Here is a 57,671-nt window from a genome sequence, read left to right as displayed (position 1 = left end):
GGTGTGGCGATGGGGAACGCTCAGGATGAAGTGAAGCTGGCGGCGGATGTTATCGCACCGTCGAACCATGAAGACGGGGTAGCCCATATTATCCAGACATATATATGACAAATAGACAACTTGGATACAGATTTAATGCAGGTTTAACAAATGAACAAGTTGTATTTTATACTTTCCCGTTACTATTCAATTATTAGGCCAGTCCAATAAGCGAATAGAAAGGGAGTTACAACTTTGAAAACACGTGTAGTTTATGGTTTCGCTGCTCTCATGATTTTGCTGTCGTCTACTGCTTGCGGTCAAACGGAACCCGCACCCGACAATCAAGCGAGTGCTCCAAAGACGCCTGAACCGGTTGTTTTGACGGTGTATCAGCAAGCGGAAATCAGCGATGAAGATTTTCAATTGTTGTTCGTTGAGCCGGTGAAGAAGAAGTATCCGTATATCGATCTGAAGCTCGTTCGACTGGATAAAGGCGTCACCCTGGATAATCTGGTGATTTCCGGCGAGGTTCCCGATATATTGACACCCCCGCATTCCGGCGTACTGGAATTAAGTCAGAAAGATATATTGTTCGATATCGCTCCGTTAGTGAAACAAGCTAATTTGGATTTGAACCGCTTCGATCCCGTAACGATTGACGCCGTAAGGTCGGATAAAGGTGAGCTTTGGGCGCTCCCATACGCCATGCAGTTTAATGCGCTGTATTACAATAAAGATCTGTTTGATAAGTTCGGCGTCGAATATCCTAAGGACGGCATGACATGGGACGAGGCTATTGAGCTCGGCAAGAAAATGATCCGAAATGAAGGCGGGATCCAATATCGCGGATTGGATCCGGTGAGCAGCTATATATTGAGCTTCCCGTTCTCACTGACTTACGTGGATGCCAAGACTAACAAAGCAAGCTTCAATAACGAGCAATGGAAAAAGGTGCTTGAGCTTACCCAGAGCATTCTGACGATTCCGGGGAATGAACTGAAAAGTACCGAACCAGGCGCGGCGACCCAAGGCAACCTGTTTATTAAAGAAAAAAATGTAGCGATGCTCGCATCGACGAATTTAATGGCTCAAATCGGGAGCGCGGCTAGCGGGATCAACTGGGATATTGCTCAGTATCCGAGCTATAAGGAAAAGCCCAATATTTCAGGCAAGCTGGATACTCATAATCTGGCCATATCCAAAACGAGCAAGCATAAAGAGGAAGCTGTTAAAGTACTGGAAGTAGTAACATCGGACGAGGTTCAGCTGCTTAGCGCCAGAAAAACGGCAAGAATGTCTCCGCTGAAAAACCCGGAAATGCAAAAGCAATTTGGAGCCGAGGTGCCGTATTTGCAAGGCAAAAACATACAGGCAATATTCAAAAGCACCGTGTCGCCTGGTCCGATTTACTCGCCTTTTGAGGTCGACGGCAAGAAGATCGCGCAAGCGAAGGTAAGAGAGCTCTTGGCAGGCAATGTCGATATCAACACAGCTCTGAGACAGGCGGATGAAGAAATCAATAAAATGCTGGAAACAAAAAAATAACTTGCCTTGCGATCAATTTGTTTCATAGATAAGTTGACAAGCATGGCTGTAATGACCCCCTCGGAGGTAGATGAGGGGGTCATAGTATTACTGGCTCCACCTTCAATAGTAACCTCCAGGTAACCCCGTTTCGTGCAAGTGCCTACTTCCCAAACGGATACTGAGGAACTAAACTATACTTAATTACTTTATTGCATATAAGAGAATGGAGGCGGATATGGATGGCAAGCGATGTAAAAGAAAGAATTAATTTGAAGGAAATTAATTGCGAGAAAGAGCTCACATTAGCCGTCATAGGAGGCAAGTGGAAGCTGATCATCCTGTGGCATCTCGGTTTGGAGGGCACGAAGCGGTTCAGCGAGCTGAAGAAGCAAATTCCTAACATAACACAAAAAATGTTGACGAATCAGCTGAGAGAGCTTGAAGAGGATCAGCTGGTGCAGCGCAAGGTGTATCCGGAAGTACCGCCGCGGGTGGAATATTCCATGACGGAATACGGACAGAGCTTAATGCCCGTTCTCAAATTGATGTATGAGTGGGGGCATAATTATAGAAGAGACGTCATCTGGAAAGAGGAGCCGGAGCTGTGTACGGGGAGCGGATTGTGATCCGCTTTTTATTTTCAATTGACTTGTATACAAGAATGTAAGTATACTTGAAAAAACAAACGATCAATGCAATCATGGCTTAGTTCAAAATTGTAAATTTGGAGGTGCTGTCTATCATGACGTTTCTATCGCCGCTGCCTCCGCCTATTCAGCGCAAATCCCTAGGAGATCAGGTCTACGACACGATCAGGGAAAGCATCGTATCGCTGCGTGTGGAGCCGGGGAGCATGATTTATGAGAACGAGCTGGCGGAGCTGCTCAATGTAAGCCGTACGCCTGTCAGGGAAGCGATCCGGCTGCTGGTAAGCGAGCAGCTGCTCGATGTGCTGCCCCAACGGGGAACAAGAATCGCGTTTATTTCCGAGCGCAAGGTGAACGAGAGCCGCTTTATCCGCGAGCATTTGGAGCTGGGAGCATTCCGGCTTGCAGCCAAGCTCTGGAATCAGGAGGCTCATGCCGAGGTGAGCCGAACGGTTCATAGCTTGATCGAGCGGCAGGAGCAGGCTTGCGCCGAACAGCGGGTCGAGCTGTTCCTTCAGCTGGACGAGGCGTATCACCGGGCTATTCTCGAGGTGACGGGCAACCTGACGCTGCTGCAGGTCGTGAATCAGATGCGGGGACATCTGAACCGCGTACGCTTTTTGGCGTTGAAGCAGTTTCACTATATGAACGACGTGATAGAGGAACACCGCGGCCTGATCGAAGCGCTGGAGCAGGGCGATGAGCAGCGGACGGTGCAAAGGCTGGCGCAGCATATAGGCAAGCTGGATCACGAGCTGCCGGAGCTTCGCAAGGCGTATCCGCATTATTTTGTCAACTAAGACCTGGGGGAGGCTTGTCTTATGAGGATGGTTTTTCGATGGTATGGGGAAGGAAATGATTCGGTAACGCTGCCGCAGATTAAGCAAATCCCCGGTGTGGAGGGAATCGTCTGGGCGCTTCATGACATCCCTGCCGGTGAAGTATGGCCGATGGACCGGATCTTGCAGCTGAAGGAGCAGATTGAGGGGCACGGGTTCCATATCGAGGTTGTGGAAAGCGTCAACGTGCATGAAGATATTAAGCTCGGCTTGCCGAGCCGGGACAAGTACATAGACAACTACAAGCAGACGATCGAGAACCTTGGGAAGGTCGGTGTCACAACGATCTGCTATAACTTCATGCCCGTATTCGATTGGGTGCGGACCGATCTGCATAAAGAGCTGGAGGACGGCTCCACGGCGCTCTTTTACGAGAAGGCCAAGGTGGACGCCATGAACCCTTCCGAGCTCGTGCACAAAATTAACGAGAATCCGGATTTTACGATGCCCGGCTGGGAGCCGGAGCGGTTGGCGAGGCTGTCCGAGCTGTTTGAAGCCTACAAGGACGTAACCGAAGAGAAGCTGTGGGACCATTTGCACTATTTTTTGGAACGCATCATTCCTGTCGCGGAGGAGAACGGCATTCGAATGGCCATTCACCCGGACGACCCGCCTTGGCCTATATTCGGGCTTCCGCGGATTATGACCTGCCGGGATAATTTCCGCAAGCTGTTGAAGCTGGTCGACAGTCCGTATAACGGGATCACCTTATGCAGCGGGTCTCTTGGAGCTAATCCGGCTAACGATATCGCCGGGATGGTAAGGGAATTTGCCGACCGCATTCCTTTCGCCCATATTCGCAATGTCCGCCGATACGACAACGGGGATTTCATTGAAACCTCGCACCGGGCACGGGACGGCTCCGTCGACATCTGCGATATCGTGAAGGCTTATCACGAGAATGAGTTTACAGGCTACGTCCGTCCCGACCACGGAAGGCATTTATGGAACGAGCAGTGCAGGCCGGGCTACGGATTGTATGACCGTGCCCTTGGTATCATGTACTTATGGGGAGTATGGGATTCGCTGGAACGAACGAAACGGGGGAGCGTATCATGTTAACGATTCATGAGCATTTAAAAGGGAAAGTAGCCGTCATTACCGGAGGAAGCGGAGTGCTGTGCTCGGCGATGGCGAAGGAGTTGGGGCGGCAGGGAGTCAAGGTCGCCGTATTGAATCGAACCGCGGAGAAAGGCGAGAAGATCGCCTCGGAAATAAGGGAGGCCGGAGGTGAAGCGATCGCCGTTGCTTGCGACGTGCTGAATGTCGAGAGCGTCAAGAGAGCCGAGCAAACCGTCGCCGAGACGTTCGGTCCTTGCGATATTTTGATCAACGGCGCAGGCGGCAATCATCCGAAGGGGAGTACAACCAACGAAACGTTCAAGCTGGAAGATCTGGACAACAAGGAGATCACGACGTTTTTCGATCTAAGCGAGGAAGGCGTAAGCTACGTATTCAATTTGAATTTTCTCGGCACGCTGATTCCCACCCAAGTATTTTCCCGCAAAATGATTCATAGACCGGGAGCGGTCATCATCAATATGTCCTCCATGAGCGCCCCGAGCCCCATGACGAAGGTGCCGGCCTACAGCGCGGCCAAAGCGGCCATCGAAAATTTCACGCAATGGCTTGCCGTACATATGGCGGACGCCGGAATCCGCGTCAATGCCATCGCACCGGGGTTTTTCCTGACGGAACAAAACCGCAGGCTGCTGACGAACGAAGATGGCTCCTTAACGGAGCGGTCTCATAAAATTATTACCCATACGCCGATGAGGCGCTTCGGCAAGCCGGACGATCTTCTTGGGACGATGCTCTGGCTGGCTGACGATACGATGTCCGGCTTCGTTACAGGAATAACCGTCCCCGTGGACGGAGGATTCATGGCCTACTCGGGCGTGTAGCTTCGGAACCGCTCTCCTCACACCGTTTACTGTGAGGAGGGCGGTTTTTTCGTTTTAGCGGTTGTGGATGTGACCGTGACCGGGACTGTGAAACCAATTTACCATCCGGAGCTCGCTGTAGCTGACCTTCCAGCCTAGCTTCTCGTTCACGCTCGCCATTGCGGGGTTGGTGGAGCGGGTGGATGTATAAATAGAGCGAATGGAATGCCGTTTCGCAAAGGCAATGACCGATTTCTTGAGGGCCGTTGCAATGCCCTTGTTGCGGTAATCGCGGCGGACAGCCGTATTCCCTTGGAATGCGTAAGCTTCTTCCGCAGAGGGATACAACACCGTATACCCTGCATAGTTGCCGCGGTCTATTGCGATGAAAAATGCATCCGGTACGAGATCCGGTTTGTGAAGCCAACCCGTATCCGTATTGGGCTGCCGCAAATGGACCGGAAGCTCTGTCGGGAAATCCGTATTCGTATCCAGCACAAGCTCAGTCAACGCTTCCATGCAATCGGGTCGTTCACGACACTCATCGGCCATGCTGCGGATGATAATGGAGCTGCCGCTGACATTGGCAGGCTGCTTGGTGGATTCGGACTCCAAGTCCAAGGCTGCAACGTCGAGACCATAATGGACCATGCGGTGATCCTCCCGGTAGCCTGCGCTTTCGTAAAACCGCCGCTCATCCGCAGACGTACCGAATACACGGGCTTCAACGGAATAAGGAGCTGCAGCTATTATATCGAACTCCACCGCTTCGTAGAGCACCGGATAATAGATTTCTCTCGTTTCGCCTTCGTGTGCAACGACTTCGACCCGCAGCTTGACCATCGGGGCTATTTGCTCAGCCAACAAGGCGTACCCGAGCAAGGCTCCTGAAGAACAATCCCGCAGCACATAGCGGGCTATCATCTTTTTTGAATCCAACTGCTCAGCCAAGGAGAAGGCTCCGTGTCTTCCTGCCATATGCAGCTTGGAGAGAGCTTTGACATGATCGTAATCGGAAGCCAAGAGCGGCTGTACCTGAATCTGAATCGACATGGGAACCCTCCTGCTAAAATGTCTACTACAGCTGCAGCTCCATCCGCCGGTTGCGCGTTGTCAATCCGTACGATTCGTACAAGCGGATCGCGTCCGAGTTGAATTCCGCAACGTTAAGCTCTAACGATGATGCCCCAATATCTCGTGCATAGCGGATTGCATATTCCATTAATGACGCTCCAATCCCTTGTCTGCGGTACGTATCTTTGACACAAAGATCATTGACGTACAGATACAGCCGGGGCGTCCGGAAGACCGGTCCGGCAGGCGCAAGCTCCTTGTTCAAAATCATATAAGCCACAAGCTCGCCGCTCCCGTTTTCCGGCTCCGCAACGATCACTTTCGTTTTTTCCGCCGCTAGATACGTTTCGATGGAACGCTCGCTATAAGAGTTAGCGCTTACAAACAAGTCGGGCCTTGCTTCGGCATGAACATCGTCCAGCTGTCTTCGCAGGACAATCAGTTCTTTCGCATCATGAAGAGCGGCTTCCCTCAAACGGTAGTTCAATTCGTTCACGATCCTTTCTATTGGATGGTTACTGCACGTAGAGGCGGTAATCCCTCGGCGTCATCCCTTCATGGGTTTTGAACATTTTCGTAAAATAGCTTTGGCTGCAAAATCCGACCCGCTGGGCAATTTCCCCGGTAGGCAGCTTAGAGGACGCGAGAAGCTCCTTGGAGCGGGTCAGTCTGTATTTGATCAAATATTCGAGAACGGAATAGCCGGTCGATCTTTTGAAAATACGCGAGAAATAATACTGGCTCAAATGAACGGCGTCGGCGACCTCCTCCAGCTTGATCGGGAGCTGGTAATGGTTCTCGATGTAATCGATCGCCTCCCGGATTTCCTTCGGATAATCGGGCGATACGTTGGGGGACAGCACGGCATCGCGCTCCATCTTGGTTACGAGCAGCTCCGACAGGATGCGGGTGATATACGCAGACGCGGATACCTCCAGCCCGACCGGACGCGTCTGAAACATATGGAACAGCTCCCGGAACATGGAATGGACGGCGTTGGTGTTGCGAACCTGCAGCACCGGCTGCTCCTGGCATCCCAGCATCGCATAATAATCCGCAGCTTGCATTCCGCCGAAACGGACCCAGAGAAGCTCCCATGGATCGTCGGGATCGGCATGATAGCAATGCTCTTCGTTAAGATTCAGGAGGAAAAGGTCGTTTGGCTTCAGCTTGTATTTGCGGTCTTTTCCTTGAACATAGCCGGACCCGCTGACAACGAATTTCATCTGATAGGCATAAAAAAAGCGCCGGTCCACGACATACGATGGCTTGCATTTGAACCAGCCTACGTCTTGGACGAAAAACATGCATTTTTTCGCGGTTTCGCTAGGGGAATGGGTTATTGTCTTATAAAAATACATCAAGTCCGTCACACCGCCTGGAAAGAGCAAGATTGTTATAAAAATAGGGCAAGGTTGCTTCAAAAGCTGCGCGATGAATGCGCTATACTTTTGATTATAGCATGTTACCCTACTACATTTGCCGGGAGAAGTGAAAAATGATGAAACAGCTGACCGCCATACTGCTGGGGGCAGGGGCAAGAGGAGCCCGCAGCTATGCACCCTACGCCCTTGATTATCCTCACGAGCTGAAGTTTGTAGCCGTTGCCGAAAAGGATCCGGCGAGAAGGCAAGAATTTGCTCAAGCCCACGGCATTCCCGCCGAGCAATGCTATGATTCCTGGACGCAGCTGATGGAGCAGCCGCGTATGGCGGACATCGCGGTCATCTGTACGCAGGACCGGATGCATTTTGAACCGACGATGGAAGCATTGGCCAAGCAGTATCACGTTCTGCTGGAAAAGCCGATGTCTCCCGATCCCACGGAATGCGTGCTGATGGAGCAAGCAGCCAAGAAGCACGACCGATTGCTGACGATATGCCATGTGCTTCGTTATACGCCATTTTGGACCGCAATCAAACGGGTCATTAAAGAAGGGCGGCTCGGCCAAATCGCCTCCATTCAGCTGAACGAAAATGTCGGCTACTGGCATATGGCTCACAGCTTCGTGAGAGGCAACTGGCGCAATTCCGATACGTCCAGTCCGATGATTTTGGCCAAGTCGTGCCATGATATGGACGTCTTGTCGTGGCTCATGGACGAACGATGTACGAGGGTGAGCTCATACGGCTCACTGATGCATTTTCATTCCGGCAACGCACCGGAAGGAGCTCCATCCCATTGTATCGACGGCTGTCCGGCCGAGTCGGACTGTCCTTATTATGCTCCGCGGTTTTATCTGGGCGAAGGGAAGAGCTGGGCGAAGCATTTTACGCAGGAGCTGACCCGTGAGAGCATCGTCCAAGGCTTGAAGGAAACCGATTACGGACGATGCGTGTACCAAAGCGACAATAATGTAGTGGATCATCAGGTTGTGAATCTGGAATTCGCCAGCGGAGCTACCGCGATGTTCAGCATGTGCGGCTTTACGCGCCATCAGGAGCGGCGGATTCAAATTATGGGCACCCGTGGCGAGCTGCGCGGCGAAGAAGGCCGGATCGTATGGATGGACTTTCTGACGCATGAGGAGCATACGATCGACATTCCCAAGCAAACGAGCGGTCACGGCGGCGGAGATAGCGGCATTGTCAAAAGCTTCCTTCGCGAGGTGCGCGAATACAACGGCGAGGAGAGCCTTACGTCTGCGTCCGCTTCCGTCCGAAGCCACTTGCTTGCTTTTGCAGCGGAGGAGTCCCGCATGAGTAACGGCCAATCGATTGACATCGATGAGTATTATCAAAAGGTTTTGGCTTCCGGAACTTCAGGAGTCTCCGGAACGAAATGAAAATAAAAAGGAACAGCCCGGCCCTTTAAGGGTCAGGCTGTTCTTTTTGTTTACCACATTGGAAAGTTTAAGTTTGGTAATCGATAAAGTGTATCGAAGATCTTTCCCATTGGCGATAAAACCTACCATTGAACGCGGTCGTGCATCTTTGAATGGCCTCGAAAGAGGTTTTATCAAGAGAGAGGGTTGACAACGTTGTCCGTCTTCCCGGCGAGGAAGGATCTGACATTGTCGACGGCCGTCTTCATAAGTCTTGCCCGCGCTTCTTTCGTAGCCCAAGCGATGTGCGGCGTAATAATGCAGTTCTTCGCGGTAAGCAGCGGATTATCTGCGCCCGGAGGCTCGACGGACAGCACATCCAGTGCGGCTCCGGCAATCCTATGATCATTCAGAGCATCGGCCAGATCCTGCTCTACGATCAACGGGCCGCGCGAGGTGTTGATCAGGAACGCGGACGGCTTCATCAGCGCCAGCCGGTCTTTATTAATCAAACCCGACGTTTCCGGCGTTAAAGGACAGTGGAGGCTGACGATATCCGACTCCTTCAGCAGTTGCTCCAGTGTAACCCATTCCACGCCTTCGACGGGAGCAGGGGTCCTTTTGCCGCTTCCTACAGCCAGTACACGCATATCCATCGCATTCGCGATTCGGGCGGTTTGGGTGCCGATTTTGCCGAGACCGATCATGCCGATCGTTTTCCCCGACAGTTCCGTGAGCGGCGATCTCGTGAAGCAAAAGTCGGTGCTGTTTGTCCAATCTCCGGCTTTGACCGCCGCGTCATGACGCCCGACATGATGGCACAATTCGAGCAGCAGCGCAAATACGAACTGCGCAACCGAATGCGTCCCGTAGGTAGGCACGTTGGTGACGGGAATGCCTCTCGAGCGCGCCGCTTCCGTATCCACAATATTGTAGCCTGTAGCCAGAACCCCGATATATTGCAGCTTCGGAAGCTTCGTCAATGTCGATGCGTTAAGCGGAGTTTTGTTCGTCAGCACGATCTCCGCATCGGAGGCTCGCTCTACAATAAGCTCCTGCGGCGTACGGTCATAAATCGTAAGACGGCCAAGTCCGGACAAGCCGTCCCAGGTCAAGTCTCCCGGATTCAGCGTAAATCCGTCCAATACTACGATGTTCATGCACGGTTCCTCCCTTAGATACGAAAAAGTACGAAATGAAGCGGTACAAGCTCATTATACTATGATTCGGCCGTACGGCCACTCCCTAATGAAGACGCTCCCAAGCAAAAAGGGAGTGACAATTTACTTTGAAAGGAGTATGTTTTATATAGTGAAGCTAACTAATTTGGGAGGGGAACTTCGACTTGTCATTTTTCCGGAAATATGTAAAGAAATATTGGAAAATGTTTATTGTGGCCGTGCTCTTTCTGACTTGCGAAGCATTGGCCGACTTGACTCTGCCGACGGTCATGTCGCATATAATCGATGTCGGCGTGGCCGACAGGAACATGAATTATGTGCTGAGCATGGGCGGGTTCATGCTGCTGATTACGGGGCTCGGCGCCTTGGCGGCAACAGGCAGGAACATTGTGGCGAGCCGCGTGTCGCAGGCGTTCGGCACCGAGCTGAGACAAGATCTGTTCGGTAAAATACAAACGCTTTCATTCGAAAACATCGATCAGTTCGAGCGCGCTTCGTTGATTACGCGATTAACGAACGATGTGACACAGGTGCAAAACTTTACGAACGGGATGATGCGGATTTTCGTCAAAGCGCCGTTGCTGTGTATCGGAAGCTTGATTATGGCAGCGCGTCTCAACTCCCAGCTGGCTATCGTATTGGCAGTAGTAGTTCCCATTGTCGCCATTCTGATTGCCTTGAATATGAAAATCGGGTTTCCGCGGTTTATCCGCGTCCAGAAGGCTCTGGACAAGGTGAACGGCGTTATGCGGGAATATTTGTCCGGCGTGAGGGTTGTGAAGGCCTTTAACCGGTTCGATTACGAGGTGGAGAAGTTTCAGGACGTCAATCAGTCGTATCAGGCTCGTTCGATCGAGGCGATGCGGGCGATGGCGATCTTCAACCCGGCCATTATGCTGACGATGAATCTCGGCATTATTGCCGTGCTGTGGTTCGGAGGCTGGGGCGTTGACCGGGGCACGATTCAAGTGGGAAATATCATTGCTTTTATCAACTACATGACGCAAATTTTGTTTGCTCTTATGACGATTTCCATGGTGTTCAATATGTTCGTGCGGGCCAAAGCATCGGCGCTGCGCATCGGCGAAGTGTTCGATCAAGACAACAAGATGTCTTGGCGGGAGGAAACCGAGCTCGATCCGGCTGCCCAAGGAACGATCGAGTTTGACAATGTCAGCTTCTCCTATGAAGGAGCTTCGGGCGACCCGGTTATTAAGCATATATCGCTGACGTGTCTGGCTGGCGAAACGGTAGGGATTATCGGATCGACCGGCTCGGGCAAAAGCAGCCTGGTCGGCTTAATCCCGCGCTTTTACGATGCGACCTCGGGAACGATCCGGGTGGGCGGCGTCGACGTGACTCAAATCGATCCCGCCAAGCTCAGGGAGAAAATCGCGATCGTCCCTCAGAAAACCGTGCTGTTCACCGGGACGGTGACCGAGAACATCCGCTGGGGCAAAGAGGACGCTACGATGGAGGAGATTGTCAAGGCATCCGAAGCGGCGCAAGCGCATCCGTTCATCACTTCGTTCCCGGAAGGCTACGAGACCCTTCTGGGGCAGCGGGGAGTTAACTTTTCGGGCGGACAGAAGCAGCGGGTATCTATAGCAAGAGCTCTTGTCCGGAAGCCGGAAATTCTCATTCTGGACGACTGTACGAGTGCCGTCGATACGGCGACGGAGGCGAAAATCAAGGAAGCGCTGAAGACCTATACCCAAGGGCTGACGTGCCTTATTATCGCTCAGCGAATTACGTCGGTTATGGATGCCGATAAGATCGTCGTGCTCGATCAAGGAGAGATCGTCGGAATAGGAAAACACGACAGGCTGATGAAAGAATGCCTAGTCTATCAGGAAATTTATCAATCTCAGATGGGGAAGGAGGTACACAAAGATGTCGAAGCCTAATGAATCGTCCAGAGAGACGCAGACACCTCCCGATTTGCCCATGATGGGGCCAGGGAGACCGGGCGGATTCGGAAATCGCGCCAGAGGCGGTCCGGTTGCTAAGCCGAAGCAGTTCAAAGCGACGCTTAAACGAATGTGGCAGTTCGTCGGCCACCAGCGCAAACGTCTTGCGATTGTGTTTCTGTTTATATTGGCGAGCTCGGTGCTTACGCTGACAGGTCCTTTCCTTATCGGCCACGCTATCGATGCCATGACGGCGGCGGATGGTGGAACGGTTCACTTTCAGCTGCTGGAGCTGTTTATATTGGGACTTGCCGCCGCTTATTTGATCGACGGGGTGCTGACGTTTTTACAAAGCTGGTTTATGGCGGGCTTATCGCAAAGAATCGTCGGGCATCTGAGGGCCGCATTGTTCGAGAAGCTGCAGAAGCTGCCGCTCGGATTTTTTGATTCGAAGCCTCACGGCGAAGTGATGAGCCGGCTGTCGAACGATATCGATAACGTGAGCAATACGATTTCACAGTCAACGACCCAGCTGATGTCCGGAGTCATTGCACTGATCGGATCGCTGACGATGATGCTCATCTTAAGCCCAATTCTCACGCTCGCAACGCTAATTACGGTACCGCTAGTCTATTTGCTCGGCAAAACGATCACCAAGCGAACAAGCGTCTTGTTCAAGGAGCAGCAGGCGCAGCTCGGCAAGCTGAACGGCCATATCGAGGAGACCATTTCGGGCATTCATGTCGTCAAAGCATTCAATCATGAGGACAAAGCGATACAGGAATTCAACGAAGTGAACAACAAGCTGTACCAGGTCGGACTCAAAGCACAAATTTATTCCGGCTTCCTGATGCCCCTGCTTGCCGTAATCAACAATATCGGTTTCGCTGCAGTAGCTGTCGTCGGAGGCGTGCTTGCCGTCAAAGGGAGCATTACCATCGGGGTTATCGCCAGCTTCCTCAGCTATTCGAGACAGTTCGTCCGGCCGCTGAACGAAATGGCCAATACGTATAACATTCTTCAATCCGGCGTCGCCGGTGCCGAGCGGGTATTCGAGATCCTCGATGAGAAGGAAGAGCCGGAAGATCCGCCGCATGCCAAGGAGCTGCGCAATCCGAAGGGGCATGTCGTATTTGAAAATGTCACCTTCGGCTACAGACCTGATGTGCCGATCCTGAAGCATGTCGATTTCGATTCGCACGAAGGCAGCAGTACGGCGCTTGTGGGGCCGACAGGCGCAGGCAAAACGACCATCGTCAATCTGGTGACAAGATTTTACGACGTAACGGAAGGGACGATCTACATCGACGGTGTAGACATCAAGGAGTACACGCGTGACAGCCTGAGACGATGCTTCGGCATCGTGCTGCAGGATACGTACCTGTTCTCGGGTACAATCAAGGAGAATATCAAGTACGGCAAGTCGGACGCAACGGACGAGGAAGTGATCGAGGCGGCGAGGATGGCCAACGCCGATCCGTTCATCCGGCGGCTGCCGAAGCAGTACGATACCGTGCTGTCCGAGAACGGCGGCAACTTGAGCCAAGGACAGCGCCAGCTGCTTGCGATTGCCAGAGTCATATTGGCTAAGCCGTCGATTTTGATTCTGGATGAAGCGACCAGCAGTATCGACACGCGGACGGAGCTTCATATCCAGGACGCGCTGCTCAACATTATGCAGGGCAGAACGAGCTTCATCATCGCCCACAGGCTGAACACGATCCGGGATGCCGATACGATTATGGTTATCGATCGCGGCGAAATCGTCGAGAAGGGAAGCCACGACCAGCTGATCGACCGGCAAGGAACTTACTATCAAATGTTCTTCAATCAGTTTAAAAATTTGGAAGGCTCCCATTAACAAGGAGAAACGGAAGACCAGGTGCCGTGAATGCGGCGGCCTGGTCTTTTTATGCGGCGAGATGGAACGAATGGATTTTCAGCAGTTAAATAAGGCTCAGAAGCGGCCGATAAATTGACTCATTACAAACTTATATAATTGTTATTATGCATATTGACCGCGCTTACATCATTGTATATAGTTGGATTAAAGGTTAGATAAGAGTCAATATTGGGTTAAGGGGAATGCCGATGCGACTCACATTAGGGTACAAAGGGGTTGTGATCATGATGAGTATACTCGCTGTGACGATAGCCTGCACTTCGGCTCCGTCCTCACGTTCCGCCGAGCACGACGGGGCGTCAACACAAACTGCAAGGCAGGGGGCCGGAGGAACGACATCTGCCGTCAACGACGTACCGGCTGCGGCGAAAACGGAAGAGGAGCCGCCTTTTGTCGCGCCGAAGGGGGTTACGCTGTATGAAGAAGTCGAGATCGGAAAAGCCGGGAATCGCCCGATGCATGCTTCGATAGCCGTCCCGGAAACGCCGCCGGACGCTCCGATGCCCGTTATGGTCTATATCCACGGAGGCGGCTGGAATCACGGCGACAGGAAAGGGGCGCTTGGTTCCATTTGCGGTTACGTAACCAAGAGAGGGTATATCGGCGTGTCCCTGGATTACCGGCTTACTCCGGAAGCTCCGTTTCCTGCCCAGCTTCAGGATGTGAAGCTTGCCATCCGCTATTTACGAGCTCATGCCAAGCAGTACCACATCGATCCGAGCCGGATCGGCGTGTGGGGTGTATCCGCAGGAGGCCACTTGGCTGCGCTGCTCGGAACTACCGGAGACTTGGCGTCGGCGAATCGGGGATCGATGTCTGGCGGCGGAGATAAAGCGATCGCAATCGACTTGTCCGGTACAGGCGGCTGGCCGGACTATTCCGAGCAAGTGCAGGCCGTAGCCGATTGGTACGGGCCGTCCGATTTCACGACTAAGGAAGCGGATTCGAACAAGTCGATCGCCGCATTAATGGGCAATAAGCGCGCTCTTACGGTGCCGGAGCTGGCGAGATCGGCGATGCCGGGGACGTATGCTTCCCCCAACACGCCCCCTTTCTGGATACGTCATGGGGATGCAGATACGACGGTGCCGTTTACGGAGAGCGTGAAGCTCGCGCAGCAGCTGAAGGATGCGGGCTCCCCCGTCGTCGATTTCAAAATCGTACCGGGCCAAGGCCACGGCTTCAAGGGCGAGGCGGCGGCGCAGGCTTCTGAGGAAGCTTGGGCGTTTATGGACCAGCATGTCAAGCATCGGATCGTATCGGAACCCATCCTGTATAAGAAGAAGTAAAGGAGACTGCGATGATCAAATCGGTTCGTTCATCAGCGATAATCGCTGCTGTCGCTGCCCTGTTTCTTATAACCGTGACAACGGTTATTATTGCGGTGCAGCGGCAGCACGCGGAGCCGGCAGCTGAAGGCATAACGCCCGCCATGCCGGCAGCACCTGCTCCAGCTCCGACAACGTCGCCGTCGCAAGCTTCTGCTCTTGTGCTTGCCTCTTCGGAAAAGCCCGGCTTATACCGGGCGGACGGTACGGAGCATCGGCTTCATGACGATCACCCGGTGACGGGGAAGACGCTCCGCGCTGCCGATTTCGGCGCGGACCCGGCGGATAACGGAACGGATGACGCTGAGGCCATTAACGCTGCCATCAAGGCGGCACAGCCCGGGGATGAAGTGCTGCTGAGCAATGGCGTGTACAATTTAATCCGTACGCTTCCTGCGGATAAAACCGCGAATATCGAGCTGAAAAGCGGAGTCAATTTGCGCGGCGAGAGCCAGGACGGCGTCATTCTTCGCTCGTACCTGGACCAGCCTGATTCCAACACGAGAGTCATCAAAGCGCTCGGCGTCGACAGCATTCTCATTTCCCATCTGACCGTCAGCTCCGATTTCAAAGGCAAGTATCCTACCGACCGGACGGCAAACAATCCGGATCGTGGCGGACCTCTCGTAGGTATTTACATTGAAGACGCCTCATCCAGAGGCTCCCGCCAAATCACCATTGATCATGTGACCGTCGAGAAGTATCAGCGGATGGGAGTCCGCATTAGCCGAAGTCACGATGTTATCGTACGGAACTCGTTGTTCCGCGACGCTACGGATCTCGGCGGAGGCGGCGCAGGATACGGCGTCGTCATGCAGGGGATTCCCAAGGTGAGCCGCAGCGGCTTTGAGAACGATTCGTATTTTAACGTGGTAGAAACCAGCCGGTTTGAAGGGCCTTATATACGTCACGGGGTATTAATCCAATACCTTTCTCACAACAATGCCGTACGGAACAACACGTTCCAGTCTACGGCTCTCGATTCGATCGATCTGCACGGCGAAGGCGAGTATTTGAACGAAATTCATCATAACGCCATCAGCGGCATCATCACGGGTGCAGGCATCGGCTTGGGAAATACGGGAGGGACGCCGCCCAACAATCATTCGGCTTCCGGGCCAGGTAATTTCATTCATCACAATACGATTAAGGGGTCGCGCAGCGGCATTACGGTTTCAATGGGGAGCCCCGATACCATCATAGAAAACAACACGATTACCGGAAGTGCAGTGAAGAACGGAACCGGTGTTACCGTGATGAACGGCCCGGGGACGATCGTACGCAATAATACGATTCGTGACAACATAGCGGACGGCTTCTGGGGAATAGCTCTGCTGAGCGATCCGGGGGATAAAAGCAACAACGGACTGGGAGCCGGGATTCCCGACGACGTCCGGATCACAGGCAATATCGTAACGCACAACACCAACGGGGTTAAAATTGCCCAAGGCACGAATATCTTGGTGCAAGGGAATGACATTCGGGACAATGTACGTGACAATTTCGTAGACCAGCCGGCAGCCAAATGATAATGCGCGATGAGGCATCGACTCTCCAAATCACAAGTCAAGGACCGCGAACGCGGGGCTTGGCTTTTTGCTGTTGCTGAGGGGAACTCCCCTTACGACGAGCAGAGAGAGTATGTCTTCTAGCTTTATTCATAGAACAAAACAAATAAATGAAATTTTCAGGCAAAATTCCTAAAGTTTACGTCATTTCTTTATGTTATTGTAAAAGGGTAATGGGAAATAAAGCGTTTTCTTAAAAAGGGGAATCGGGGAGGAATTATCGAATGATCAAGAAAGGTTTGTTAGTATCGACAGCGGCGCTGATCGCTCTTGCAAGCGGTTGCAGCAGCAAGCAGGAGCCTGCGGCTGCGGATACGGGGAAAACGGCGCAGCAGCAAGCAGTCAGCAACGAGCCCGTAGAGCTGGTGCTGTATTCTACAGCTGCCACTTCCGAAGAGGAAGTGCAAAAGAAATTTATCGATCCGGTAAAGCAGAAGTTCCCGAACATCACGATCAAATATATTAAAAAAGGAACCGGAACGACAATAGACGAAATGGTCGCCTCAGGCCAAACGATCGATATTTACTATGAGAGCACGAACTATTTTTATACGGTGAGCAATTACGATCTGGCCTACGATATGACGGATCTGATCAAGAAGCACAATATCGATCTGAGCGCCTTCGAGCCGACGATGATCGATTTTGCCAAGTCGATGTCCAAGAACGGTATTTATGGCTTGCCGGTATGGTCACAAAACGTCATCCTGTTTTACAATAAGGATATATTCGATAAATTCGGCGTCCCTTATCCGAAGAACGGCATGACTTGGGATGAATTGCAGCAAACTGCGAAAACGCTTACGCGTACGGACGGCGACAAGCAGTATTTGGGCTTTGCTTCTTCACCGGCCCATACCATCAAAGCGAATCAGCTGGGGCTGACGTTCCTCGACCCGAAGACGGATAAGGCGACGATTCAAACGGACGAGAAGTGGAAGCAGCTGTACCAGACGTACTATGTCAATCCTTCCAACGATCCGAATTACAAGAAGGCGATGGTAGCGCTGAAAAACAAGCTTCCGTACAAGGATCCGTTCCTGAAGGATAGGAACCTGGCGATGATGGCTTACTTGTCCGATCTTGATTGGGCGAATTCGGGCTCGGAAGGCATGAACTGGGACATTGCGGCGTTGCCGTCGTTCAAGGATATGCCGACCATTGGTTCTCAAGCGTATCCTTTCTATTGGGGCGTAACCAAACAGAGCAAATACAAGGATCAGGCGATGCAGGTTATCCAATATTTGACGAGCGTCGAATACCAGACAAAGCAAGTGCGCAGCGGTACGATGACGGCGCTTAAAGACGACGCGATCAAGAAGCAGTTTGCCCAGGACAGCAAGTATAAGGACAAAAACACGAGCGCCGTTTTCTATCATCAATATGCTCCGATGCCGGCAAGATCTCCATATGAAGGGGATGCGCAAAAAGCTTACGAAGATGCGATTCATGAAGCGGCGCTGGGCGATACGGATTTGAATACGCTGTTCCGCAAAATTGAGGAAACGGCCAATAAAGCGGTTGACGCCGCCAAGGCCAAAACAAAATAATGGAGTAACGCCGCATTTCGCGCTTCCAGCCGGAATGCGGTTTTTGCTGTGCGGGGACGGCTGTAGCAGGCAAAATTTCGCCAAGACGGGTCGAACTTGTTCGCGCGGCGATGGTATAATGTGGACAAAGGAGCTGATAGGATGTCCAAAATCGTGTGTGTTCATGCTTTGACTGACGAACAGGTGGAACGGATTCGCCAAACGGCGCCGGGGTGGGAGCTCGTTCACGGCAAAGAAAAGGAGCTGTGGATCGGCCATCTGAAGGATGCGGAAATCGTTGTGGACTGGAAGGACGTATGCAAGACGGAATGCTTGCAGCCGGACTCGAAGCTTCGATGGGTGCAAAACTGGGGCGCCGGAGTGGACCGGATGCCGCTTGGCGAGCTTGCCGAGAGAGGCATATGGCTGACCAACGCCAGCGGCGTCCATGCGTTCCCGATCTCGGAGACGATCTTGGCCATGATGCTTGGCTTTACCCGCAAGCTGCACTTGTCCATTCGGCATCAGCTGAAGAGCGAATGGAAGGGCACGGGTACGCTCGGAGAAATTCATGGCAAAACGATGGGGATTATCGGTGTAGGTGCCATAGGGGAAGAAACAGCCCGGCTTGGCAAAGCGTTCGGGATGCAGGTGCTGGGTGTCCGCAGGTCCGGGAGGCCAAGCGAGTTTGTGGATCGTATGTACGATAATGACGGGCTGGATGCCGTGCTGGAGCAGAGCGATTATGTCGTCGTGACCGTCCCGGCAACCGATGAGTCACGACATATGTTCGGCCGCCGACAATTCGAACGGATGAAGCCGACGGCGATGTACATCAATATCGGCCGCGGCGCAACGACGGATACGGAGGCCCTTATCGATGCGCTGCAGAACGGGACGATAGCCGGAGCGGGACTGGACGTCTACGAGCAAGAGCCGCTGCCCGATTCGAGTCCATTATGGCAGATGGACAATGTGATCATGACGCCGCACAATTCCGGGTCGACGGACCAGTATAACGAACGGGCGTTTGAGATTTTCTTGCATAATCTTCAAGAGTACGTGCAGGGCAAGGCTCCTTCGCGAAATCGGGTCGATTACGAGCGGCAGTATTAGGTTGTTTCATACAAGCAAGCATTCATACTACTGAGGAGCACTCGGCCAGCCCCGGAATTCGGAAGGGGCGACGCCGAGTCTTTTTTTGAACGCTTTGGAAAAATGGAAAATATCGTGGAACCCCGTCGCTCTCGCGATTTCTCCGATCGTCATATCCGAGACGGACAGCAGCTGCTTCGCCTTCTCCAATCTTCTTTCGTATATGTAGGCCATCGGCGTGGTGCCCAGATGGTTTTTGAAATAACGGATAAAATAGTTCGGATGATGATGTATCAGCTCGGCGAGCTCCGTGACTGTTATATCGTTTGCCAGCTTGGAGTCAATATATTGAAGTACTTTGCTGAGCTTGTCGCTTGCCAGCGTGCCGGCCGTCTGGGGTCGGGCTTGAACCGCCTGTTCCACGTAGCAGGAAATGACGTCGAGAAGCGCCGCTTGGATTCGGATGGATCTGGCCGGTCCGTTGGCCCTCCTAGCCGCGATCAATCGTTCGAATGATGCAATGGTCTCGTCAGGCATACTGGCTGTAATGCAGTAAGGAAGCTGAAACAGGGAGAACAGGTTCATAAAGCTGAGATTCGAAGTGAAGTGGCACCACAGCATTTTGTAGGTATGATTCGGGTCCATGACGGAAAAAAACTGGGACAAGCCCGCTGGCGCAAACACGAGCTGCCCCGGCTGCGGAAACAGCTCCTGTCCTCCGACCATCATTCGGCCTTCTCCTTCGAGGATGTAATAGATTTTGCTGTAAGTCGGCGTGAAAGGCCCTTGTACCCAATCCGGCTTGCACTTGCTTAACAGCGAGATGATAAGCTCGACCTTCACTTCAGACAGAAAAAGGCTGATGGGCATCTCGTTTTGTCCCATATTGTTACCCACCCCCATAAATCCTACCTGCGCCGGGCAGCAGCATAGGTTAGTTTCGTACAAATTCACGTTAACCGCATCTATATGGATTATAACATATCGGACTTACAATAGAGGAGAAGACAAACTAACGGAGGTTTCCAATGGCACAACGAGATATGTATATGGATAACGCGGAGGCGGAAGCCGAGCTGAGTACAACCGAGCTGCAATTTACTGGAGAAGCCCAGGACCGCAGACTGGCTTGGTGGAGAGAAGCACGGTTCGGGATGTTCATCCACTGGGGCTTATATTCGCTTCTCGGCGGCGTATGGAAAGGAAAGGAAGTGCCGGGCACATACGGCGAGCACATTATGCTCCGCGGGCAAATTCCGGCGAAAGAGTACGAGACGATAGCGGAGGAATTCAATCCGGTTAACTATAATGCGGACGAATGGGTGAAAAGCGCCAAAGAGGCGGGAATGAAATATTTGGTCATTACGGCCAAGCATCACGACGGCTTTGCGATGTACGATTCTCCGGTATCGGATTTCAACATTGTGAAGCGAACGCCTTACGGCCGCGATCCGATGAAGGATTTAGCCGAAGCTTGCCACAAGCATGGCGTGAAGCTGTGCTTCTACTATTCGCATTCGATGGACTGGCACCATCCGGATTCGCAGGGGAATACGCATGATTATCCGGGCAATATTGGAGCTTGGGACGATCTGGAATCATGGATCCATGACGAGGAAAAGCGGACGCGATACGAGCGGTATTTGAATGAAAAAGCATTTCCGCAGCTGAAGGAGCTGCTCACCCAGTATGGTGACGTAGCGGTAATTTGGTTCGATTGCGGCCATAAAGTAACGGATGAGCAGGGACAGCGGTTCGTCGATTACGTACGCAGCCTGCAGCCTAACTGCCTGATCAACCGCCGCGTAAGGCGGGACGGCTTCGGCGACTACGGCAACTCCGGGGACAACCAGCTTCATATCCGCATTAACCGGAGAGACTGGGAGTCTATCCATACGATGAACAATTCGTGGGGCTACAAAAAGACGGATCATAACTGGAAATCCGTGAAAGGCATTTTGCACAACATGATCGACGTGTTCAGCCTGAACGGAAACTATCTGCTGAATGTAGGTCCTACGCCAGAGGGCGAATTTGACGAGAAGTCGAAGGAGATTCTGGCAGGCGTTGGCCGGTGGATGAACACGAACGGCGAGAGCGTGTACGGAACGACGGGCAGTCCGATCGGCAAGCCGCAATGGGGGCGCTGCACGGCGAAGGGCTCGAAGCTGTACTTGCACGTTTTCGATTGGCCGGCCAGCGGCAAGCTGATCGTTCCGGGCTTGCGCAGCAGCATTGCGAAGGCGTATTTGCTTGCCGATCCGGCGCAGGCGGAGCTTGAGCATCACCGCTTATCCGGTGAGGATGCCGTCATTTCCGTACCGGCATTGCCTGTCGATCCCGATGCGACAGTCGTCGTAGTGGAAATCGAAGGCAGTGTGGACGCAAATCCGGTGAAGCGTCTGCATAAGCAGGACCATTTGAATGTATTCGGAGCTTTCGACGGAGACATTCAAGGGGAGAAGCTTCGCTATGATACGGGCAAAGCCGGACGTGACGTCGTGACGAACTGGGCGGATGCGAACGACAGCATCAGCTGGACGTACCGGGCGGCGGAAGCGGGAGACTACGAAGTGAAGATCGTGTACGGCGCGGAGGAAGGCGCAGCGGGCGGCTCGTTCTCCGTGGAGACAGCCGGGCAGAAGCTGTCGGGCCAAGTCGCTCCGAAGGGCGACGGCTACAAATTTATGGGAGAGACGCTTGGAGTGATCCGTATTGAGCAGCCGGGCGAATACAAGCTGACGGTCAGCGCGAATGAGCTTACCGGCAGTGTGCTGATGAACTTGAAGGAAGTACAATTAGCGCCTGTACAGGCGTAATCGGGAACTCCACCGGACTTTGCTCTCAAGCGAAGACCGGTGAGTTTGTTAAGAAACCAATGCAACTAAAATTTCTGCAGGGTATCCCGGTGGGGGACCGCCCTCCAGCCGCTGTTGTTTTCAGAGAACAATAAATTTGTCACACTTCGGCGGTAATTTTTTCTGAAAACAAAGGCAGACAATTAAGTGTTTTCCGCAGGAAAACTGGCTTCGTAAGCGGAGATACCTCACCTTCCTATTGCATTAAAGAGCAGCTCACTTTATACCCCGATGGGGTATACACCTCAGCCGGGCTTACGAGGATCGGACAGGAGATCCGTTATTTTCTAGAATGATGCTGTTTTTGGGGTGTGATCGGACCGTGAGTCCGTTATTTGCTATTTTTGCCCCCCAAAAATGTGCATTATCGCGAAATAGCGGATCTGTAGTCCGATCGCCCTTCAAAAAGGGCCGTTTTGGGTAAAATAACGGATCTACGGTCCGTTGCAAGATGATCAACTCTTCCCAACGGATAGGCGATTGGATTCGCCCAATGAAACTGTACACAGGGACAGCGGGATCCGACGATGGACCTCTTATTGGAACGTGGTGTTCACTTGTAACGTTACAGCGTCAATGTCCAGATAAAATAAGGAGCCTTATCGCTCCTTCTGGAGAGACCACCTAACTTGCATCAGCATGTTTGGGTAAATCAGTTTATCAACAGCCTGACCGGACTTTGACTGCAAGCGAAGTCCGGTTTTTATAGGCTGCAATCTTGCAGCTATCCATTTTATTTCTTACTTGATTTATAGGAATTGTTGTGTTAATTTAGGTTCATACCCAATGGTTTGAAATCAAAATAAAACGGTTCGCCTACTGGATTGCCAATGGCCCCGAACACATTCAGCGTGACTGAGTGATGGACGGCGGCCTTTTTGTTTTGTTCGAAAGGAGAAGGAAGATGGACTCGATGCAGCCGACGACGCTGGAGCTGGATCGCCAGTTTCGGACGATGATACGCAAATTCATAGTAGAGCGGGATAAAATCGCGGTTAAGCAAACGCTGACGCTGCCGCAGCTGAACGTGCTGAGCATGCTGGACCGGGAGGGGCCGCTCAAAGCGGGGACGCTGTCGGAGGAGCTTCATTTCTCCCCGGGAGCGATGACCGCGCTGTGCGATAAGCTGGTGAAAGACGGATATGTATCGCGGCAGCGTCCGCATAACGACCGCAGGATCATGCTTCTCAGCATTACAGCCAGAGGGAAACAGCTTCTGCAGGAGGTAGTTCCCGTGCAAAAAGAGCATATGCGCCTTCTGTTTCAAGGCTTTTCCGATGAGGACGTCCGATGTTTGCTGCAGCTTAGCAACCGGGTGTTTCAAAATCTGCAAGGTTATTCCGAAGCGATGAAAAGACGGATCGAAGAAACTCTGGAGCCGCCCGGTATAACGGATGGAGAAACGGCTGCACAAAGCTCGTAGCGGGATCGATTAGTCAGGCTGACGGGCTCGATCAGCATCGGGTTCTCCTTCGGACTATTCAAAATTGGCGAAAGTGCGGTGACGCCGGTTGTTCCGCTGTATGAAACTCCGTATAGCTTCAGCGGGGAAATAAAGAAGGTTGTGTTCGTCACCTCGTCACCGCAGCTCGATGCGCCGGCTGCAGCGGAGCTGGAGCTGGCCACGAAGTAGGCTCAACCAAGAAAGCAAGACGTGCTAGTGACACAATACACGCTGAGTTATTTGTACGATCAACATCCCGATGCAGCGCACCGCGCTGCCGGGATTTTTTTATGGGCGCAGGTCAAGGAAACCGGTACTACGGTCGGACACCGTTTCGCCACGATTCTACAACATCAGCCATTCGTTTGTAATAAAATAGAGCGAAAGGAACCATATCATCTGTGGCCGGGAGGAACGAATTGGATGAAAATGAGCTGGTACTACCGCATACTCCTGTCTTACGCTCCGATATTTTTTCTAGTTGTTTCCGTGCTGATTTTCTCATTTTTTGCGGTATTGAACAATTCGGCCCAAGAGCAAATTTCATGGACGGAAGAGGCTATTGCAACAAAGGTCATGCAGGCGGTCGATAACAATTTGAAGGCGGCCGAGCGCATGGTGATTAAGGATATTTACATGAATGAAGTGCTTGCCCCGTTTTTTCAGGAAAACATAGACCGGACGGTGTATGACTTTTTCCTCATCTCCCGCAAGCTGGACGATTTTTCGGCTATGCTGCCATTTTCCAATTCCATTTATTTGTACAACGAGCAAACGGGCAAAGTGCTGTCCCGAAGCGGACTGTCGAGCCTAGAGCAATTCGGGGACCGCGACTTCCTGCTCGATGCTTACCGGTCGGGACGCAACAGCTCGGGATGGAGCAGCCCGCGAATCTTTAAAGAGTTTTCGCATGAGGCCGGCGGGGAGCGCGTCGTCACCTTGTTCAAATATTTTCCGTTCAGCGGGGACAAGCGGGGGGCTGTCGTCGTGAATGTCCGGGTATCCGCTCTGCTCGGGTTCATCAAGGATTTGACCCGCTACGATACGGGGCTCATTCAGCTTTATGCGGAGAACGGTGCGTCATTCGATACGTACCAGCCTTCGCAGCAGTCCAAAGCCGCCTCCCCGGGGGAGCGGACTCCGGCCGTTTCGGATTATACAGGGTGGCATTACGTATCCGGCGCTCAAAGCGACAAAAAGCTGTCGTACCTCTCGTTGTTCCATGACTTCTGGATCATGGTAGGGCTGGCGGCGGTCATTGCAGGTATCGCTTGGTTTACTTACATCACCCATCGGAATTACAAACCGATTCAGGCTATCGCGGGCAGAATCCACGACTATTCGAAGCGCCGCAACGAGGAGCTCGTACGCCACACGACTAAAGACGAGCTCAAGTTCATCGAATCGGCTATAGACGGCTTGCTGGAGAGGTCGAGCCAATACGAGCAGCTGTACAAGGACGACCTGCCGGTGCGCAAGAGGCAGAGGCTGGCCGAATGGCTGGAAGGAAATACCTTGATGAATGAAATGCAATGGAAGCAGGAGATGCGCAAGCTGCAGCTTCCGAGCGATTTTCACCTGCTGCTTGTATCGGTGATGGAAATAGACAGGCATTCCGATTTCACGGCAGCTTATAGTCCGCGCGATCAATACTTGCTGAAGTTCGCCGTCAGCCAGGTGCTGCAGGAAATAGCGGAATCAATGCGGGTCACGTTGTGGAACGAGTGGCTGGAGCCCCATCAAATGGCAGCGGTGTTCTATATGAGCGACTCTGACGAGAACGAACGTGAGCGGGCGATGGACTGTATGAGACAGCTCCAGACGTGGATCAATGTTAATCTGGAATTTACCGTGTCAGTAGGAACCGGGACCGAGACACCGTTTTATTCGGAGGCTAACCGTTCTTACGATGAAGCCAGAGAGCGGCTGCTTCACAAGCCGTTATTTGCTTCCAATTGCTTTCTGGAGCACAAGGACTCCCGTCCGAAGGGAGAAGGACGCATTTTCCCCCATTTGCAGCTGCTCTCTACGCTGGCCCGCTCCTACCGGCTTGACGATGGTCAATGGCCGGTCCATTTGAACAAGCTGGCGCATTGCTTGCAGACCGGACAATTTTGCCAAGCGGATCTTCATCAAATTATGGATTATCTGCTGTATCAGTTTCATAAAGAGATGACGGAGCTGCCGGATGAAGTGCAGCAGTTGTGGGCTGATGAAGCGCTGCCGCAGCTGGAAGATATATCCAACCACGCCATAAGCCTAACCGATTGGCATGGGAGGCTGAGCCGTGTCCTTGCAGAGCTAGAGCCCCGGATCCGCGAGACGAGAGCGGTGCGCAACCATCATTTGCTTATGAACAGAGTGAAGCAATATATCGAGATGTACTATGCGGACCCCGATTTGTCGCTGAACAAGTTAAGCGATCATTTCGAGCTGAATCCGCGGTATTTAAGCAAGCTGTTTAAGGAAGAGTTCGGGGAGAAATTCATCGATTACATGCTCAAGGTCCGGCTGGAGGAAGCGAGCCGCCTGCTGCTCCAAACCGAGCTGCCGGTGCAGGAAATTGCCGAGCGGGTAGGGTATCAGCACGTCATTTCGTTCCACAGGGCATTCAAAAACATGTTCGGTCTGCCTCCCGGCGATTACCGGAAAAAATCGGATTCCACCCGGAATACCGGCGAATAACCGAATGTTGCGAAATGGTAAAGCGGGGATGACAAAACGTTAAGAGGATACTCCTTAGCCTCGATGTTACTTTTTGCTAAGCAGCGATTCATGTAAATTGACCGTGATGCGAGCATTGCTTTACTGTGGATATACACCGCAACAGTCACAACCGATTCAGATGGGAGGAGTTGTATGTCCGCAATCGGCAGCAAGACAGCCGTTGAGAAAGCGCTATCCCGAACGGCTGTCAAGAAAAAAAGCTTCAGGTTTCTTGCAAATCAGGACTGGCAATTGTATGCGTTGTTATTTTTGCCTATGCTTTACTTCCTTGTCTTCAAGTACATTCCGATGTACGGAGTCACCATTGCATTTAAAGAGTTCAACATGTTTCAGGGCATTTGGAAAAGTCCGTGGGCCGGTCTCGATGCGTTCCGCGAAATATTCCAAATGAGAGATTTCTACAAAGTGCTGCGCAATACGATGCTGCTTAACGTGCTGGACCTCGTCATATCGTTTCCGGCTCCGATCATCCTGGCGGTGCTGCTGAACGAGATCCGCATCAAGTGGTTCAAGAAGGGCGCGCAGACCATTTTGTACCTGCCACACTTCATCTCCTGGGTCATTATCGGAGGGATGGTATACCAGCTTTTATCTACGAACACCGGACTTGTTAACATCCTGTTAAAATCCGCAGAAATGAAAGCGATTCCTTTTCTGACCGAGCCATTCTATTGGGTTGCGACGTATATTGGGACCGGCGTGTGGCAAAGCGCAGGCTGGGGTACCATTATTTATTTGGCGGCCTTGACCGGTATCAACAAGGAGCTGTATGAAGCGGCGGAGGTGGATGGAGCCGGACGTCTGCGCAAAATATGGAACATTACGCTTCCGGGCATCAGGCCAACGATCGTTATTTTGCTAATCATCAATATTGGGCATATGGCTAGCATCGGATTTGAACGGCCGTTCGTGCTCAGCAATCCTCTTGTAACCGATGTGTCCGACGTTATCAGTACGTTCGTATACAAAGTGGGTATTCAGTCGGCTCGGTATACGATTGCAACGGCTATCGGATTGTTCCAGGCTGTCGTCGGTCTGATCTTCTTGTTGACTTCCAATTATATTTCCAAAAAAGTAACCGATCAGGGGATCTGGTAAAGGAGGAGGGGCATCATGAAAATCGGACGGATGGAGAAGTTATTTGACGGACTTATTATCGCAATCGTTGCGGCGGCGTCCTTCCTTGCGCTAGTACCGATTCTTCACCTGGCTTCGGTGTCGTTAAGCTCGAATGCGGCGATCTTATCGAACAAAGTGACGGTGTTCCCGGTGGAATGGAGCACGATGGCTTATCAGACCGTATTTCGCGATGTAAAAATGATCAACTCGCTGCTCTTTACGATTATGCTGGTCGTTCTCTTCACGGTGATTTGTATGGTCATGACCATATGTGCAGCTTACCCGTTGACAAAGAAGCATTTGAAGGGCCGCGATGCGTTTTTGCTGATGATCGTCTTCACGATGTTTTTCAGCGGCGGCCTTATCCCTGAATATTTGCTTGTCAAAACAATGAAGCTGACCAACTCGATTTGGGCGCTGGTGCTGCCCGGAATGGTCAACGCCTTTTACTTGATCATTCTGAAAACGTTCTTCTCTTCCATTCCCGATGAGCTGGAGGAATCCGCACGGATCGACGGAAGCTCGCACTTCGGCACGCTGATTCGGATCGTGCTGCCTCTCTCGCTGCCGGTACTCGCCACGCTAAGCCTGTTTTATGCGGTCGGCCGGTGGAACGGCTTCATGGACGCCTTGTTTTATATAACCAATCAGGATTTATACCCTATTCAGCTTAAGCTGTATCAGCTGGTTATCTCCAATCAAATGAGCGATGCTACGGCAACCGAGGGAATGAATTCGCTGGCTCCGGTTCCTGAAAGCTTGAAGGCCGCCAGTATCATGTTCGCAACGATACCTATATTGCTAGTGTATCCGTGGCTGCAGCGCTATTTTATATCCGGTATGATGATCGGCGCCGTGAAAGGGTAGAGGTGCTTCGAAAACCATGCCTCAAGGGGGATCAAAAAGCCAGTTCAGGGAAAGTTCCAGTCCAAATGAGAAAAGGGAGTTGAATGAACATGCGTAAGCACCCATCATTCAAGAAAACGACAGCAGGCGTACTCGCCGTTCTCTTACCGGCATTGACGCTTGCGGCTTGCTCGGATTCCGGTTCCGGGACCGGTGCGCAGGACGGGAAAAAGGGGGAGATGGTGACGCTCAAGATCGAGCTGTTCGACCGCGGCAATACGCCTCCGGGCGCGCCTCCTTTGACGGAAAGCTGGTTTGTCAAATATATGCAGGAGAAATTCGGCAATCCCAATAATATTAAGCTGGAGTTTGTAACCGTCCCTCGTACGGAAGAGGTGCCGAAGCTGAACGTGTTGATGGCGGCGAACGAGGCTCCGGATCTTATTTTTACCTACAGCGACCCTGCGGTTCAGAATTGGGTGAAGCAGGGCGGACTGACCGATCTGGGCGATTTGATCAACCAGCACGGGCCCAATTTGAAAAAATATCTCGGCGAACAGCTGCTGAACTACGGCGTCATTAACGGAAAGCAGTACACGATCCCGGCCAAACGGATCATCCTGGCGTCAAGCACGCCGATTATACGCAAAGATTGGCTCGATAAGCTCGGTATGCAGCCTCCTAAGACGACGGATGAATTTTATAACGTATTGAAAGCGTTTAAGGAGAAGGATCCCGGGGGAACCGGCGGCAAAGTCATTCCATACGGCATTCGCTACAACAACAACCTGGACCCGCTTGTAAGAACCTTCTGGAAAAAAATGACTGAGGAAGAATACTACACGCTGCCGGATTGGATGAAGCCTGGGCATAAGGAGGGGTACAAGTTCCTGAACAAGCTGTACAACGAAGGGCTGATCAGTCCGGATTTCGCGCTGGATAAGGACGGGAAGAAGTTCCAGGCGGATCTCGTGAACGGCCAGATCGGATTCGCGATTACGAATACGAACGAGCCGGTGTACCAGGCGTACTATTCGACCCTGCAAAAAAATGTGCCGAGCGCGGTCCTGCTGCCCGTCGATCCGTTTACGAACTATGAGGGCAAGCATGTCAAGCAGATTTATCATCCGTTATCCGCTCATATTATGGTTCCGAAGGCGAGCAAACGGGCTGTTGAAGTGATCAAGTTCCTGAACTGGATGTCCGACTACAATGTCATCTTCGATCTGCAAAACGGGACGGAAGGGGTTACGTACAAGAAAGGCGAAGACGGCGTTCCGATCTTCCTCGATACGGATGAAGCGAAAAAGGTCATGTACAATTACCTCGACTACAGCATGCTGATCAACGGTAAAGATATGGGCGATCCTGAGAAAACATTGAAGGCGAACGCAGCCGATCCGAAATATAAGGACTTTACGATGGACAGCATCAAGGTTGGGGATAACGACGGACAGCTGCCTGCAAGGTACGACCGTCCGATTGAGGCGCAAATCAAATACAACCAGACGTTGAGCGATAAAGGCGTCGAAATTACCGTCAAGACGATTACCGCCAAGCCGGCCGATTTCGATAAGCTGTATGACGATATGGTGGCGGAATATATGAAGATCGGCGGCAAAGAAGTAATGGATGAGATGAAGAAGGTATATGCGGAAATGAAGAAAAAGTAAGCTATGAGGGGCGGCCGGGACGGGCCGCCTTTTGATTTGGCGAGAAAATGAGATTGATGATGCCGGAAATGGTCAATAGTCTCGCGGAGGCCAAAGGCGAACGGTGCCGGGCATTGCTATTAGTAAGTATTGAAATTTGCAGCATCCGGTGGGATAGTAGATAAGGGGACTACTATCCGATGGAGTTGCTGTTATGTATTATTGTTGGGCAATCGTATCGGTTTATGGAGGAATAACGGGATGGACAAAATCAGATTCGGTATTATCGGCGGCGGCTGGAGGGCGAATTTCTACCTGACCATAGCCAAGGCGAGCCCCGAGCGGTTCGAGGTCGCCGGCGTCGTTGTAAGGGATGAGGCGAAAGCCGCTGCTTTCGCCGAGGAATGGCATGTTCCGGTCTACGGAACATTGGACGAGCTGATCACGAACGGCTCGCCGTCGTTCGTGGTCGTTTCGGTCCCGTGGGCTGCTAGCCCCGGGATCCTGAAGCAGCTCGCGGAGCGGGGCGTGCCCGCCTTGTCCGAGACGCCTCCGGCTCCGGACCTGGCAGGGCTTACGCAGCTCCACGCGGAGCTGACGCAGCTCGGCGCCCGAGTGCAGGTCGCCGAGCAGTACCCGCTGCAGCCGCTGCATGCGGCGCGGCAGGCTTGTATCGCTACGGGCCGGCTCGGCCGCGTATCGCAGGTGCAGGTATCCGTGGCCCACGGGTACCACGGATTGGCCTTGATGCGCCGATGGCTCGGCATCGGCTTCGAGACGGCGGAGATTCGGGCGTTCGCCTACGAATCGCCTATCGTCAAGGGCCCTGGCCGGGCCGGGGCACCGGAAGCGGAGGAGATGGCGGTCTCGAAGCAGACGATCGCGACGCTGCGCTTCGAGAACGGGCAGCTCGGCATCTTCGATTTCACGGGAGATCAATATTTCTCCTGGATTCGCTCCAATCGGGTACTAATCCGCGGCGACCGCGGCGAAATCGTGAACGATACGATGACGTATCTGCAAGATTACTTGACGCCTATCGAGCTGCCGCTCATCCGCAAAAACGCGGGAGAGAACGGGAATCTGGAGGGCTACTACCTGAAGGGCATTATGGCGGGGGAGCAATGGGTGTATAAGAATCCGCTTGCTCCGGCAAGGCTTACGGACGACGAGCTTGCCGTAGCGTCCTGCCTGCTCCGCATGGACGAATATTTGCGGACCGGCCAATCGTACTACAGCTTGGCGGACGCTTCGCAGGACCATTATTTGAACCTGCTCATTCAACAAGCGGTCGCGAGCGGGGAGACGGTAGTATCGGTTCGCCAGCCTTGGGCGGGGGAATGAGCGACCAATAAGCTGTTCACTAAAACAAAAGAAGCCTGCTCATCAAGAGCAGGCTATAGAGCATTTCCCAACACTCTTATGGGCGTTGGGAGCTCATATGAAACGGGCAGCCTTGAATGGTTAGCCCGTTTTCCTTGTTCTCAGACTGGCCGCTAGGAACGTCCACCGACTTCTCCTCTGCGGAGTACGGCAGCGGCTGGTACGAATAATTCGGACTCAGCTCCCGTTCCGTAAAGTAATAGTCCCAGATCGGCGTTGCCGTTGGGGACATGGGAGGGATGAGCCAAGACCATTTGCCGTTCACCTCGCGTCCGGCGTCGGCTTCCTGCCGCTGGAAGCGCATGAACTGCTCGCTCGCGGTATGATGGTCGACGATGCTGACGCCCCGGCTTTTGAAGGAATGAAGCACCGCGGCATTCAGCTCTACCAGCGCCCGGTCCTTCCACAGCGAAGCATTGGTCGACCGGTCCAGCCCCATCAGGTCGGCGATGGCCGGCAGCTGATTGTAGCGGGTTACGTCCGACAGGTTGCGTGCCCCGATTTCCGTTTCCATGTACCAGCCGTTGAATGGGGCCGCGGTATATTGGATTCCTCCGATTTCTAGCCGCATATCGGAAATGATCGGAACCGCGTACCACCTAAGACCGAGCCCGGCGAAGCGCTCGATCGCAGGATGGATTAACGGAACCTCCAGCACAAGCTCTGAGGGGATCCTGAACCACTTCGGCTGCTTGCCGTCGATCTGTACGACTAACGGCAAAACATCGAACGGAGTCCGGGCGCCCTCCCAACCGAGCTGAAGGCACTGCTTGGTAAATTCGACGGAGGCGGGATCGCCGACAATTCCGTCTTCAGTCTCATATCCGGCGTACCGGATGAGCTGATGGTTCCATATGCGAACGTGCCGGGCATGTGAGGCTGGAGCAAACACGGTGATCGACGGGCGTATGCGTCCGTTGTTCGTGGCAAAGCCGATATGCCGCATTAACGCTTGCGCGATGAGTTCTTCATCATCGAGCGCCCGCTCATCGAACACCTCAAGCGTAGGCCAGAACAGCCGGCCTATGCAGCGCGCATTATTTCTCCAGGAAGCTCTGGCACCGTATTGAAGCTCTTCGTATGTGTGCCGATACGTTCCTGTTTCTTCTATGCTATTGATAATTTCATCTATTCGCCGCTCCGCTTCCTCAGGCGTTTTGCCTAATTCCGCGCAGCAGGAACGGATGAAGGCAACGGCCTCATCCAGTACTTTTTGCTTATCGCTTGCCATGCTGCCATTCCTGCTTTCCGTCAATATATCGCTCGTCTTTACTATACTTCATTTTAGGCCGTTCAGGCTACTTTCAGGGTTTGACAAGCCACGGGACGGGAGCTATGATGATGGAAAACCGACCTGTAACAAGGAGTGAAAGGATTGCCGCGTAATGTCGAAAGGGACTTGGAGGCGCGAAAGGAACGGTGCCAGCAAATTTTGTCCGTTGCCGTAGAGCTTTTTGCCACCAAAGGTCTTGACGCAACCAAAATTTCCGATATTGCAGCCAAGGTAGGAATCAGCCATGGCCTTGTGTATAACTATTTTAAATCCAAGGAAGAAATTTATGCCTCGCTCATCAATATGAACCTGAACAGCTTGAAGGAGCATCTGGATCAAGTGGCTACGCTGCCGGCAGGGCCTCTGGAGAAGCTGTCTCTTCTGGCCGACAACCTGCTAAGGCACAAATGGGATGATGCCCTGTTCCATCAAATTTTCGTCGATCAGATTATGACATCGGACACGATTCCGGAGGAGCTGAAGCAATCGGTGCGGCGCGGCATATCGGATAACGTCGATAAAGTGGCCGACCTGTTCGCCGAAGGCCAGAGGGCCGGAGTCATTCTCGAGGGAGATCCGCGGGATCATTCGTTATTTTTTCTATCCTATATTCAAGTATCCACAGCATGCGAACGTCACGGTCTATACGTCAGGTCGAAGCCGGAGACGGTAATGAGGTATTTTTTGAATAAGCGTAGTTAAGCAGCAACAGCTAAGTCAATCGGACCTTTGGGCCGGTTGGCTTTTTTTGTGAACGTTTCAGAAAAATTTTTTATAACAAAATTCACAACTTGACTCAAAGTCAATTTATAGATTAATGTTGTATAGTAACCCGTCGCATAAGCAGATAAAGAGATAGGAAGCTATAGAAAAAGGAGAGAACCATGCGATGAATTCAGCACAAAACCGAAAATCCCCGCTCATCCTGCTCATGGCGAACATGTTCATAGCGATGCTTGGGATCGGTCTTATTATTCCGGTGCTGCCCGAGTTTTTGAAGGAATTCGGCGCCGGCGGCAAGACGGCAGGATATTTGGTGGCGGCCTTCGGGCTTACCCAATTTCTGTGCTCGCCGATTGCAGGGGAATGGTCCGATAAATACGGACGCAAAATTATGATTGTAGCAGGCTTGGCCTTATTTACGTTATCGAACTTCTTGTTCGCCGCGGCGTCGGAAGTGTGGGTATTGTACTTGTCCCGGCTGTTCGGCGGAGTTGGAGCGGCAGCGATGATCCCTTCCATTATGGCCTATATCGCCGATGTAACCACTGAGGAAAAGAGAGGGAAGGGGCTGGGATTGCTTGGAGCGGCGATGTCGCTCGGCTTTGTTATCGGCCCGGGTATCGGCGGCTTTTTGGCGGAGCTCGGCTTGCGCACTCCGTTCTATGTATCCGCAGGGGTAGGGGCTCTGGCGATGATTTCTACGCTGATTTTCCTTCCGGAGTCGTTGACCGCCGAGACGCGGTTGGCTAACCGGAACAAGGTTATCAAGCGCGAAAACATTTTCGCCCAGTTCTCCCAGTCGTTCAAGGCGCCTTATTTCATATTATTACTGCTGGTGTTTGCCTTGACGTTCGGTCTGGCCAATTTCGAAGCGATTTTTCCATTGTTCGTCGATCAGAAATATGCTTTTACCGCCAGAGACATTTCGATTCTGATCACGGTCGGAGCGTTAATTGGAGCCATTATTCAGGCCGTTCTTATCGATAAGCTCATCCGCCGCTTCGGCGAACGAACGCTTATTAACGCAACCTTCCTGCTCTCGGCGGCGTCGATGGTCCTGATGCTGCTGTCAGGTAACTTCTGGTATATTTTGCTTGTTACCTTGTTCTTCTTCACCTTTACTTCGATCATGAGACCTGCGATCAATACGCTGCTGTCCAAAATGGCCGGTGAAGAGCAAGGCTTCGTAGCCGGGATGAACAATGCTTACATGAGTCTTGGCAATATTTTCGGACCTGCGCTAGCCGGTATTTTGTTCGATGTCTATATCGACATTCCTTATTTGTTCGGCGCAGTGATTTTGCTAGGAAGCTTCGTCATCTCTTTCTACTGGGGCAAAAGAAGAGGCGTCAGAACCCAGGTTCAAAGCGAGATGTAATGAGAACCACCTAATGTGTTGAGGGCACATGCCCTTGACATTACTTTACAAACAGAGTAAGGTATAACCAACAATGATTGAGAGGGTGACCTTTAAGCCGATGAAGTACTAATCCTTTTTCCAAGAACAAAATCATCGTTCGATACTAAAACGAAATGATGTTTCTGGATAGGGATACGTGTCGGCTTTTTCAGGTAAAGGAAACCCCAACGGTACTGCAGGTCTGCACGATGTGTGGACTAGGATTGATTGTTCCTTGTTAAGCTCAAGGGAACTGTTCAATGATGTATGCACAGTTGCGGTTGTCTTACGCATGAAAAGCTCGTTTATCGATACCTCCTGTCCAGAAATGGAACAAGGAGGTTTTTTTATGTTATTGCTGGAAGCGAGACGAATCAAGCAAACGATCGGAGACCGGCTGCTGTTCGCAGCGGATATGCTTCGCATAGGAGAGCAGGACCGGATAGGCATTGTAGGGCCAAACGGTGCGGGCAAAACGACGCTGATGACACTGCTCGCGGGAGGAGCGGAGCCGGATGAAGGAACGGTTGCAACGAAGGCGGCGCGGCAAATGATACCTCAGCTAAAGCAGGAATCGGAGCAAGGCTCGGTACGGAGCGGCGGGGAAATTACCTCGATGTACATTGAGAGGGCTTTTGACGCTATGCCGGACATTTTGTTCGCCGATGAGCCCACGATGCACCTGGATATCGAGGCGATCAAGGATTTGGAGCAAAAGTGCATCCGCTATAAAGGGGCGATCGTCCTTATTTCTCACGACCGGACCTTTCTGGACAAAGTGTGCAGCGTCATCTGGGAAATCGCAGGGCAGAAGATCACGGTCTATAAGGGCAACTATACCGCGTACTATGAGCAAAAGCAGCTGGAAGCAAGGCAGCACCAGGAGCGATTTGAAGAATATGTGCGGAAAAAAGCCGATCTGGAGCGCGCGATTCGTATAAAGCGGCATAAGGCGGATACGATGCTTAAGGCCCCCAAGGGGACGAATACGTCGGAATGGAGGCTGGCCAAGGATAAAAAGGGCTCGACCCAGGCGGGCGTTCATCAGTCGATCAAAGCATTGGAGACTCGGATCGAGAAGCTCGAAAAGGTGGAAAAGCCGCGCGAGGCTGCTCAGGTGAAAATCGATCTTCCCGGCAGTCCCGCTTATAAAAATCAGACGGTCATCCGATTGGAGCGGCTCGAAGCCAAGGTAGGTTCTAGGCAGCTGTGGAAAGACGTATCACTTGGCATCCCATTCGGCGAGAAGGTTGCACTGATCGGCCCTAACGGCTCAGGCAAGACGACGCTTTTGAAAAAAATCGTGGCCCGTGAAAACGGCGTTGCGATTGCGCCAGGAGTCAAGCTCGGCTATTTCAGCCAAAACCTGGATATTTTGGACCGGGAGGCTACAATCATGGACTGCGTTCTCGCATCGTCCGTTCAGCCGGATGCATTGGTGCGTACCGTATTGGCACGGCTGTTGTTCACAGGGGACGATGTGTTCAAGAAAGTAGGCGTGCTGAGCGGAGGGGAGCGGGTTCGGGTTGCTTTGGCGAAAATATTTTTGAGCGACATCACGGTGCTCATTATGGATGAGCCGACCAATTTCCTTGATATTGAATCGGTTGAAGCGCTGGAGCAGCTGTTTATCGGCTACAGCGGCACGATTCTGTTCGTCACGCATGACCGGATGTTCGTAGAGCGGACGGCGACGCGAATCCTCGAGATTACGGCTGGTGCGATCGTCTCTTACGACGGTACGTACCGGGAGTATGCCGACAGCGGGAAGAAGCCGGGCGATCAGCGGAATGTTGACAGTGAAGAGCTGCTGACTGTCGAGATGAAGCTGACTGAGCTCGTGAGCAAGCTTGGCGAGCCGCTGCTTGCCGGTGAGAAGGAAGAGCTGGAGGAGCAGTTTCAGCGTATGGTGCGGAGGCGGAAGGAGCTGCGGGCGAAGCTGCAGTAGCAAGTGGGTGTGGCAGGAGTATTCCGGGATGATGGCTCTGTTGGCTTTGATAGAACCAGTGTAACCCCGTATTAGGGATCCTGACAGTTTGAGTAGACAGGGTCAGTCAAACTAGTGGATCGTCGTGGCAGAAGGGACCGTGACTTGCAGGACGTTCCGCTGTACGCACTGACACTGTTGAAGGCTATGGGAACGGACCGGAGTGGAAAGTACCTGGCAGGTTGCTCATGCCGTTCCTAAGTGTGTACTTCAGTACTGCAGACATTTTCCGAAAACATCGGGGTGGGTGGGCAGACAATACCGTACAGCAGGCCGATCAGCAAATCACACTACTGACGCTATCCGAACAAAACGGAATGAGGGACTAGGAATAGAGCCGGATAATTGATTCTTGTTTGGCCTATTGAAGGGCTCGTATCAGAAAGTACCGTGCCGCGCTGCTGGATCAGCAAATCACATTCCAAACACTACTCTAACAGACTGGGACGGAAGGACGAGAGTACCGGATAATGGAGCAACCGATCGTGGTTGGCATCAAAAGTAGTGGTTACCCTGGATTGAGCTGATCGTACTACGACTAAATGGGGTTGACCTGCTCCTATTGGTACAATATCGCATACATGAGCATGTCGGAGTGTGCCCTTGATACTATTTCTTAACGAATCGGACCGTAGATCCGTTATTTGCCCCAAAACGGCCCGATTCCTCAAGTGATCGGACAACAGATCCGTTATTGAGCCATTTTGCTGGCCCTTTCTCGCAAAAAGCTCCGAATAACGGATCCGGTGTCCGATCGGGGAGCATTTTCGAGGGGAAATCAGGAATAACGGATTTCCTGTCCGATGAGTTTACAAACATGAGCTGCAGCAACAAATAGTCCGGATCACAGCTGTCCCATCATCGAATGTTACAGAACGGCAAGGGTCACGCTCACTCCTGAAGGGTAATCTTATGCCATAGGCCATAAGATTGGGAATCCCAGTACTGACGAAGCTGCAACGCCGAATCTCCCAGGCCGCTGCCGCTTCCTTGGAGCTTTCCGCTCAAATCGGCCAACAATTACTCTCGCTATTCCGAACCGGCCAAACGGATGATTCGGTATCCAACTGAATGAAGGCAATTTCCAAACATACAATAGATGGTGTGGCATGGCTCAACTCCGTTATATTGAGCAGGCAACGCATTTGAGAAGGTCCCATCATTAGCATCAAACAAAGGGACCGCTGCTTCTCCCATTCGGCAGTCAGCCGGTATCGGATGGAAGGCAGAAAAGCGATGGACGCTCGGGAAAGGTTGTTTATTTTGCTGAGGTCCCTAAGGGTGGTACAATAAACGTAACTCGGATGGATGAGGGAGGGGAGACTGTTATGACGAAGCTGTTGGTGGTAGGCAGCGTCAATATGGATATTGTTACGCAGGTAACGAAGCTGCCGTCTCCGGGGGAGACGGTGAAGGGGCTCGGGACGGACTATTTTCCCGGCGGCAAAGGAGCGAATCAGGCGGTGGCCGCGTCGCTGGCCGGCGGGGACGTTATTTTTGTCGGTGCTGTCGGGGATGACGAGTATGGTATTCGTCTGATCCATTCGCTGCATGAGAAAGGCGTGCGCACCGACTATGTAGTGAAGAAGATGACGAGCTCCGGAATCGCTTATATTAATGTCGATGCGGAAGCGCAAAATCATATTATTTTGTCCGAGGGCGCGAACGGTCAGCTGACCCCGGCCAACCTTGCCAGTCTGTCCCATGCTTTTGCCGATGTGCAAGGACTGCTGCTGCAGAACGAAATCCCGTGGGAAACGACCGTATACGCGATGCAGGAGGCTAGAAGAAACGGCGTATTTACCTGTTACAATCCGGCTCCGGCCGCCCCGGTTCCGCCCGAAGTGTGGCCATTGATCGATCTGCTTGTCGTCAACGAGAGCGAAGCGGAGCAGCTGTCGGGAAGCCGTGTGGAGTCGGCCGGGCAGGGAGAGCGGATGGCGGAGGCACTATTGGAATTGGGAGCTAACGCCGTCTTGCTGACGCTTGGAGAGCACGGAAGCCTGTACGCGGATCGGCAAGGTACGGTCGTGCGGCAGGAAGCGTACAAGGTGAAGGCGGTCGATACGACGGCGGCTGGAGACACGTTTATCGGCAGCTTTATGGTTGCTTACTTGTCAAAGTGGCCCGTCCAGGACAGCTTGCGGTTCGCTTCCGCGGCGGCGGCTTTAACCGTATCCCGCCCTGGAGCACAAGCCTCGATACCCGATAGGAAAGAAATTGGGGATTTTATGTAATCCAAGAGACGCTGCCCGTTCGTTCTACGGGAGCGTCTTTTTTTCGTATATAGAATTTATAATGGGGCTTCCCACAAAGTATCTGATGGACTTCGAAGTCAAAGCTCCACTTAGCGGGGTTAATTGCTACTCCAAATATATTAAAGGCTGAATAATTGAAAAAAAGGCCGATTTGTGGTATAATTTGATCGAAATAAGACTAAAAGGGGGTGAAATTGAATGATAACTCGTTTTATCTCGTCCAATCGCATGTTATCTGTTATGTTTATCGTCGTTTTTATGATCTTTGCCACGCCTACTCCCATTGCGGAATCCAATATCAACGAAACGGCACGGACTACCGTTCAGCAAGGGATGGAGTTTTATTCCACGAATACTACGGTTCGTAAGCAGACCTCTACCTCCGAAACGCTTCGCGTATTGGCTTATTTGGCGACGCTGCATGCTGTTCTGCATAGCTTGATTCCTATGGTTCGCCGCGTGCTTACTGAAGCACATATCTCATTTCACCCTCAGATTGCCCGCCGGTTAACCCGGATGCTGTTATCCCCCCTCAAGTTCTCATCGTTGTACGTGTAGTGTGTCAACCCCTCTTTGTAATTCGCCGATAGTACCATACCGTTTATTCCCTTTGAGGCAATCCCATTTGCCGTGATTAGCTTGTTAGAGCTGTTACTAACGTTTGTTTGAGCTGAGCGTTACTTGCCAGCCAAGCCATTGTCAAAAAGTTAAGGTATATTCTCATTCTGCTCTCTTGACCTTCTTTTTCAAAAATGAAAAGAAAAAGGTTTGTTTGCTTCTGCTCAAAAAATAGAGTCAGCAGACGTTTGTTTGCTTCTGCTCAAAAAAATAGGGTCAGCAGACGCTTATTTGATTGCGCCTAATTGTTTACTGCGTTAAAACGATAAAGTGAATTTTCATACAGGAGGACAGGTTTATGACAATAAGAGAAAGCGATCTCCCGGGAATCGGGAAAAAGTTTCAAATAACCACTCGCGGCGGCGATAAGCTGGTAATCGTCATCCATGACGACGGCCGCAGGGAATGCTACCATTTCGATCACGAAAACCCGGATGACAGTGTTTCCATGATTACGCTGGACGATGACGAAGCGCGTCTGGTCGCAGGTATTATCGGCGGAATGACTTATAAGCCGAAAGCTTTGGAATCGATGGAAATGGCTCTGGACGATCTCATTATCGAGTGGTACCGGGTGGAAGCCGATTACGGCTGCGTCGGCAAATCGATCGGTGAGCTGAATGTGCGCAAACAGTCGGGGGCGACCATTATCGCCGTCATTGAGAAGCGATCCAAGCAGATCAACCCGGGGCCGGATGTAATTCTTACTGCGGAGAGCATGGTAGTGGTTGCGGGCGAGAGGGGGCAGCAGAAGCTTTTCAAACAAATTTTAATGAAGGGAAGTGAATGACCTATGAACTACATTGTCTTTGAGATAGGGGTGGCGATAGCGCTGATTGCTTTATCGGGCTTGCTGTCGGCGAAGCTCCGCTTTTCGGTCATCCCGTTTTATATATTGGTAGGTATGGCGGTCGGACCGCATTCCTTCGAAATTTGGCACATCGATCTCCGGTTTATCCAAAGTGCGCCGCTGATTGAATTTTTAGGCCGTATCGGCGTTCTGTTCTTGCTGTTTTATTTGGGGCTTGAGTTTTCCGTAGGCCGATTGATCAAATCGGGACGCTCCATAGCGGTCGGCGGAACGATCTATATTTTGATCAATTTCACGCTTGGCTTGTTGTTCGGCTATGTAGCGGGCCTGCCATTCCTGGAAATGCTCGTTGTCGCAGGCATCACGACGATATCATCCAGCGCGATCGTTGCCAAGGTGCTGGTCGACCTGAAACGAACGGCGAATCCGGAAACCGAGATGATTCTCGGAATCATCATGTTCGAGGACGTGTTCCTGGCGATCTATATCTCCATCGTCTCCGGATTGGTGCTTAGCGGCTCCACATCACTCGCCGGTATCCTGACTTCGGCCCTGATAGCGCTCGGCTTCATGCTGCTTGTGCTAATTGTCGGCCGCAAAGCGGTACCCCTCTTGAACCGGATGTTGAATATTCGATCTAACGAACTGTTTTTGCTGGTTATTTTCTCGATATTGTTTATTATCGCAGGCTTCTCCGAAACCATCCATGTAGCCGAAGCGATCGGCGCTTTGCTCGTCGGTCTGGTGCTTGCCGAGACGGAGCATATGAAACGGATCGAGCATTTGATTCTGCCGTTTCGCGATTTCTTCGGAGCGATCTTCTTTTTCAGCTTTGGTCTTACGATCGATCCGTTCTCGCTTGGCGGAGCGGTATGGCTTTCTCTGGTTGCGGTGGTGCTAACGCTGATCGGCAATTTTGCCGCAGGCATGTGGGCCGGACGATACGCCGGATTATCCCCTAAAGCATCGGTGAATATCGGGCTGACCATCGTGGCGCGCGGCGAATTCTCGATCATCATGGCCAACCTGGCCAAGGCTGGCGGCCTACTCCCTATCGTGCAGCCATTCGCTGCATTGTATGTACTGATCCTAGCCGTTATAGGACCGCTGCTGACCAAGGAGACCAAGCACATTTATGCCGGCCTGGAACGGATCCGCAAGCTGACGGGTACGAAGAGGAACAAGACTGTATCGCCCGACCGGTAAAATTGGACTTGATTCACAACGCTAGTAAAGGCTTCTAACCGAACAGTAAGTGAGGAGGGATGGAACGTGCGGCATCTCAATTCCATGTTGGGCAGGTTGGTGAACGACTCCTGCTGGCTGCGTCGAATGACGGTCAACAGCAGCCGTGGCGAGCTTATTATTACAGTAATTCGGAACACTACTAGACATGAACCCATAATTCAGAGCAGCAAAGCCGGTGACCAGATCACCGTTCATACGATACAGCTGATTATTTCCCGGCTGGAGGTAGTAACATTGACGGATTTCATCCATGCTATCGATCCGGAAGCGGTGATTGATGTAGTCGGATATTCTCCCGAAGAGACACCGGTGAGAAGAGGATGGAAGCGTCATACGCGCCATGATCTGCCGGATGTCACGAAGTACGGCAACGAGTGGCGGGATTCGTAAAACGAAAAAAAACCAAGAGAGCAGGCACCGGGCAGTCTTAACCGTCGGGTATTTACTCTCTTGGCTTTTTTGCTTCATGTGCCTTGGGACATACGGACCCGCTGGCGCAATTCAGCCGCGACCTCGCGGGGATGATCGATCTGAAAGATGACATACCGGTACGTGTCGTGTCCGTTTAATTCGACAATGATGAGGGAGTCCGGCTGCTCATAGGATAAGAAATACCATTCGTTCCTGTATTTAAAGCTGCCTTCATAAATATGAAGCGGTGCCAAGGATGTTCCGGGCATGCGGAGCATCCAGAGCGGAGCGTGGTAGGAATCGACCAGAACGCTGTGAACCGTGCGGTACGGGACGACAACCTTGGATTTAAAAGCAAAAATGCGCGTCCAACCTTGAAGCTGCAACGTAAATTGTGTCTCATCAAAAAGTACGTTTCTACCCATTACGGACATACCTCCTTGATCAAATACGCTGTAGTCTAAGCATAACATACTTGTCCATAGGGGACTATGGATTGTCTAATAAGGAGTCATTTTCCTGACAAGGGGATTAAGAATGGTATATTTCAAATAATGAAAATTGGCTCTATTCGATGTACCAAATGTCCGTTAAAGTAGTTAGCATAACTATCCAACATGAATCTATTCATATTAGGAGGTATCTCGGATGAACATATTTGTTGCAGGATGTACCGGGGCTATAGGCAGACGGATGGTTCCGGAACTGGTAAGAAGGGGGCATGAGGTGACGGGAATGATCCGAAATCCGGATCAGAGCGAGCTGATCGAGCGGATAGGGGCGCGTGCGGTCATTGCCGACGTGTTCGACAGGGAGGCCGTGTTCAAAGCGGTGGAGCAAGCGCGGCCGGAGGTTGTCATCCATCAGCTGACGTCCTTAAGCACCCGCAATTTTGCGGACAATGCCCGAATCCGCATAGAAGGCACGCGCAATCTGGCGGATGCGGCTTTGTCCTCCGGCGTTAAGCGCATGCTCGCGCAAAGCATTTCCTGGGTTTATGAGCCCGGTGAAGGGCCTGCTTCTGAAGCGGTGCCGCTGGATATGGGGGCTCCGTCCCCGCGGAAGGAGACGGTAGCGGCGGTTCACGCGTTGGAGTCGGCAGCAGCCGAGGTTCCGGAGCACGTGATTTTGCGCTACGGTATGCTGTATGGACCGGGCACTTGGTATGAGCGCGGGGGTTACATGGACGAAGTCATTCGCGGCGGACAGGCGCCGTCAACGGATGGGGTCGCTTCCTTCGTCCATGTGGAGGACGCTGCCATGGCGGCTGTAGCGGCCCTGGAATGGCCTTCCGGCCCGGTAAACATTGTTGACGACGAACCGGCCAAGGGGACCGAATGGCTGCCGGTGTTTGCCGAAGCTATCAGCGCGCAGTCGCCCGAAATTACGCAGGGAGGCAGCGGCTGGGAGCGGGGAGCGTCCAACGCCAAGGCCCGTAAGGAGTATGGCTGGCAGCCGCTTTATCCGTCCTGGCGGACAGGCTTTGCACTAAGTATGGCATCCAAGTCTTAGGCAAGGGCAGTCGGATTTCATACAAGAGGATATCCAACAGTGCCGATTTTCCGGTGTTTGGCATCTTCCGGGCATTAACATTGGCTGCACGGGGCTTCCTGTAGTACGATAAGGGATACGCGATGCAGTTATAAAGGGGGATGCCGGTAATGATCAAACGGTTACCGTTTCCGTTGGGTACGATAACGAAAAATTGGAAAATAAAACATAAAGTCATTTCTCTCATTTCGTTTATTATGGCTTTTTGTTTTCTTATCACTTACTTTGCGCTCCAATATGCGTATTCCATCTATGACGAGCAGCTGTATTCCAAATCGTCGCAGCTTCTCAATCTGTCTTCCGGAGGGATTGAGAACGAGCTGCAGCGGCTGGACAAGCTTTCCTTCACGATAGCGACCGATCCGCAAATTCAAAGTCTGCTTCGAGCGATTAACGAGGATACGCCGGAGTTTGAGAAATACCGGCTGCGGCGGTTCGTCTCGGATAGGCTGGTCCAGTTCGCAGGGTACGAGAAGTACATTTACTCCATGGAGGTCACCGACCGGCTGGGTGAGCAAGCGATGGCGGGACAATCGTCCCAGGCGACCGTTGCCAAAAATCAGACCATTCTCGAGGAGTCGGCCAAAGGCTCCGGGGAAACGCGCTGGATATTCCCTGATCCGGACGATACTTATTTGATCGCTGCCCGTGAGATCAGGTCATATGAGGATTTCAACCTGAACCGGATCGGCACGCTGGTCGTTCGCATCCGTTTCGATAAGATCGTCGATGACGTCGTAGAGGGAACGGAATTGAAGAGCGGAGAGATGCAGATCGGCTCCGGACAGCATATTATTTATCCTGCAAACCCTGCTGACCATGCGCAGACGCAAGTCATGGCCATACCCGGCAACGAGGAGTGGAGCCGCGGCGGCTATTTGATCAAGCAGATCAATGACAGGCCGTATTTCCTGACGCAGATCCGATCCGGCTATTTGGGCTGGTCGTATTTGAGCCTTGTCCCATATGATGCGATTTTCAACAAAATTGTTCTGATGAAGCGGATTTTGCTTATCGGATTTGTCGCCAGCCTGCTGGTGGTATTGGCGATTGCGATCAATTTCGCCCGGAGTCTTACGAAGCCGATTGAAACCCTGATTGGCCGGATGAGGCAGGTGCAAAAGGGTGATTTCAGCCTGACGGAGGCCGAATTGTCCGAGCAGCCGATGCTGCAGATGGATGAAGTCGGCCAGCTGCAGCGGACGTTCCGTATGATGATCCAGCAGATCAACGAATTGATCACGGAAAATTACGCGAAGCAGCTGACAATTAAGGAAACCCAATTCAAAGCGCTGCAGGCGCAAATTAACCCGCATTTTTTGTATAACACTCTCGACTCGATCAACTGGCTGGCCAAGACGAACGGGCAGCCGCAAATTTCGCGGATGGTGGAATCGCTCGGCTTTTTGCTTCGCAACTCGATCAGCTTGCGGGAAACGCTCATTACGGTGAGCGAGGAGCTCGATATTGTCATGAGCTACATTACGATCCAGAAATACCGGTTCGAAGAACGGCTCGTGTTCGAGATGGATGTGCCTGACGAAGCAAAGAAGCTTATTCTTCCGAAATTCACTCTCCAGCCTCTTATCGAGAATGCGATCCATTATGCGGTCGAATCCATGCTGGAGCCTTGCCTCATTCGAATACGAACCGATAGAGAGCCTGGCGGGCTTATTCTCATTGTAGAGGATAACGGACCGGGAATGGACGAGCAGCTGTTGGAGCAGGTGCGCCGGGGAGAGGCGAGAACCCGGGGAAGCGGGATCGGCTTGAAAAATATCGAAGAGCGTATCATACTTGCATTTGGAGAAGAGTACGGCATTCGGTTGGACAGCCAACCTGGCAAAGGGACTCGCGTCTCTATCATCATACCGGATGAAACGAGGGAAACGTAATGTATAAAGTATTGCTGGTGGACGACGAACGAATCATTTTGGACGGTATATCGAGAATTGTCGATTGGGAAGGGGCCGGGACGGTGCTCGCCGGTACGGCCCGCAACGGGATCGAGGCATACGAATTTGTATCCGTCAACCGGCCGGATATTATCATAAGCGATATTAAGATGCCGGGGATGGACGGCTTGCAGCTGGCGGCGAAGCTCCATGCGGACTTTCCGGATATCCGGGTTGTCCTGCTGTCAGGCTTCGGCGAATTCGAATATGCGCGTTCGGCTATGGAATATGGAGTGAAGCATTACTTGCTGAAGCCGTGCAACGAGAACAAAATTATGGAGGTGCTTCAGGAGCTCGTCGGGGAGCTGGAGCAGGAGCGCGAAAGCGAGCAATTCGTCCGCACGATGCGGGAAGGCCTCGAGAAAGTGCTGCCTTATGTAAAGGAGCAGTTTCTGAAGGAATTCGTGACGAACAAGACCTACGGCAACCGGGATTGGGAATATTACCGGCATTTGTTCCGGGTCGATCTCGGCAGCCGCCACGTGCGTCTGCTTCTCTTTCATTTGGACGGCCCGTTCGAGTTCGAGCACTTGTTTGCGGTGAAAAACATCGCCGAGGAGCTGCTGGACAAAACCGTATTGAGCTCTACAGTCGGAGATCACGTTCTCATCGTTGTTGAAGATCCTGAGGAGCTGAGCGTACTTCTTGAGAGGATCGGGAACATTCGTGAGACGTTTCTTCGTTATTACCGGATCGATCTGACAATAGCTCTGAGTGAAGCGGATGTCATTACACGCACCCGCAAGCTGTTCAAGCAGACGCTGGAATGCTTGAATTACCGGTTTTATTTGGGCGAGGGCAGCGTGATTACGGAGCGCGATATCTTAGGCTTGACCACGGAGTCCGCCGAGTCCGGCGACCTGAATTTCAACGAGGAGCATCTGATGCTTCAGATTAAAACCGGGCGCTGGGAAGAGGCATCCCGGGAGATCGACTTGTTCTTTCAGCGGATTGCCGAGCTTCGTTCCGATATCGCGACTTCGCAATCGTACGTCATTCAGCTGTTTATGGCGATGATCCGTCTCGGCAAATCGGACGACATGAGCCGCTACATGGATCAGATGGTGAAGCTGATGCAGCTCGATACGCTTCAGGCGATCCAGGCTTTCTTCAAGGAGGCGGCGGAGCACATTACGCTGCTTCATTACGAGCAGACGAAGACGAAGAACAGCGCCATCGTCAGCAAAGTGATCGATATCGTGAACAACCATCTCGGCGATCCCGAGCTGTCGCTGAACTGGGTGGCTCATCAGATGCTGTATATGAACTCGGATTATTTGGGGAAACTGTTTAAAAAAGAAACCGGGGAAAAATTTTCGAACTACGTCATGAAGACGAGAATTTCCAAAGCGATCGATTTGATCGAGCAAAATAGGGACATTAAAATATTCGAGCTAGCCGAGCAGCTCGGATTCGGCGATAATCCGCAATATTTCAGCCAAGTGTTCAAAAAATATGCCGGCTGTACGCCGTCGGAATATATGAAGTCCAATTGAACACCTCTGTTTTTTAAACAAGGAGAACGGTTTTTTGAATTCTATTTCTGATCCTTACACGAGATAATAGCTATGTAACCACGAACCATCAGGGGAGGAAATAGAGATGAAGAAAGCGTTGCCAATATTGCTCTCGCTGTCCGTCGTTTTAACTGCCGCAGGCTGTGGAGGGAATGCAGCTTCCGGAGGAGATACATCCAAGCAAGCGGATTCCGCCGCTTCCGGCAGCAAGGACCCGGTAACACTGCGCATTGCGTGGTGGGGCGGTCAGGCAAGACATGACTATACTTTGAAAGTAATCGAGCTGTACCAGAAGAAAAATCCGAACGTGAAAATTGAAGCCGAATACGCTTCGTTCGATGACTACTGGAAGAAGCTGGCTCCTCAGGCTGCAGCGAACGGCTTGCCGGATATTATTCAAATGGATATGTCCTACATCAGCCAGTTCGGCGGCAGAGGTCAGCTGGAGGATCTTCGCCCTTACACGACCAACGGGAAGCTGGATACTTCGGCTGTGAACGCGAATACGCTGAAGAGCGGGGAATACGACGGCAAGCTGTATCAAATTCCGCTCGGGGTCAATGCTCTCGGCGCTACGGTAGACCCGGATATCGTTACCAAAGCAGGGGCGACTATGCCGGCTAAAACCTGGACATGGGACGACATGGAAGCACTGGCCGGGAAGCTGAAATCGAACGGCAAATTGCTTGCAGACTACCTGCGCTACGATGTGTACTTCCCTTATTATTTGCGCACGATCGACCAAAAAATGTACAGCGCAGACGGTACTAGCCTTGGCTACACCGATGATAAAGCATTTATCGAATACTACAAGCGTTATCAAAAATGGTACGACGCAGGCTATCTGCTGAGCTTGGATAAGCTGGCTCAGAAGAAGTTTACGCCGGAAGACGACGAAATGGTATTGGGCAACGCGGTGGGCAGCTTCGCATGGTCTAACCAATACGTAGCTTGGTCTGCAGCGGCGAAACGTCCGACGGAATTGATTCCGATTCCTGGCCCGAACGCCAACAAAGGCTTGTTCCTGAAGCCAAGCATGGGCTTCTCCGTAGCGAAAAGCTCGAAGCAGAAGGAAGAAGCGGTTAAATTCATTAACTTCTTCGTTAACGATATCGAAGCGAACCAAATTATTAAAGGCGAGCGCGGAGTACCTATCTCTTCCAAGGTACAGGATGCTCTGAAGCCGTCGCTGTCTCCTGCCGAAGTGAAAGTATTCGACTATGTGGCATGGGCAGAGAAGAACAGCAGCCCGATGGATCCTCCGAACCCAGTCGGTTCCATTGAAGTAGAGAAGCTGTTGAAGGATTTGAGCGAGCAAATTTTGTACAAGAAAATTTCTGTAGAAGACGCGGCTGCGAAATTCCGTAAGGACGCGAACGCGATCTTGGCGAAAAACAAAAAGTAATTTATTGTTTAGATCGTACAGAACGGACCTGGACAGCTCCATTGATGGAGCCGTTCGGGTCTGTTTTTTTGTGGACCTATATACGATTTTGGCTTGAATCGAGGTCTGTTTTTTAAACAAAATGAACGGTTTTTTGAATTCTTAATCCGCACCGGAGTCTTTATAATGAAGGATATAGAAGCAACATGCCATGCTCACTACAGCAAATTTACTAGCATAGGGGTTGAATTCCATGAAGCTGCGGGACAACGACAATGTGGTCGGATACGTGTTTACCGCTCCGTTTATCATCGGTTTTCTCATTTTCACTTTGTATCCAATCCTGTCATCCTTGTATTACTCTTTTACGGAGTATAACTTGATGGAGGCGCCTAGATGGATAGGCTTCGACAATTATCAACGGATATTTACGGAAGACGATAAAATATGGAAATCGTTTCAAGTTACGTTCACCTACGTATTCGCGAGCGTACCTCTTCGGCTCGGCTTCGCCTTAATCGTTGCGATGCTGCTGAATAAGGCTGCCCGCGGGATCGGCGTGTACCGTTCCGCTTATTATCTGCCTTCCCTGATTGGGGGCAGCGTGGCAGTCTCCATCATGTGGACGCAAATTTTCGGCGATAAAGGGCTTCTGAACTCGTTCCTCGGCGTCATCGGAATTCATACGGAGACCTCGTGGATCGGTAGTCCCGGTACCGCGTTGTGGACGCTGATTGCCTTGTCGGTATGGCAGTTCGGATCCTCGATGCTTATTTTCCTGGCGGGGCTGAAAAATATTCCCGCATCGCTCTACGAAGCGGCTAGCGTGGACGGTGCGAACGGATTTTACAAGTTCTTCAAAATCACCTTGCCGCTGCTCAGCCCGATCATCCTGTTCAACCTGATCATGCAAACGATCTCAGCATTCATGACCTTTACCCCGGCCTACATCATTTCCCGCGGGGAAGGCGGACCGCTTGACAACACGCTGTTGTATTCCTTGTATTTGTACCGGAGAGCTTTCGTATTCTTCGAAATGGGTTATGCGTCCGCGATGGCATGGATCATGCTGATCATTATCGGTGTCATTACGCTCGCCATCTTCAAATCGGCGAACTTCTGGGTACATTACGAGTCGAAAGGAGAGAAATAACATGCCGTCCACAGCTCGACGCTTTCAACCTTTTCTATATCATCTCGTTGTCGGCTTGCTGGCGCTCTTGATGATTTATCCGATCCTTTGGCTGGCGGTCAGCTCCTTGAAGCCTAACGATGAAATTTTTTCCCAAGCCTACAGCCTCATCCCGAGCCGGTTGGAGTTCATTAACTACGTGACCGGGTGGAAAGGGTTCGCGGGCAATACGTTCGGCACCTTTTTCAAAAACTCGTTCATTATCGTTATTTTCTCTACCATCGGCGCCGTAGTTTCTTCCGCGCTCGTCGCCTACGGCCTGGCCCGGATTCCGTTCAAAGGAAAAGGCTTCTGGTTCAGCTGTGTCATGATGACGATGATGCTGCCGCACGACGTTACGGTGATCCCGCAGTACGTGATGTTCGCGAAGCTGGAATGGCTGTCTTCGTTCAAGCCGATTATCGTCCCGAGCTTTTTCGGAGTTCCTTTCTTCATCTTTCTCATTATGCAGTTCATCCGCACGATACCGCCGGAAATGGATGAAGCGGCCAAAATGGACGGATGTAACAAATACTCGATCTTTTTCCGGATTATCGTTCCGATGATCGTTCCTTCGCTTGTTACGGCTACGATCTTCCAATTTTACTGGAAATGGGACGACTTCATTAATCCGCTGCTGTACTTGAATAAACCTTCGCTCTATCCGGTATCGCTTGCGCTCAAGCTGTTCCTCGACGGAGATTCGATCAATAACTGGGGCGGGATGTTCGCCATGTCGACGCTGTCGCTCTTGCCGATCGTTATCGTATTCTTTATTTTCCAAAAGTTTATCGTCGAAGGCATCAGCACCAGCGGCTTAAAAGGATAACGGAAAACGGCTGTTATAAATATAAAATCAGGGGCCTGCACAACAGGCTCCATCATCTCGGGAGGGGTCATGGACATGCCGGCATTACTATATGATGAACAGGAAATTCGCAGCGCAATCGACCGGGTCGTACACCGGACGTTTCAAATGGATTTTAACTGGGACTGGCCGGGCGGCGTAGCCTTCTACGGCGTAACGGAAGCTTACGAGGCGACGGGCAAGCAAGAATATTTGGACATGCTCAAAGCCTGGGTGGACGAGCAGCTGGAGGACGGCCTGCCGAAGCTGACGGTCAATGCGGTATCCATTGGGCATTCGCTGCTTACCTTGTACAAGGCAACAGGGGAAGAGAAGTATATCGACTTCGCGGTGCAAATGGCCGATTTCCTTATGAACGACGCGGAACGGTTCGCGGACGGTATTTTCCAGCATACGGTCAACTCGGAGGATTACAACTTCCCTGAGCAGGCTTGGGTCGACACGATGTTCATGGCCGGTTACTTCCTCGTCCGGATCGGCACGCTGCTGAACCGCACCGATTATTTGGAGGACGGTATCAAGCAGTACCACGGTCATGAGGAGTTTTTGCAGGATCCGGTAACGAATTTGTACTACCATGGCTGGGACAACCTGGCTCAGAACCATATGTCAGGCATATATTGGGCGCGCGGCAATTCTTGGGCGGCGATTACGATGGCAAGAGCCTTGAAATTGATCCACGTCACCCATCCGTCGTTCATGATTATCGAAGGCTCGCTTCGCGATCAGCTGGCCGCGCTGGTGAGGCTGCAGGCGGATTCCGGGCTGTGGCATACCGTGCTGAACGATCCGGATTCTTACACGGAAACCTCCGGATCGGCGGGCATTGCGGCGGCGTTGATCGGGAGCGGCAAAATGTACAATAAATACGTGAACAAATCGATTCAAGGCATCCTAGGCCGCATAGATGAGGACGGCTCGGTAAGAGGCGTATCGGCGGGCACGGCCGTCATGAGGGATGCGGAAGGCTACAAGGGCGTTCCTTACAAAAGAGTGCAGGGCTGGGGACAAGGACTGGCGCTAACCTTCCTGTCTTCGCTGCTGACACGCAAGGAATGGTAAGAGAGAAAACACCGGCTGGATAGGCAGCCGGTGTTTTTTCGATTACCCCGTATAATTAAAATGTTGCAGGGTACCCGGTAGGATACCTCCTTCCGGCCGCTGTTGTTTTCGGGATCATTTTTATTTATCATTTTTCGAGTGGTAATTTCCCAAAAACAAAGGCGGGCGCTAACGCTCCTCCAAGAGATACCCTACCTACCTCCTTAACCATTTTCAGTATAAGGGCTTCGCGAAAGCACAACCGGCTGCAAAAACAGCCGGTATTTGCGCTGGAAAATAAAGAGGGACATGCCGAAAGGACATAAATCAGCGTTTGTCCCATAGCCATCTTTCCCGAGTAACGTAAACTATACAAAAACCATAGGGAGGTAGATCTATGCCGATCAAAAACGGAGAGCAGTATGTCGATCGCCTCAAACGTTCCAACGCAAGCGTCTGGATTCACGGGGAAAAAGTAAACGTACCTATACCGAGCCACCCCGCATTTGCAGGTCTGATCTCTACTCAGGCGGAACTGTACGATATGCAGAGCCGGGAAGAGCTGCGGTCCGTCATGACGTACGAATCGCCAACGACCGGAGAGCCGGTAGGGCTATCTTTCCTGCAGCCGGCAAGCCGCTCGGACCTGGAGAGACGGAGGAGCATGATGAAGGTGTGGGCGGAAGCACACCATGGTTTTTTGGGTCGCGCCCCGGATTATATGAACACGGGGATGATGGCGTTCGGTTCGGCTGCCGGCTTGTTGAACGAACTGCATCCGACCTATGCCGAGAACATGAAAGCCTACTACGAATACTGCCGCGAGAACGACATTACGCTGTCTCATGCGTTTATTGTTCCTCATACGGCAAGATTGAGCACGCTCATGAAGACGTTGGAAGAGCCCGACGCGCCGCGCGTAATAGAGAAGACCAAGGACGGCCTTGTTGTGAGCGGTGCGTTTTTGCTGGCGACGCAAGGGGTTACGGCAGAGGAAATCCTTATTTTCCCTCCGCCGCTGCCATCGATTTACGAGGAGAATCCTCACGCCTTCGCCATCGCGATTCCTCACGATCTGCCGGGAGTGAAGTTTATATGCAGGGAAAGCTTCGTCTCGGGAGCGTCGGCATTTGATTTTCCTTTGAGCTCCAGGTATGAGGAAATGGATACGCTGGTCGTTCTGGATCATGTCCTCGTTCCGCATGAGCGGGTATTACTGTATGGCGACGAGCATATGGCGGTCCGTTTCATCGAGGAGAGTCATTTTCACATGCATGCCGGTCATCAGGTGCTTTGCCGCAATATCGCCAAGACCGAATTTTTGCTCGGAACGGTCGAATCCATCATTCAATCGCTCGGATTGCGTACGTATACGCAGGTAATAGAAAAAGCGGCGGAGGTCATCGCAACGCTAGAAACGCTCAAGGCTCTGCTCACCGCTTCCGAAGCCAATGCGCAATTGGACCGGTGGGGAACGATGCTGCCGGATGCGAAGCCGCTGTCTGCGGCCAGCTATTTGTTTCCAAAGCTGTATCCCCGCATGCTGGAGATCGTTCAGCTGCTTGGTGCAAGCGGTCTCGTCATGATACCCGGCGAAGACGACTTCCGGTCAGATGTGGCGGACGAGATCGGCCGATATTTACGAGGCATCGACATCAGCGCCAAAGATAGAGTAGGCCTGTTCCGGCTCGCATGGGAAATGAGCTCGAGCTCCTTTGCCGGCCGGCAAAGCTTGTATGAGCGGTTCTTTTTCGGGGATGCCGTCAAAGTCTCGACCCGTCTATATCACGGCTATTCCGAGAAGGATACATTTGCCGAAACGGTGAAGCGGTTTCTAACGTAGCAAACGCCGACTGGCCGCAAACGCCAAAAGGACTGTCTCCGACATCGCTGTCTGGGGCAGTCCAAGGCAGTAAGCGGGATATAGTTCTTTTATCGCAGCTTGCGGCGGGGATATACGTTCTCATGCTTGAAATAGCTTAATAATAGCAAAATGGCGGTAATGATATGAAGGATCATGCCAACAAAAGGAATCCATCCGATTGCTGACGTGACGATGCCGGCAATGCTTCCGTGGCGGTCCTTGTTCTCCCGCAAAGCAAGGAGCAGCGTAATGATATGAAGGACGAACATAATAAACAGAGGTGCGTAAGACAAGCTCAGAATGATGATGCCGCCTAAAAAAGGAATCCCCAGTATGCCTTCCAAAATGCCCGTTACAAGAAGAAGAGCTCTTGCATTGCTCATCCGAATGCCTCCCTCCGAAAGTTCGCTACAGGTAGTATTTCTTCCAGCGTATGATGAAATCCTCCCCGCTTATGACAAAAAGTTACAACGATTGCACCGGCTTTAGATTCGGACTGATTTCGAAGGAAAAGCTTCACTTCGCGAGGTATTTTTTGGTTATTGTTCACGTTAAACATGCTATAATACCAGAAGGAAACATATTGGGGAGGAACTGCAGATGGGGACTATGTTTCAAAAAGACGCAGCGGTGCCGAGCCCGCTGACCGTTGCTTTTCTGGGGGACAGCATAACCGATAACGGGCGCTATATCGCATTTATGTATGCTTATTTCGTACAGCATATGCCGGATCGCGAGTTGAATTTCATCAATCTCGGGGTCAGCAGTGAAACCGCCTCCGGCCTCAGCGAGCCGGAGCATCCGTTTCCAAGGCCGTGCGTGCACGACCGGATCGAGAGAGCGCTAAGCGAAAGCAAGCCGGATTGGGTCGTCATGTGCTACGGAATGAACGATGGGATCTACCATCCATTGTCAGAGGACCGGTTCGCGGCTTACCGCAACGGGATGATGAAGCTGATAGGGCTGGTGAAGCAGGCGGGTGCGAAAGCGATTGTCGTGACGCCTCCGCCGTACGATAAGCTGTGCAAAGCAGCAGCAGGGAACAACGAAGACCAAGCCGCCGAACCGGCAGCAGAAATTACTTACAGCTGGAAGCAGCCCTATACCGAGTATAACGATGTTCTTAAGCACTATGCCAACTGGTGCTTGTCTCTCGGAGATACCGTCGATGCGGTAGTCAATATCCATGATCCTTTATTCGCCGATATCCAGAAGGCTCGGGCGGAGAGTCCCGACTATCGTTCGGGAGACGGCATTCATCCGAACGCGCGAGGCCATTGGGTCATGGCCAAGGCTTTGCTGGGCCGCCTGTTCAATGTGACGCTGGAGCAGGTTCCCGATCATGCGAAGCTTCCGGACAGCGAGCTTCCCGAATGGTTCGCGCTCGTAATGAAACGTCATCGCATGCTGAGCGCCGCCTGGAAGGAGCATGTAGGCCATACGAACGAGAACAAAGCCGAAGCGCTGCCGCTGGACGAAGCTATGAGGCAGGCAGCTGAGCTGGACAAGCATATCCGGCGTTTGGCGCCGGAAACTGCAGGCGTTGCCAAGACGTCGCAATGGAAGGGGCACGAGCGGACCGACTTTTTCGTGAGCGGGAGGGAGTGCATCGTCATTGCTCCGGATAAAGCCGCGGCAGGCCGCCCTTGGGTTTGGCGGACGGAGTTTTTTGACGCGTTCTCCTATGCCGATATGGCGCTGCTGGAGCAGGGCTGGCACATTGCGTACTGCCGGCTCAGCCACATGTACGGCTGCCCGGGAGCCGTGGAGCTGATGGACCGCTTCCAGGCTCAGGTGAAGGAGCGGTTCGGCCTGGCGCCGAAAGCGGCGTTGTTCGGCTTCAGCCGCGGAGGCTTGTACGCCGTGCAGTATGCGGCTGCGCATCCCGGGAGCGTGCTGGCGCTTTACCTGGACGCGCCGGTGCTCGATATCCGCAGCTGGCCGGCAGGCCTTGGAAGCGGCAGCGGAGCGCCGCAGCAGTGGGAGGAATGCCTGGCCGTGTACGGGCTGAACGAGCAGACGGCGGCGTCGTTCCGCGGCAATCCGCTGGACCATGCGGAGGCGCTCGTACGTGCCGGTATCCCGATTCTGGTCGTGGCCGGGGACCGGGACGAGGCGGTGCCGTTCTCGGAGAACGGGGCGCTGCTGGAAGAGCGCGTGAAGCAGCTGGGCGGTACGATCCGTATGATCGTGAAGCCCGGCGTCGGGCACCACCCGCACAGTCTGGAAGAGCCGCAGCCGATAGTGGATTTCATGAAGGAAGCGGCAGCGGCACGGCTGTAGCCACAATAACGAAACGCCCCGACACAGGCATGGAGCCTGGATCGGGGCGTTGTTCTTTTCACGGGATTTATCCGCAAGCGAAGCTGTTTACTATATCGTGCCTGTAGCCTGCTTCCCTTGCGAATGGCGGTACAGCTGATCGTAGTAGCCTTGCTTCTCCAGCAGCTGCGTATGGTTGCCTTCCTCGACGATTTCGCCATGCTTCATCACGAGGATGCGGTCCGCCTGCATGATGGTCGACAGCCGGTGGGCGATGACAAGGGTCGTTCTGCCTGCGGATACGACCTGCAGCGCGTTCTGTACGAGCTGCTCCGTATGAGAATCGAGATTCGCCGTCGCCTCGTCGAGAATAAGGATCTTCGGCTGGAATACGACGATCCGAGCGAAGGAGATCAGCTGGCGTTCGCCGGCGGACAAGCCGCTTCCCCGCTCCGAGAGCTTCGTATCGTACCCGTCCTTCAGACGCTGAATGAGCGGGTCGGCGCCGACGAACGTACAGGCTTCGATGACCTGCTCGCGGCTGATGGTTTGGTCGAACAGCCGAACGTTATCGATAATGCTGCCGGAGTAGAGGAAAGGCTCCTGCTGAACGAGGCCGATCATCCGGTGCAGCGTCTCCTGCGGGATATCTCGGACATCGATGCCGTCGATGAGAATGCTGCCTTTGTTGACCTCGTAAAAACGGCAGAGCAGACTCATCAGAGAGCTTTTGCCGGCTCCCGTCGTACCGACGATCCCGATCATCTCGCCCGGACGGATGTGCAGGTCGAGATCTTTAATGACCGGGATTCCTTCCTGATAGCCGAACTGCACATGGTTGTAATCGATCTTTCCTTGCACATCCGGCAAACGGACTGCAGCCGGTTTGTCCGCATCGGTAATATCCGGCTTGATCGAAAAGATCCGGTACAGCCGGTCCATCGAAACGGTGGCCGATTGAAGCGTGTTCCATTGCTGCGTAATGGAGTTGATCGGTTGGAAAAACTGGCGGATATACGTGATGAATGCATACAGCACACCGAATTCAACCGTATGGTTGAAAACGGCCATACCGCCGATATAGGTCAGGAACGCTACGGACAAGTTGCCCAAAATATCGAACGAACGGTTGAACAATACGTTGGTACGCACTTCTCTCAGGTTCGCTTTGTAATACCGCGTGTTTTGCTCGGTGAAGCGCTTATCCTGCTCCTCTTGCTGGTGAAACGCTTGAATCAGATTCATCCCCGCCAGATTCTCCGCTACGAATGCGACGAGCCGGGACAGCTGGGTGCGTGTAATCTGGTACGTTTTGCGCATGTAGGAACGGAAGCCGATGGCGATGATCGCAATGATCGGGAGCAAAATCATGCTGTAGCCCGCTAACGTGGGATCAAGATGAAACATCAGCGCGATAATGAAGATAAGCGTCATCCCGTCGCGCACAAGGCTTAGGAACACTTGCGTGAAAAACTGGTTGAGCGACTCCGTATCGCTGGATACGTGGGTTACGAGACTGCCGCTTTGGAACCGGTCAAAGAACGGCATCGAAAGCTTGGAGATGTGCTCGAACAATTCCTTCCGTATGCGGCCGACAATGCTTTGGCCTGTCAATTGCAGCAAATTGTTCTGAATATACGTAAAGGCAAGGCTTATGAGCGACAGCACCAGATATACGCCGCAGATGAGGACCAGACCGCCGAAATCGTTCTTGCCGATCAGCAAATTATCGTCGATAGCGATTTTTACCAGATACGGCTGCAGCAGATCGGCCGCGATAACGAGCATGGTACAGCAAAAGATCAGTAAGAATTTCCAGCGGTGCGGCTTGGCATAAGCCAGCGTAGAGCGAAAGGCGGCCTTTCTGTCTTCCTTGCTGACATGATAGGAGCTGCTGATTTCTTCGCCCAGCTTCGAATTAGCGGCTTCCTTCGGCATATCGGGTTCCCTCCTCCTGTATGGAATAAAGGGTAGCGTAAATTCCTTCCTCCGCCATCAATTGATGGTGAGTTCCTCGTTGTACGATATGTCCCTCGTCCATGACGATAATTTCATCCGCATGCTTGATGGC

The 57,671-nt window shown here is 52.3% G+C and carries 48 protein-coding genes (2 of these 48 running past the window's edge); 38 read left to right on the top strand and 10 right to left on the bottom strand.

The genetic code is table 11. From position 1 onward, the window contains the following. From ACFQ88_RS30600 to ACFQ88_RS30575, 6 genes are all read left to right on the top strand, one after another. On the top strand, positions 1-108 hold the 3' end of the coding sequence (locus ACFQ88_RS30600) for an HAD family hydrolase (protein ID WP_379460290.1). It extends 630 nt beyond the left edge of the window; the window shows 108 of its 738 coding nt (coding positions 631-738); its start codon lies off the left edge, out of view; it ends in the stop codon at positions 106-108. Positions 109-234: 126 nt separating this feature from the next. After that, positions 235-1,527, top strand: a complete 1,293-nt coding sequence (locus ACFQ88_RS30595; protein ID WP_379460288.1) for an ABC transporter substrate-binding protein — start codon at positions 235-237, stop codon at positions 1,525-1,527. A 221-nt stretch (positions 1,528-1,748) separates the two neighbouring features. After that, a complete protein-coding gene (locus ACFQ88_RS30590; protein WP_239634156.1) occupies positions 1,749-2,135 on the top strand; it encodes a winged helix-turn-helix transcriptional regulator in 387 nt (128 codons plus the stop codon). A 116-nt stretch (positions 2,136-2,251) separates the two neighbouring features. Continuing rightward, positions 2,252-2,956, top strand: a complete 705-nt coding sequence (locus ACFQ88_RS30585) for a GntR family transcriptional regulator (RefSeq protein WP_379460285.1) — start codon at positions 2,252-2,254, stop codon at positions 2,954-2,956. A gap of 21 nt (positions 2,957-2,977) precedes the next feature. After that, positions 2,978-4,057, top strand: coding sequence for a mannonate dehydratase (gene uxuA / locus ACFQ88_RS30580; protein WP_379460283.1), 1,080 nt, complete (start codon positions 2,978-2,980; stop codon positions 4,055-4,057). Beyond that, positions 4,051-4,899 (top strand): SDR family oxidoreductase, encoded by an 849-nt coding sequence (locus ACFQ88_RS30575; RefSeq protein ID WP_379460281.1) that lies wholly within the window; start codon positions 4,051-4,053, stop codon positions 4,897-4,899. The genes uxuA and ACFQ88_RS30575 overlap by 7 nt, the downstream gene beginning before the upstream one ends. Before the next feature lie 54 nt (positions 4,900-4,953). Here the strand turns inward: ACFQ88_RS30575 and ACFQ88_RS30570 are convergent, their stop codons facing one another. The 3 genes from ACFQ88_RS30570 to ACFQ88_RS30560 are packed head-to-tail and all read right to left on the bottom strand — an operon-like array spanning position 4,954 to position 7,313. Further along, positions 4,954-5,931, bottom strand: a complete 978-nt coding sequence (locus ACFQ88_RS30570) for a GNAT family N-acetyltransferase (RefSeq protein ID WP_379460279.1) — start codon at positions 5,929-5,931, stop codon at positions 4,954-4,956. Positions 5,932-5,956: 25 nt separating this feature from the next. Beyond that, positions 5,957-6,439, bottom strand: coding sequence for a GNAT family N-acetyltransferase (locus ACFQ88_RS30565; RefSeq protein ID WP_379460277.1), 483 nt, complete (start codon positions 6,437-6,439; stop codon positions 5,957-5,959). A 28-nt stretch (positions 6,440-6,467) separates the two neighbouring features. Beyond that, entirely contained in the window at positions 6,468-7,313 is an 846-nt protein-coding gene (locus ACFQ88_RS30560) for an AraC family transcriptional regulator (protein WP_379460468.1), read from the bottom strand. Between the two features lie 140 nt (positions 7,314-7,453). Here ACFQ88_RS30560 and ACFQ88_RS30555 point away from each other — a divergent pair, with 140 nt between their 5' ends. Continuing rightward, positions 7,454-8,737, top strand: coding sequence for a Gfo/Idh/MocA family protein (locus ACFQ88_RS30555; protein ID WP_379460466.1), 1,284 nt, complete (start codon positions 7,454-7,456; stop codon positions 8,735-8,737). 173 nt (positions 8,738-8,910) lie between these two features. On the opposite strand, the gene ACFQ88_RS30550 is transcribed toward ACFQ88_RS30555, so the two are convergent. Next, the gene (locus tag ACFQ88_RS30550) at positions 8,911-9,876 is read right to left on the bottom strand and encodes a D-2-hydroxyacid dehydrogenase (RefSeq protein ID WP_379460275.1); all 966 of its coding nucleotides are present in this window, start codon (positions 9,874-9,876) and stop codon (positions 8,911-8,913) included. A gap of 185 nt (positions 9,877-10,061) precedes the next feature. Between ACFQ88_RS30550 and ACFQ88_RS30545 the strand changes: the two genes are divergently transcribed. The 6 genes from ACFQ88_RS30545 (at position 10,062) to ACFQ88_RS30520 (ending at position 19,251) form a co-directional block, all read left to right on the top strand. Beyond that, positions 10,062-11,804, top strand: coding sequence for an ABC transporter ATP-binding protein (locus tag ACFQ88_RS30545; protein ID WP_379460273.1), 1,743 nt, complete (start codon positions 10,062-10,064; stop codon positions 11,802-11,804). Between the two features lie 40 nt (positions 11,805-11,844). Further along, on the top strand, positions 11,845-13,668 hold the full coding sequence (locus ACFQ88_RS30540) for an ABC transporter ATP-binding protein (protein WP_239635358.1): 1,824 nt from the start codon (positions 11,845-11,847) through the stop codon (positions 13,666-13,668). Positions 13,669-13,934: 266 nt separating this feature from the next. Next, entirely contained in the window at positions 13,935-14,999 is a 1,065-nt protein-coding gene (locus tag ACFQ88_RS30535; RefSeq protein WP_379460271.1) for an alpha/beta hydrolase fold domain-containing protein, read from the top strand. Between the two features lie 11 nt (positions 15,000-15,010). After that, complete coding sequence (locus ACFQ88_RS30530) at positions 15,011-16,567, top strand: right-handed parallel beta-helix repeat-containing protein (protein ID WP_379460269.1); 1,557 nt, start codon at positions 15,011-15,013, stop codon at positions 16,565-16,567. Positions 16,568-16,830: 263 nt separating this feature from the next. Continuing rightward, positions 16,831-18,156: an ABC transporter substrate-binding protein gene (locus tag ACFQ88_RS30525; protein WP_239634166.1), complete on the top strand. Its 1,326-nt coding sequence runs from the start codon at positions 16,831-16,833 to the stop codon at positions 18,154-18,156. Between the two features lie 141 nt (positions 18,157-18,297). Then, positions 18,298-19,251 (top strand): D-2-hydroxyacid dehydrogenase, encoded by a 954-nt coding sequence (locus ACFQ88_RS30520; protein WP_379460266.1) that lies wholly within the window; start codon positions 18,298-18,300, stop codon positions 19,249-19,251. A 27-nt stretch (positions 19,252-19,278) separates the two neighbouring features. On the opposite strand, the gene ACFQ88_RS30515 is transcribed toward ACFQ88_RS30520, so the two are convergent. Beyond that, positions 19,279-20,115: a helix-turn-helix transcriptional regulator gene (locus ACFQ88_RS30515; protein ID WP_239634168.1), complete on the bottom strand. Its 837-nt coding sequence runs from the start codon at positions 20,113-20,115 to the stop codon at positions 19,279-19,281. A 143-nt stretch (positions 20,116-20,258) separates the two neighbouring features. Between ACFQ88_RS30515 and ACFQ88_RS30510 the strand changes: the two genes are divergently transcribed. From ACFQ88_RS30510 to ACFQ88_RS30475, 8 genes are all read left to right on the top strand, one after another. Then, the gene (locus ACFQ88_RS30510; RefSeq protein ID WP_379460264.1) at positions 20,259-22,049 is read left to right on the top strand and encodes an alpha-L-fucosidase; all 1,791 of its coding nucleotides are present in this window, start codon (positions 20,259-20,261) and stop codon (positions 22,047-22,049) included. Positions 22,050-22,992: 943 nt separating this feature from the next. Next, positions 22,993-23,511, top strand: a complete 519-nt coding sequence (locus tag ACFQ88_RS30505) for a MarR family winged helix-turn-helix transcriptional regulator (RefSeq protein ID WP_379460262.1) — start codon at positions 22,993-22,995, stop codon at positions 23,509-23,511. A gap of 78 nt (positions 23,512-23,589) precedes the next feature. Further along, positions 23,590-23,721 carry a hypothetical protein gene (locus ACFQ88_RS30500; protein ID WP_379460260.1) on the top strand — a complete coding sequence of 44 codons (132 nt, stop codon included), beginning with the start codon at positions 23,590-23,592 and terminating at the stop codon, positions 23,719-23,721. A 234-nt stretch (positions 23,722-23,955) separates the two neighbouring features. Further along, positions 23,956-26,217, top strand: coding sequence for a helix-turn-helix domain-containing protein (locus ACFQ88_RS30495; RefSeq protein ID WP_379460258.1), 2,262 nt, complete (start codon positions 23,956-23,958; stop codon positions 26,215-26,217). 297 nt (positions 26,218-26,514) lie between these two features. Further along, positions 26,515-27,357 (top strand): ABC transporter permease, encoded by an 843-nt coding sequence (locus ACFQ88_RS30490; protein WP_379460463.1) that lies wholly within the window; start codon positions 26,515-26,517, stop codon positions 27,355-27,357. Positions 27,358-27,372: 15 nt separating this feature from the next. Further along, complete coding sequence (locus ACFQ88_RS30485; RefSeq protein ID WP_379460256.1) at positions 27,373-28,245, top strand: carbohydrate ABC transporter permease; 873 nt, start codon at positions 27,373-27,375, stop codon at positions 28,243-28,245. Between the two features lie 89 nt (positions 28,246-28,334). Then, on the top strand, positions 28,335-29,897 hold the full coding sequence (locus ACFQ88_RS30480) for an extracellular solute-binding protein (protein WP_379460254.1): 1,563 nt from the start codon (positions 28,335-28,337) through the stop codon (positions 29,895-29,897). A 240-nt stretch (positions 29,898-30,137) separates the two neighbouring features. Further along, positions 30,138-31,220, top strand: coding sequence for a Gfo/Idh/MocA family protein (locus ACFQ88_RS30475; protein ID WP_379460252.1), 1,083 nt, complete (start codon positions 30,138-30,140; stop codon positions 31,218-31,220). A 76-nt stretch (positions 31,221-31,296) separates the two neighbouring features. On the opposite strand, the gene ACFQ88_RS30470 is transcribed toward ACFQ88_RS30475, so the two are convergent. After that, positions 31,297-32,490, bottom strand: coding sequence for a nitric oxide synthase oxygenase (locus tag ACFQ88_RS30470; protein WP_379460250.1), 1,194 nt, complete (start codon positions 32,488-32,490; stop codon positions 31,297-31,299). Between the two features lie 144 nt (positions 32,491-32,634). Here ACFQ88_RS30470 and ACFQ88_RS30465 point away from each other — a divergent pair, with 144 nt between their 5' ends. The 8 genes from ACFQ88_RS30465 (at position 32,635) to ACFQ88_RS30430 (ending at position 41,966) form a co-directional block, all read left to right on the top strand. Further along, complete coding sequence (locus tag ACFQ88_RS30465) at positions 32,635-33,234, top strand: TetR/AcrR family transcriptional regulator (RefSeq protein ID WP_239634177.1); 600 nt, start codon at positions 32,635-32,637, stop codon at positions 33,232-33,234. A gap of 187 nt (positions 33,235-33,421) precedes the next feature. Continuing rightward, positions 33,422-34,633 carry an MFS transporter gene (locus ACFQ88_RS30460; protein WP_379460247.1) on the top strand — a complete coding sequence of 404 codons (1,212 nt, stop codon included), beginning with the start codon at positions 33,422-33,424 and terminating at the stop codon, positions 34,631-34,633. Between the two features lie 370 nt (positions 34,634-35,003). After that, complete coding sequence (gene abc-f / locus ACFQ88_RS30455; protein ID WP_379460245.1) at positions 35,004-36,602, top strand: ribosomal protection-like ABC-F family protein; 1,599 nt, start codon at positions 35,004-35,006, stop codon at positions 36,600-36,602. A gap of 1,367 nt (positions 36,603-37,969) precedes the next feature. Then, a complete protein-coding gene (gene rbsK / locus ACFQ88_RS30450) occupies positions 37,970-38,878 on the top strand; it encodes a ribokinase (protein ID WP_239634181.1) in 909 nt (302 codons plus the stop codon). Positions 38,879-39,097: 219 nt separating this feature from the next. Beyond that, positions 39,098-39,457: a hypothetical protein gene (locus ACFQ88_RS30445; RefSeq protein WP_239634182.1), complete on the top strand. Its 360-nt coding sequence runs from the start codon at positions 39,098-39,100 to the stop codon at positions 39,455-39,457. A gap of 358 nt (positions 39,458-39,815) precedes the next feature. Continuing rightward, positions 39,816-40,307 (top strand): cation:proton antiporter regulatory subunit, encoded by a 492-nt coding sequence (locus tag ACFQ88_RS30440; protein WP_239634183.1) that lies wholly within the window; start codon positions 39,816-39,818, stop codon positions 40,305-40,307. A gap of 3 nt (positions 40,308-40,310) precedes the next feature. Further along, positions 40,311-41,534, top strand: a complete 1,224-nt coding sequence (locus ACFQ88_RS30435; protein WP_239634184.1) for a cation:proton antiporter — start codon at positions 40,311-40,313, stop codon at positions 41,532-41,534. Between the two features lie 66 nt (positions 41,535-41,600). Next, positions 41,601-41,966, top strand: a complete 366-nt coding sequence (locus tag ACFQ88_RS30430) for a hypothetical protein (protein WP_379460241.1) — start codon at positions 41,601-41,603, stop codon at positions 41,964-41,966. A gap of 74 nt (positions 41,967-42,040) precedes the next feature. On the opposite strand, the gene ACFQ88_RS30425 is transcribed toward ACFQ88_RS30430, so the two are convergent. Then, positions 42,041-42,412 (bottom strand): hypothetical protein, encoded by a 372-nt coding sequence (locus ACFQ88_RS30425; protein WP_239634186.1) that lies wholly within the window; start codon positions 42,410-42,412, stop codon positions 42,041-42,043. Positions 42,413-42,635: 223 nt separating this feature from the next. Here ACFQ88_RS30425 and ACFQ88_RS30420 point away from each other — a divergent pair, with 223 nt between their 5' ends. From ACFQ88_RS30420 to hpaB, 8 genes are all read left to right on the top strand, one after another. After that, on the top strand, positions 42,636-43,499 hold the full coding sequence (locus ACFQ88_RS30420; protein ID WP_379460239.1) for an NAD-dependent epimerase/dehydratase family protein: 864 nt from the start codon (positions 42,636-42,638) through the stop codon (positions 43,497-43,499). Positions 43,500-43,648: 149 nt separating this feature from the next. After that, positions 43,649-45,433, top strand: coding sequence for a sensor histidine kinase (locus ACFQ88_RS30415; protein ID WP_239634188.1), 1,785 nt, complete (start codon positions 43,649-43,651; stop codon positions 45,431-45,433). Then, complete coding sequence (locus ACFQ88_RS30410) at positions 45,433-46,989, top strand: response regulator (protein ID WP_379460237.1); 1,557 nt, start codon at positions 45,433-45,435, stop codon at positions 46,987-46,989. Before ACFQ88_RS30415 ends, ACFQ88_RS30410 begins: the two co-directional genes overlap by 1 nt. A 106-nt stretch (positions 46,990-47,095) precedes the next feature. Then, positions 47,096-48,415 carry an ABC transporter substrate-binding protein gene (locus ACFQ88_RS30405; protein ID WP_239634190.1) on the top strand — a complete coding sequence of 440 codons (1,320 nt, stop codon included), beginning with the start codon at positions 47,096-47,098 and terminating at the stop codon, positions 48,413-48,415. Between the two features lie 232 nt (positions 48,416-48,647). Beyond that, a complete protein-coding gene (locus tag ACFQ88_RS30400; protein ID WP_239634191.1) occupies positions 48,648-49,547 on the top strand; it encodes a carbohydrate ABC transporter permease in 900 nt (299 codons plus the stop codon). 1 nt (position 49,548) lies between these two features. Then, a complete protein-coding gene (locus tag ACFQ88_RS30395; RefSeq protein ID WP_239634192.1) occupies positions 49,549-50,394 on the top strand; it encodes a carbohydrate ABC transporter permease in 846 nt (281 codons plus the stop codon). Positions 50,395-50,469: 75 nt separating this feature from the next. Next, complete coding sequence (locus ACFQ88_RS30390) at positions 50,470-51,495, top strand: glycoside hydrolase family 88/105 protein (RefSeq protein ID WP_379460233.1); 1,026 nt, start codon at positions 50,470-50,472, stop codon at positions 51,493-51,495. A 376-nt stretch (positions 51,496-51,871) separates the two neighbouring features. After that, complete coding sequence (gene hpaB, locus ACFQ88_RS30385) at positions 51,872-53,317, top strand: 4-hydroxyphenylacetate 3-monooxygenase, oxygenase component (protein ID WP_379460231.1); 1,446 nt, start codon at positions 51,872-51,874, stop codon at positions 53,315-53,317. 89 nt (positions 53,318-53,406) lie between these two features. Here hpaB and ACFQ88_RS30380 read toward each other — a convergent pair whose 3' ends face one another. Next, on the bottom strand, positions 53,407-53,721 hold the full coding sequence (locus tag ACFQ88_RS30380) for a hypothetical protein (RefSeq protein WP_239634195.1): 315 nt from the start codon (positions 53,719-53,721) through the stop codon (positions 53,407-53,409). A gap of 217 nt (positions 53,722-53,938) precedes the next feature. Between ACFQ88_RS30380 and ACFQ88_RS30375 the strand changes: the two genes are divergently transcribed. Next, the gene (locus ACFQ88_RS30375; protein ID WP_379460228.1) at positions 53,939-55,621 is read left to right on the top strand and encodes an SGNH/GDSL hydrolase family protein; all 1,683 of its coding nucleotides are present in this window, start codon (positions 53,939-53,941) and stop codon (positions 55,619-55,621) included. 90 nt (positions 55,622-55,711) lie between these two features. Here the strand turns inward: ACFQ88_RS30375 and ACFQ88_RS30370 are convergent, their stop codons facing one another. Together ACFQ88_RS30370 and ACFQ88_RS30365 are read right to left on the bottom strand one after the other, a co-directional pair. Continuing rightward, positions 55,712-57,538, bottom strand: a complete 1,827-nt coding sequence (locus ACFQ88_RS30370) for an ABC transporter ATP-binding protein (RefSeq protein ID WP_239634197.1) — start codon at positions 57,536-57,538, stop codon at positions 55,712-55,714. After that, positions 57,519-57,671: the final stretch of an ABC transporter ATP-binding protein gene (locus tag ACFQ88_RS30365; protein ID WP_239634198.1), read on the bottom strand. The gene runs 1,605 nt beyond the window's last position; 153 of the gene's 1,758 nt are visible here — the last part of the coding sequence; the start codon falls outside the window, past its right edge; its stop codon occupies positions 57,519-57,521. The genes ACFQ88_RS30370 and ACFQ88_RS30365 overlap by 20 nt, the downstream gene beginning before the upstream one ends.

This window comes from Paenibacillus sp. NPDC056579 (assembly GCF_042793215.1).
Classification (GTDB): Bacteria; Bacillota; Bacilli; order Paenibacillales; family NBRC-103111; genus Paenibacillus_S.
Note: the sequence above shows the minus strand (reverse complement) of the source record. Positions and strands in the feature narration are given on the sequence as shown.

What these genes read in the sequence shown, in the direction of transcription:
- ACFQ88_RS30515 (WP_239634168.1), bottom strand. Translation starts at nt 20,115, where the DNA reads ATGGGACAAAACGAGATGCCCATCAGCCTTTTTCTGTCTGAAGTGAAG.
- ACFQ88_RS30575 (WP_379460281.1), top strand. Translation starts at nt 4,051, where the DNA reads ATGTTAACGATTCATGAGCATTTAAAAGGGAAAGTAGCCGTCATTACC.
- uxuA (WP_379460283.1), top strand. Translation starts at nt 2,978, where the DNA reads ATGAGGATGGTTTTTCGATGGTATGGGGAAGGAAATGATTCGGTAACG.
- ACFQ88_RS30380 (WP_239634195.1), bottom strand. Translation starts at nt 53,721, where the DNA reads ATGAGCAATGCAAGAGCTCTTCTTCTTGTAACGGGCATTTTGGAAGGC.
- ACFQ88_RS30540 (WP_239635358.1), top strand. Translation starts at nt 11,845, where the DNA reads ATGATGGGGCCAGGGAGACCGGGCGGATTCGGAAATCGCGCCAGAGGC.
- ACFQ88_RS30590 (WP_239634156.1), top strand. Translation starts at nt 1,749, where the DNA reads ATGGCAAGCGATGTAAAAGAAAGAATTAATTTGAAGGAAATTAATTGC.
- ACFQ88_RS30490 (WP_379460463.1), top strand. Translation starts at nt 26,515, where the DNA reads ATGCTTTACTTCCTTGTCTTCAAGTACATTCCGATGTACGGAGTCACC.
- ACFQ88_RS30410 (WP_379460237.1), top strand. Translation starts at nt 45,433, where the DNA reads ATGTATAAAGTATTGCTGGTGGACGACGAACGAATCATTTTGGACGGT.
- hpaB (WP_379460231.1), top strand. Translation starts at nt 51,872, where the DNA reads ATGCCGATCAAAAACGGAGAGCAGTATGTCGATCGCCTCAAACGTTCC.
- ACFQ88_RS30510 (WP_379460264.1), top strand. Translation starts at nt 20,259, where the DNA reads ATGGCACAACGAGATATGTATATGGATAACGCGGAGGCGGAAGCCGAG.
- ACFQ88_RS30370 (WP_239634197.1), bottom strand. Translation starts at nt 57,538, where the DNA reads ATGCCGAAGGAAGCCGCTAATTCGAAGCTGGGCGAAGAAATCAGCAGC.
- ACFQ88_RS30505 (WP_379460262.1), top strand. Translation starts at nt 22,993, where the DNA reads ATGGACTCGATGCAGCCGACGACGCTGGAGCTGGATCGCCAGTTTCGG.
- ACFQ88_RS30470 (WP_379460250.1), bottom strand. Translation starts at nt 32,490, where the DNA reads ATGGCAAGCGATAAGCAAAAAGTACTGGATGAGGCCGTTGCCTTCATC.
- ACFQ88_RS30420 (WP_379460239.1), top strand. Translation starts at nt 42,636, where the DNA reads ATGAACATATTTGTTGCAGGATGTACCGGGGCTATAGGCAGACGGATG.
- ACFQ88_RS30445 (WP_239634182.1), top strand. Translation starts at nt 39,098, where the DNA reads ATGATAACTCGTTTTATCTCGTCCAATCGCATGTTATCTGTTATGTTT.
- ACFQ88_RS30530 (WP_379460269.1), top strand. Translation starts at nt 15,011, where the DNA reads ATGATCAAATCGGTTCGTTCATCAGCGATAATCGCTGCTGTCGCTGCC.
- ACFQ88_RS30570 (WP_379460279.1), bottom strand. Translation starts at nt 5,931, where the DNA reads ATGTCGATTCAGATTCAGGTACAGCCGCTCTTGGCTTCCGATTACGAT.
- ACFQ88_RS30525 (WP_239634166.1), top strand. Translation starts at nt 16,831, where the DNA reads ATGATCAAGAAAGGTTTGTTAGTATCGACAGCGGCGCTGATCGCTCTT.
- ACFQ88_RS30475 (WP_379460252.1), top strand. Translation starts at nt 30,138, where the DNA reads ATGGACAAAATCAGATTCGGTATTATCGGCGGCGGCTGGAGGGCGAAT.
- rbsK (WP_239634181.1), top strand. Translation starts at nt 37,970, where the DNA reads ATGACGAAGCTGTTGGTGGTAGGCAGCGTCAATATGGATATTGTTACG.
- ACFQ88_RS30425 (WP_239634186.1), bottom strand. Translation starts at nt 42,412, where the DNA reads ATGGGTAGAAACGTACTTTTTGATGAGACACAATTTACGTTGCAGCTT.
- abc-f (WP_379460245.1), top strand. Translation starts at nt 35,004, where the DNA reads ATGTTATTGCTGGAAGCGAGACGAATCAAGCAAACGATCGGAGACCGG.
- ACFQ88_RS30390 (WP_379460233.1), top strand. Translation starts at nt 50,470, where the DNA reads ATGCCGGCATTACTATATGATGAACAGGAAATTCGCAGCGCAATCGAC.
- ACFQ88_RS30480 (WP_379460254.1), top strand. Translation starts at nt 28,335, where the DNA reads ATGCGTAAGCACCCATCATTCAAGAAAACGACAGCAGGCGTACTCGCC.
- ACFQ88_RS30460 (WP_379460247.1), top strand. Translation starts at nt 33,422, where the DNA reads ATGAATTCAGCACAAAACCGAAAATCCCCGCTCATCCTGCTCATGGCG.
- ACFQ88_RS30400 (WP_239634191.1), top strand. Translation starts at nt 48,648, where the DNA reads ATGAAGCTGCGGGACAACGACAATGTGGTCGGATACGTGTTTACCGCT.
- ACFQ88_RS30415 (WP_239634188.1), top strand. Translation starts at nt 43,649, where the DNA reads ATGATCAAACGGTTACCGTTTCCGTTGGGTACGATAACGAAAAATTGG.
- ACFQ88_RS30550 (WP_379460275.1), bottom strand. Translation starts at nt 9,876, where the DNA reads ATGAACATCGTAGTATTGGACGGATTTACGCTGAATCCGGGAGACTTG.
- ACFQ88_RS30495 (WP_379460258.1), top strand. Translation starts at nt 23,956, where the DNA reads ATGAAAATGAGCTGGTACTACCGCATACTCCTGTCTTACGCTCCGATA.
- ACFQ88_RS30560 (WP_379460468.1), bottom strand. Translation starts at nt 7,313, where the DNA reads ATGTATTTTTATAAGACAATAACCCATTCCCCTAGCGAAACCGCGAAA.
- ACFQ88_RS30375 (WP_379460228.1), top strand. Translation starts at nt 53,939, where the DNA reads ATGGGGACTATGTTTCAAAAAGACGCAGCGGTGCCGAGCCCGCTGACC.
- ACFQ88_RS30440 (WP_239634183.1), top strand. Translation starts at nt 39,816, where the DNA reads ATGACAATAAGAGAAAGCGATCTCCCGGGAATCGGGAAAAAGTTTCAA.
- ACFQ88_RS30395 (WP_239634192.1), top strand. Translation starts at nt 49,549, where the DNA reads ATGCCGTCCACAGCTCGACGCTTTCAACCTTTTCTATATCATCTCGTT.
- ACFQ88_RS30435 (WP_239634184.1), top strand. Translation starts at nt 40,311, where the DNA reads ATGAACTACATTGTCTTTGAGATAGGGGTGGCGATAGCGCTGATTGCT.
- ACFQ88_RS30585 (WP_379460285.1), top strand. Translation starts at nt 2,252, where the DNA reads ATGACGTTTCTATCGCCGCTGCCTCCGCCTATTCAGCGCAAATCCCTA.
- ACFQ88_RS30555 (WP_379460466.1), top strand. Translation starts at nt 7,454, where the DNA reads ATGAAACAGCTGACCGCCATACTGCTGGGGGCAGGGGCAAGAGGAGCC.
- ACFQ88_RS30520 (WP_379460266.1), top strand. Translation starts at nt 18,298, where the DNA reads ATGTCCAAAATCGTGTGTGTTCATGCTTTGACTGACGAACAGGTGGAA.
- ACFQ88_RS30405 (WP_239634190.1), top strand. Translation starts at nt 47,096, where the DNA reads ATGAAGAAAGCGTTGCCAATATTGCTCTCGCTGTCCGTCGTTTTAACT.
- ACFQ88_RS30485 (WP_379460256.1), top strand. Translation starts at nt 27,373, where the DNA reads ATGAAAATCGGACGGATGGAGAAGTTATTTGACGGACTTATTATCGCA.
- ACFQ88_RS30535 (WP_379460271.1), top strand. Translation starts at nt 13,935, where the DNA reads ATGATGAGTATACTCGCTGTGACGATAGCCTGCACTTCGGCTCCGTCC.